Raw genomic sequence first — 56,016 nt, 5'->3', positions numbered from 1 at the left:
GCGTTCCCACGACACCGCCGCGCAACTGCCCCTGGCGCAGACCTTCGCGGGCAATGATATACAGAATCTGATCGCCATCCACTTTCTCGCCGAGATGGTCAACCATCATAATGCGATCGCCGTCACCATCGTAAGCCAGACCAATGTCTGCTTTCTCAGCCAGTACACGCTGTTGCAGCATTTTCAGATCGGTCGCGCCACACGCTTTATTGATGTTCATGCCGTCAGGCTGCACACCGATCGCAATCACCGTTGCGCCAAGTTCACGCAGTACGTTAGGTGCGATGTGATAGGTTGCGCCGTTAGCGCAGTCCACCACAATTTTCAGGCCATTCAGGCTGAGCTCGCTGGGGAAGGTGCCTTTACAAAATTCAATGTAACGTCCGGCGGCATCCACGATACGACTGGCGCGGCCCAGCAGGGCTGATTCAACACAGGTCAGCGGCTTTTCCATTTCCAGCTCAATCGCTTCTTCCACATCGTCAGGCAACTTGGTGCCTTCGGCAGAGAAGAACTTAATGCCGTTATCATCAAACGGATTATGAGAGGCTGAAATCACGATACCGGCTTCGGCACGGAACGTTCGGGTCAGATAGGCAATGGCAGGCGTCGGCATCGGGCCGGTAAACGCAGCAGATAAGCCTGCCGCAGCCAGGCCAGCTTCCAGCGCAGATTCCAGCATATAGCCCGAAATACGCGTGTCTTTACCTATAATAATTTTTTTCGAACCGTGGCGTGCCAGAACTTTCCCTGCGGCCCAGCCAAGTTTCAGAACAAAATCAGGGGTGATAGGTGACTCACCCACTTTGCCGCGAATCCCATCTGTACCAAAATATTTACGATTACTCATGCTCTGTCATCCTTTAGCTCTTTGTGTCGCTTCGACCACGCGCATCGCTTCGACCGTTTCTTTCACATCGTGAACGCGAATAATGTGTGCCCCCTGCATGGCGGCAATAACTGCACAGGCCAGGCTGCCGGTCAGACGCTGACCTGGCCCCACGTTCAGCAGTTGACCAATCATCGACTTACGCGACATACCAACCAGCAATGGCCGACCAAAATGGTGGAAATCGCTGAGACGGGCCAACAGCTCATAATTGTGGCTGAGATTCTTACCGAATCCGAAGCCCGGGTCGAGCAGCAGATTCTCTTTTTTTATTCCGGCCGCCTCGCAGCGGGCCAGTTGCTCGACGAAGAACGCATCCACGTCGTTGACGATATTCTGATAAGCCGGTGCCTGCTGCATGGTTCGTGGCTCGCCCTTCATGTGCATCAGGCACACAGGCAAGCCTGTCGCGGCAGCGGCGGCCAGCGCCCCCGGCTCGGATAAAGAGCGAACATCATTGATAATGTGAGCGCCCACTCTGGCGGCTTCCGTGATGACCTCAGCCTTAGACGTGTCGACCGAAATCCACACTTCAAAACGTTGAGCGATCGCTTCGACCACCGGGATCACCCGCTCAAGCTCCTCGTCAACACTGACCTCATCCGCGCCGGGACGCGTGGATTCGCCACCGACGTCAATAATGGTTGCGCCGGCATTGACCATTTCATTGGTATGCGTGAGCGCGTCGACCAGCGCGTTATGTTTACCACCATCGGAAAAAGAGTCCGGCGTGACATTCAGAATGCCCATCACATGTGGAAATGACAAATCGAGATGGGAATCACGGGCGAACAATTTCATGGTGAAAAACTCCTTGTGGCGCACAATGTATAGATGTAAAAAACCCCGGACCAGCCGGGGTTTTATTAAAAGACGTGGCGTCTTATTTGTCTAACTGTTCTGACATGGTGTTGCCTGGGTTTGGCGTACGCGGTTCATCGACCGGACGCGGTGCCTTTGGCGTGCCATTACTGTCAGAATTGCTGCTGCCGGGATCTTCCCAGCCCGCTGGCGGACGCACTTCCCGGCGTGCCATCAGGTCGTCGATCTGCGGTGCATCAATGGTTTCATACTTCATCAGCGCGTCTTTCATCGCATGAAGGATGTCCAGATTTTCACCCAGGATATGACGCGCACGCTGATAGTTAGTATCGATCAGATGTTTCACTTCCTGGTCGATAATACGGGCGGTTTCATCGGACATATGCTTGGCTTTCGCCACGGAGCGACCAAGGAAAACCTCACCCTCTTCTTCTGCGTACAGCAATGGACCCAGTTTTTCAGAGAAGCCCCACTGGGTCACCATGTTACGTGCCAGATTGGTCGCCACTTTGATGTCATTCGATGCGCCCGTTGAGACATGCTCTACACCGTAGATAATCTCTTCAGCCAGACGACCGCCATACAGCGTTGAAATCTGGCTTTCCAGTTTCTGACGGCTGGCGCTAATTGCGTCGCCTTCAGGCAGGAAGAATGTCACACCTAATGCACGACCACGCGGGATAATCGTCACTTTGTGTACCGGATCGTGTTCTGGCACCAGGCGACCAATAATGGCGTGACCGGCTTCGTGATAAGCCGTGGACTCTTTCTGCGCTTCCGTCATCACCATGGAACGACGCTCTGCACCCATCATGATCTTGTCTTTGGCTTTTTCAAACTCAACCATCGACACTACACGTTTGTTGCTGCGCGCAGCGAACAGCGCCGCTTCGTTGACCAGGTTAGCCAGATCGGCACCTGAGAAGCCCGGCGTACCGCGAGCGATGATTGCCGCGTCGATATCAGTTGCTAACGGCACACGGCGCATGTGCACTTTCAAAATCTGCTCACGACCACGAACGTCTGGCAAGCCAACCACAACCTGACGGTCAAAGCGGCCCGGACGCAGCAGCGCAGGGTCAAGAACGTCTGGACGGTTGGTTGCGGCAATAACAATGATGCCTTCGTTACCTTCAAAACCATCCATCTCAACCAGCATCTGGTTCAGGGTCTGCTCACGTTCATCGTGACCGCCACCTAAACCGGCGCCACGCTGACGACCGACAGCATCGATTTCATCGATAAAGATAATGCAGGGTGCCGCTTTCTTCGCCTGTTCAAACATGTCGCGCACACGAGATGCACCCACACCAACGAACATTTCAACAAAGTCAGAGCCCGAAATGGTAAAGAAGGGCACTTTCGCTTCACCCGCAATGGCTTTCGCCAGCAAGGTTTTACCGGTACCCGGCGGGCCAACCATCAGCACGCCTTTAGGGATTTTACCACCCAGCTTCTGGAAACGGCTCGGCTCACGCAGGTATTCAACCAGCTCGCTGACTTCCTCTTTCGCTTCGTCACAGCCTGCAACGTCAGCAAAAGTGGTTTTAATCTGATCTTCCGTCAGCATGCGGGCTTTGCTTTTACCAAAGGACATTGCGCCTTTGCCACCGCCGCCCTGCATTTGACGCATGAAGAAAATCCACACACCAATTAGCAGTAACATTGGGAACCATGAGATGAAGATAGACGCCAGCAGACTGGGTTCTTCCGGTGGTTCACCAACCACTTTCACGTTCTTGGTCAACAGGTTATCGAGTAACTTGGGGTCATTGACAGGAATGTAAGTGGTGTATTTATTGCTGTCTTTTTTGATAACGTTAATTTCACGCCCGTTAATACGTGCCTCGCGGACCTGATCCTGGTTCACTTCCGACAGGAAGGTTGAATAATCAACCCTACGGCCATTCGACTCGCTGGGCCCAAAGCTCTGGAAGACCGACATCAGCACGACCGCGATGACTAGCCAGAGAATCAGGTTTTTCGCCATGTCACTCAAGGGATTAACCTCATATTACAACGGTGTTAACAGATAGCGTAGGGTACTATAGATCCTTCGCACATGGAATCGCAGCAGGAATGCCGGGTTATCCATTACGTTGGTTACAGTTTAAGCCCAGTCGCCACAATATAAACTTCACGTGAACGTGAACGTGAAGCGTCAGGCTTACGTATTTTCACTTTCGTAAACAGGGAGCGAATTTCCCGCAGGTATTCATCAAAGCCATCTCCCTGGAACACTTTCACTACAAAACTACCGCCGGGAGCCAAAATGTCACGACACATCTCCAACGCCAGCTCCACCAAATACATCGACCGGGGAATATCTACGGCAGGTGTACCACTCATATTCGGTGCCATATCAGACATGACGACCTGGACTTTTTGATCGCCCACACGTTCAAGTAACGCTTTGATCACCGATTCTTCACGAAAATCACCTTGAAGGAAATCGACACCAACAATAGGGTCCATCGGCAGAATATCACAAGCAATAACGCGGCCTTTGGTCCCTATTTGCTGTACCACATATTGTGACCAGCCACCGGGTGCAGCACCCAGATCTACCACGGTCATACCGGGTTTGAAAAGCTTGTCACCCTGCTGTATTTCATCAAGTTTAAACCAGGCGCGCGAACGCAACCCTTTTTTCTGTGCCTGGAGCACGTATTTATCGCTAAAGTGTTCCTGTAGCCAGCGGCTGGAGCTGGCTGAACGCTTTTTACCGGTCATAAAATTTCCAACTAAATCGTCATCGTAGCGATAAATCTGCACGCGATAGGCTGCGTCGATTTGGCGATATACCCGAGATGGCGGTAGAATGAACCGTTTTCAATCCCCGAGTAAGTAAATAATACGATGAATCTAAGTACCAAACAAAAACAGCACCTCAAAGGCCTCGCCCATCCGCTCAAGCCAGTTGTCATGCTCGGAGGCAATGGCCTGACCGAAGGTGTCCTGGCTGAGATTGAACAAGCGCTGGAACATCACGAATTGATCAAGGTGAAAATTGCCGCTGAAGAACGTGAAACCAGGCAGTTGATCGTTGAAGCCATTGTACGTGAGACCCGTGCCAGCAACGTTCAGGTTATTGGCAAAATGCTGGTGCTGTATCGCCCCGCTAAAGAGAGCAAGATTTCTCTGCCACGTTAAGTGGGCAAAGAAAGTGCCATGCTCTTACATGGGATAAAAGGCCGCAGCGCGGCCTTTTTCCTTTCTTTACATTGTACGGCAACCCTTTTCAGACAGTTGCACCCTGTCAGATGTATTCCACCTTCAGGATTTCGTACTCAACATCACCGCCTGGCGTTTTGATAATCACAACGTCATCGGCTTCTTTACCCACCAGACCACGTGCCATCGGCGAGTTAACAGAAATCAGATTTTGTTTAAAGTCTGCCTCATCATCACCCACGATGCGATAAGTAAAGGCTTCATCGGTGTCCACATTCAGGATGCTAACCGTTGCGCCAAAAATCACGCGGCCGGTTTTCGGCATCTGAGTCACATCAATCACCTGTGCATTGGAGAGTTTGGCTTCAATCTCCTGAATGCGTCCCTCACAGAACCCCTGTTCTTCACGCGCAGCATGGTATTCGGCGTTCTCTTTCAAATCGCCGTGCTCGCGGGCCTCCGCGATGGAGGCAATAATGCGCGGGCGCTTCACCGTTTTCAGCTCATGCAGCTCTTCGCGCAGCCTTTCAGCGCCTCTTAACGTCATCGGAATCTGGTTCATTTTAGCTCCTCGTCATCATTCCTGTTTCACGGTGCATCCTGACCGGTGACTGCAGAAAAAAGCGTTCTGCGGCGCAAGACCTCGTTTTGCAAATAAAAGAATACTGACCCGGAAAGTGTTCCAGGCCAGAAAAGGTTTTGCAATTTGATACGTATTTTAACCCAGAGTTCCCTGCGGGTCATCGTTTACTTTCCACCGTCCTGGGACGTAGTATTGTCGCCTTCACCTGTCAGTTACCGCGAGATTATGCGATTTTCACGACTTGTTACCGGATTAACCTGTGCTTTTATGCTGCAGGCACAAGCAGCGCCAGTTGATGAATACATGCAGTATCTGCCAGATGGTGCCAATCTGGCTTTGCTGGTGCAAAAAGTGGGCGCATCAACGCCAATTATTGATTACCACGGGAAACAGATGGCACTTCCCGCCAGTACCATGAAAGTGATTACCGCCCTGGCGGCTTTACTGGAACTGGGCGGTGATTACCGTTTTCAAACGACCTTTGAAACCAAAGGCGCGCTGGTCGATGGCACGCTTAATGGTGATTTAGTTGCCCGGTTTGCTGGCGACCCGACGCTGGGCCGCCAGGATCTGCGTAATATGGTCGCGGCGTTAAAAAAACAAGGCATCACGCACATCAAAGGTAATCTGGTCATTGATACCTCGGTGTTTGCCAGCCATGACGCCGCACCGGGCTGGCCGTGGAACGACATGACCCAGTGCTTTAGTGCACCACCTGCCGCAGCCATTGTGGATAAAAACTGCTTCTCGGTTTCGCTCTACAGTGCTGAGAAGGCAGGCGAAAATGCCTTTATCCGCATTGCATCCTATTACCCGGCGCACATGCTGAGCCAGGTACGCACGATTGGGCGCAACAGTGGCGAAGGGCAATACTGCGAGCTGGACGTCGTGCCGGGAGAGTTGAACCGCTACACCTTAACCGGCTGTATGCGTCAGCGCAGCGATCCGCTTCCTTTGGCCTTTGCGGTTCAGGATGGCGCAGCCTGGGCAGGCGAGATCCTGAAAGCTGAATTGCGTTCTGCTGGTATTGATTACAGCGGCCATCTGTTGCGCCAGACGCAGGTGACCGAGCCGGGTACGGTGCTGGCTTCTACGCAGTCGGCCCCGCTGCATACGCTGCTGCACACCATGTTGAAGAAGTCCGATAATATGATTGCCGACACGGTTTTTCGTACTATCGGCCACCATTACTTCAACGTGCCCGGCACCTTCCGTGCGGGATCAGACGCGGTTCGTCGCGTCCTGCGTGAAAAGGCCAATATTGATTTAGGTAACAGCATCCAGGTGGATGGTTCGGGCCTGTCACGCCACGATCTGATCTCCCCCGCCACCATGATGCAGGTCCTGCAATATATTGCACAGAACGACAGCAAACTGGACTATATTTCGATGCTGCCGCTGGCCGGACACGATGGCACGCTGCAGTACCGTGGCGGCCTGCATGAAGCAGGACTGGATGGCAAAGTGTCGGCAAAAACCGGTTCGCTGCAAGGTGTTTACAACCTTGCAGGCTTTATCACCACCTCCAGCGGGGCGCGTATGGCGTTCGTGCAGTTCCTGTCGGGATACGCGGTTCCGCCTGAAGATCAGCGCACGCGCCGTATTCCACTGGTGCGTTTTGAAAGCCGACTTTATCGCGATATTAATAAGAATTACTGATTCATACTGATAAAACGCAGCGGACAATTCATCCGCTGCGTTTTTTATTGTCGATTGACACTGGGTGTTTACACGTACATGCCGGTGCATCCCGACCCGTTCGAGCTAGTGGTAGCCCTGCTATCTCCAGGTGGCGTTGTGGTCGCATTATCCCTTCACTCTGTTTTACCTTCACGGAAGTAACACTCGTCCAGTCGCCAATCCGCGCCAGACGCGCGTCGAAAAAGCATAATTTTTACTTAAGTTAATAAGTGAGTAAAGGCAGGCTTTTTCGCTGACGGACACGGCAACCCGTTGACCAACTGCATGGCGGAGCCTCGATGAGGTTAGCCGCAACCCGGGCTTCTGTGGCAGGCTATCTGGCAGCAGAGGAAGGGGCAGCCACGTGGCGGGCGTGGGAAGTGAATACCAGCCATCAGCGCGCCGTTTCAGGTGGTCGGCTGCGCGTCATTTGCATGTGGGTAAACGCAGTCCGTCGTGGCAGATTGAGATTCATAACAAACAGGATAGATTAGGCTGTAGCGCAGGATTTACGCGGGCGGTGCTGGCGGAGTGCTGAAATAAATCTGCCCCCGTTCCGGCGGAAAGGGGGCAGTTATAAGAGGTTTAGCGCTGGTAGATGATTTCGACGCCTTCGTCGTCATCCTCATCCCAGTCGTCATCCCACTCTTCGTCTTCTTCAACCGTTGCCGTTTCAATGGCTTCTTTGTGGTAATCATCCCACATGAACTCCACTTTCTCCGGCTGTTTTTCTTCAACGTCAGCTTCTTTCGGGTTGGCGTTGATAAAGCTCATCACATCCCAGCACAGGTCAGTGACGCCCTGACGGCTGGCGGCAGAGATAAGATAGTATTTATCTTCCCAGCCCAGCGCCTCGGCAATGGCTTTTGCGCGCGCCTGCGCTTCTTCGTCGTCGATCAGATCGACTTTGTTAAACACCAGCCAGCGCGGTTTGTTAAACAGCTTATCGCTGTATTTTTCCAGCTCACCCAGAATAATACGGGCGTTTTCAACCGGATCGCTCTCGTCAATGGGAGCAATATCGATCAGGTGCAGCAGCACGCGGCAGCGTTCGAGGTGCTTCAGGAAGCGAATGCCTAAACCTGCGCCTTCGGCCGCGCCTTCAATCAGGCCGGGAATATCTGCGATAACAAAGCTCTGCTCGCTATCCATACGCACGACGCCAAGGCTTGGCACCAGGGTGGTAAAGGGATAGTCCGCCACTTTTGGCTTGGCAGCAGAAACGGCACGAATAAAGGTCGATTTACCGGCATTAGGTAAACCCAACATGCCCACATCAGCCAGCAGCATCAGCTCCAGCTGCAGATCGCGTTTCTCACCGGGCGTGCCCATGGTTTTTTGACGCGGACTGCGGTTAACCGAGGATTTAAAACGGGTATTTCCCAGGCCATGCCAGCCACCTTTGGCTACCATCAACGTCTGCTGGTGACGCGTCATATCGCCCAGTGTTTCGCCAGTTCCCTGGTCGATAACGCGGGTGCCTACCGGTACTTTAACGGTGATATCTTTACCACGCTTACCGGTACAGTCACGACTCTGACCATTCTGCCCACGCTCAGCGCGGAAAGATTTTTCGAAACGATAATCGATCAGCGTGTTGAGGTTTTCGTCAGCAACCAAAAATACGTCGCCGCCATCACCACCATCACCACCGTCCGGGCCGCCCCTCGGGATATATTTTTCGCGGCGGAAACTGACACAACCATTACCGCCATCACCTGCGACGACCAAAATTGTCGCTTCATCAACAAACTTCATTTTCTTTCTCCGTCACACAATCGTCTGCAATACGCTGCAGACGGGTCCGCCAGGGTCTTCTGCGTGACCAGCGGCGGATAAATCAAAACTGGCTTACGCCAGCGTGTACATAAAGTGTACAGCAATCTTTCAGGCGATGTCGCCTGTCGGGCAATGGGTCGCAGAATGTAAAAAGCCCCGCAAGAGTTGCGGGGCCTTCAATTCGTGCGTTCAGACGTGAAACGTCTGCGTCACGACAACCTTACTCAGCAACGATGCTGATATATTTACGGTTGTTCGGACCTTTAACTTCGAATTTTACTTTGCCGTCTGTAGTAGCAAACAGAGTGTGGTCACGACCACAACCTACATTGTTACCCGCGTGGAATTTGGTTCCGCGCTGACGAACGATGATGCTACCTGCCAGGACAGATTCGCCACCGAAACGTTTTACACCCAGACGTTTTGCATTGGAGTCACGACCATTTCGAGTCGAACCACCAGCCTTTTTATGTGCCATTTGTCAGATCTCCTCTTACGCCGTGATACCAGTGATTTTCACATCAGTGAACCACTGGCGATGGCCTGCTTGCTTACGGTAGTGCTTACGACGACGAAACTTAACGATCTTAATTTTCTCGCCACGACCATGAGCAACAACTTCTGCCTTGATCACACCGCCTGAAACCAGTGGCGCGCCGATTTTCACGTCTTCGCCATTTGCAATCATCAGAACCTGGTCAAACTCGATGGTTTCACCGGTTGCGATGTCCAGCTTTTCCAGGCGAACGGTCTGACCTTCGCTTACTCGGTGTTGTTTACCACCACTTTGGAAAACCGCGTACATATAAAACTCCGCTTCTGCGCTTGCCTTTCAGTTCATCAGGCGGCGCGCTAAATATTCACAATAGGGCGCGAATTCTACGCAAAACTCCAACAGAAGACAAGAGCACTTTGCACACTCTTGCAGAAAAAAAACACAGGCTCAATGCAAACGTTTCTCAACCTGAAAATTCAAGTACAATCAGTAACAGATTACTGAACGCTGGCTGGGTAAAACCGCTTACCATGGCAGAGAAACGAGTCATAGCTGAAAAGACGAATGAACTTAGAACAGATTAACGAATTAACCGCACAGGACATGGCTGCCGTTAACCAGACCATACTCGACCAGCTGAATTCAGATGTCTCGCTCATCAACCAGCTGGGCTATTACATCATCAGTGGTGGCGGTAAACGCATCCGTCCCATGATTGCCGTGCTGTCAGCACGCGCCATGGGCTATCAGGGCGATCTACACGTCACCAATGCGGCGCTGATCGAATTTATCCACACCGCCACGCTTCTGCATGACGATGTCGTGGATGAATCCGATATGCGCCGTGGCAAGGCCACCGCGAACGCTGCATTTGGCAATGCAGCCAGCGTGCTGGTTGGTGATTTTATCTATACTCGCGCCTTCCAGATGATGACCAGCATGGGTTCGCTGCGCATCCTGGCGCTGATGTCTGAAGCGGTGAACGTCATCGCTGAAGGTGAAGTGCTCCAGCTGATGAACGTCAACGATCCTGACATCACGGAAGAGAGCTATATGCGGGTGATCTACAGTAAAACCGCGCGCTTATTTGAAGCGGCCTCTCAGGCATCGGCAATTTTAGCGGAGGCAACGCCGGCGCAGGAAAAAGCGCTGCAGGATTATGGGCGCTATCTGGGAACGGCTTTCCAGTTAATTGATGATTTACTGGACTACAGCGCGGACGGGGAAACCCTGGGGAAAAATACCGGCGACGATCTCAGCGAAGGTAAACCCACCCTGCCCCTGCTTCATGCGATGAACAATGGATCGCCTGAGCAGTCGAAAATGATCCGTGATGCTATTGAACAGGGTAATGGCCGCCATTTACTGGCACCGGTTCTGGAAGCCATGAATCAGTGTGGCTCACTGGAATGGACGCGTAAGCGTGCTGAACAGGAGGCCGATAAAGCCATTGAAGCCTTGCAGATTCTGCCAGAAACGCCGTGGCGCTCTGCCCTGGAGTCACTGGCGCACATGTCGGTACAACGCGATTTCTGATCCCTGACGGAGCCGCCCTGGCTCCGTTGCTCTCCCCCTTTCTCCGCCCTTGCATGCGTTACGCGCCTTTTGCGTCAGGCCGCTCAGTTCTGTCTGCTTGCCTAAATATTACTGGAATCTTATGGAAATTCTCTGATATAAAAACCCATAAATTTCCAGATAGTATTTAAATAAGTTATCACCACTCGCGTGTGACTTACTGACAAGGACAAGGAGAAAAAGGTTATGCAGAACAGGACTGAGGACTGGCATCCTGCCGATATTATTGCCGCGCTTCGTAAACGCGGTACCACACTTGCGGCGCTTTCACGTCAGTCAGGACTAAGCTCATCAACCCTGGCCAACGCGCTTTCGCGCCCCTGGCCTAAAGGCGAATGGCTGATTGCCGATGCGATCAATGTCCATCCGTCCGAGATATGGCCAAGCCGTTATTACGATCCTGAAACCCATTGTTTGCTGGATCGCAAAAAACGTGTGCGATCGACAGATAACGAAGCCAATAACTAACGTAACGCGATCTGAGGATGAAAAAAAACCAGCCGTGTTTCAAGGCTGGTTTTATCCGCATGAAGCAGCAAATTTATTCTTATTCGCCGCTGATGCGCTCGATATTCGCGCCCATCGCTTTCAGCTTATCTTCAATGTGCTCATAGCCGCGGTCAATGTGGTAAATGCGATCGACCAGCGTAGTGCCTTCCGCAATACAACCTGCCAGCACCAGGCTGGCTGAGGCGCGAAGATCCGTAGCCATGACTTGTGCCCCTGATAAGGTTTCCACACCATGACAGATTGCGGTATTGCTCTCAATTTCTGCGTGCCCGCCCATACGAATCAGCTCAGGAATGTGCATAAAGCGGTTTTCGAAAATGGTTTCGGTGATAAGTCCCGTCCCTTCGGCCACCAGATTCAGCAACGTAAACTGTGCCTGCATATCGGTCGGGAAACCCGGATGGGGAGCCGTACGCACGTTGACCGCTTTAGGGCGTTTGCCGTGCATATCCAGGCTGATCCAGTCTTCACCGGTTTCAATGTCTGCACCGGCATCGCGCAGCTTAGCGAGCACCGCATCCAGCGTATCGGGCTGGGCGTTACGACACAGAACCTTGCCACCGGAAATCGCTGCCGCGACCAGGAAGGTGCCGGTTTCAATACGGTCTGGCAGCACGCGATAAACGCCGCCACCCAGGCGCTCAACGCCCTCGATGGTAATTTTATCGGTACCTGCGCCACTGATTTTTGCGCCCAGCGTGTTCAGGAAGTTAGCCGTATCCACAATTTCAGGTTCACGTGCCGCATTCTCAATCACGGTGGTGCCGGTCGCCAGCGTCGCTGCGCTCATAATGGTAACGGTCGCGCCCACGCTGACTTTATCCATCACGATCAGCGCGCCTTTCAGGCGGCCATTGACTGAGGCTTTGACATAACCTTCTTCCAGCTTAATCTCTGCACCTAACTGCTCCAGGCCCGTAATGTGCAGGTCAACCGGACGCGCGCCGATGGCGCAGCCGCCAGGCAGTGACACTTCGCCCTGACCAAAACGCGCCACCAGCGGACCCAGCGCCCAGATTGAAGCGCGCATGGTTCTTACCAGTTCATAAGGCGCGCAAAAAACGTCTACGCCGCTGGCATCGACGTGTACAGAACCGTTGCGCTCAACTTTGGCACCCAGCTGTGTCAACAGCTTCATGGTAGTGTCGATGTCACGCAGCTTTGGCACATTCGTGATCTCGACCGGCTCTTCAGCCAGTAAAGCAGCAAACAGAATGGGCAGAGCGGCGTTCTTCGCGCCGGAAATGGTCACTTCACCACTTAAGCGGGTGGGGCCTTGCACACGAAATTTATCCATTAACACGGTTCTCAATTAACTGGCTAGTAAACGGTCACGCTCAGATCGAGCGGCCCCGGAGGGAATCAAAAACCGTTAAGTTTACGGTCACGTGCCCACTCAGCAGGCGTGTAAGTTTTGATGGAGACCGCGTGAATGCGGTTGTCCGCAATAAATTCCATCAGCGGCGCATACACAGCCTGCTGCTTCTTAACGCGGCTTAACTCACCAAACAACTCGCCCACGGCGATCACCTGAAAATGGCTGCCATCATTGCTGATGACATGAACTTCTTCTAAGGGCAGCGCTGCCATCAGCACGGCCTGAATCTCACTGTTTTCCATCGCTCTTAACTTCACTTAATAATAATAAGGCTGACATAGTAGAGGAAAGTGCCTGATTCTTAAATACGCAAAAGCCCCTGTACAGGACCGGGGCTTTTGCGCGAAAGGCGAATTCAGGCGCTTTAATCCGCAGAAACAATAATTTGTTGCAGGTTGTAAAGGGTGATCAATGACTGCAGTTTGTCGCCAATGCCAACAAAGCGCAGCGTGCCTCCCTGCTGCGAGGCAATCTCCCGCAGGTGCACCAGCAACGCAAGCCCCGATGAATCCACCCTTTCCAGGGCGGAGACATCGATCAATTCGACCGCCTTAACCAGCGTTTCACGCTGCTCCCACAGGCTCAGCAGCGTGTCATGGTCCAGCTCGCCTTCCAGCCGCAGCGTATTTGCCTCGCGGGACCAGTGCAGTGATGCCTGCATTATTTGTTTTGATCCAGGGTGATCGGCTGTTTCGCTGAAGATTCCAACTGGGCAGTCAGCGCATCAATGCCTTTCGTACGTAACAGATCGCCCCACTCATTCTGTTTGGTGGTGATCATGCTCACGCCTTCCGCGATCATATCAAAAGCCTGCCAGTTGCCGGTCTGGCTGTTTTTACGCCACTGGAAATCCAGACGCACAGGCGGACGGCCCTGAGGATCGATAATGGTTACGCGGATAGCGAGGATATTCGTATTGCCAATCGGCTTCTCAGGTTCAATCTGATAAGTCTGGCCGTGATAAAGCGCCAGCGCCTGGCCATAAGCCTGCGCCAGATAGTCACCAAACGCCTTAAAGTAGGCTTCACGCTGCGCCGGTGTGGCATCGCGGTAGAAACGGCCCAGCACTAACGCGCCGGCATACTTGATTTGCACATAAGGCAGCAGCTCCTGACGGACGATCTCACGCAGATAGTTAGGGTCCTGCTTGATTTTCGGCTGCTCATTCTTCAGGCGGGTAAACGTCTTGTTTGCCGCTTCATTCATCAGTTTATAAGGATTACTTTGATCGGCCGCAGTCGCAGCCAGTGGCGCGACCACCAGCATGGCAATCATCAGAAAACGTTTAAACATCATGTTATCCCTCTATTTAAGGTTGAGCTGCTGCTGCCGGTGCGGCCACGTCGCCGCCCTGCGCATCCTTACTGTCACTGGTTTGCTTGTTGCCTTTGTTGTCGCCGCTTTTATACAGGAACTGGCCAATCAAATCCTCCAGCACCATCGCCGACTTGGTATCACGTATCGTGCCGCCATCGTTCAACATTGACGACCCCAGTTCGGGATCGTCAAAGCCGATATTTAACGACAGGAATTGCTCGCCCAGTAAACCCTGAGTACGGATCGCCAGCGAGCTGGTATCCGGGATCTGGTTGGCGTATTTGTCACTGATCGCCATCGTAACGCGCGGCAGTAACGTTTTAGGTTCAAGATCAATATCCGTTACACGACCAATCACCACACCACCGATTTTCACCGGCGAACTGGCTTTCAGGCCGCCGATATTATCGAAGGTGGCATACAGTTTCCAGGTTGGTTCCGTCCCCAGAGATTTGAGATCTGCCACGCGCAGGCAGAGAAACAGCACGGCAATCAGTGCCATGATCATAAACACGCCAACCCAAATTTCGCTTTTTTTGCTTTGCATCGCATCAATTCCCAAACATCAGTGCTGTCAGCACAAAATCTAATCCGAGCACCGCCAGTGATGCATGCACCACGGTGCGCGTCGTGGCGCGGCTAATACCTTCAGAGGTCGGGATCGCATCATAACCATTAAACAACGCAATCCAGGTGACAGTAACGGCAAACACAGCGCTTTTAATAATGCAGTTGACCACGTCGCTACGAAAATCGACGGCGTTTTGCATGGCCGACCAGAAGAAGCCGGGATCAATGCCTTTCCAGCTCACGCCAACCAGCGCACCGCCGGTAATCCCTACGGCGGTAAAAATTAACGCCAGCAGCGGCATACTGATAAAGCCCGCCCAAAAACGTGGCGAGACAACACGGCGCAGCGGATCGACCGCCATCATTTCCATACTGGAAAGCTGTTCGGTCGCTTTCATCAGTCCAATCTCTGCCGTTAATGCCGATCCTGCCCGTCCCGCAAACAGCAGCGCCGTCACAACCGGCCCCAGTTCACGTAGCAGCGACAGCGCCACCAACATGCCCAGACTGGTTTCTGCGCCATAGGTGGTTAACACCAGATAGCCCTGCAACCCCAGCACCATGCCAATAAACAGGCCGGAGACCACAATGATTACCAGAGACAGTACGCCGATGCTGTAAAGCTGTTTGATCAGCAGCGGAAAATGTTTGCGGAACGCAGGCTTACCCACCAGCGCATGAAAAAGCATTAAACCGGCGCGCCCAAAGCTGGCACAGGTTCCTATTCCCCGGCGTCCCAACGACGCCAGTGCTTTTAACAACATCAGCTTAGATTCTCCCTGAACCGGTTAAGTCGGCCAAATAGTCACCCGCCGGAAAACGAAACGGGACGGGTCCATCCGCGATGCCATCGATAAACTGACGCACGCGGGGATCGTTGTCAGCACGCAAGTCTGGCGTCGTACCCTGTGCAATAATTTTTTGTCCCGCCACGATGTAAGCGTAATCGGCAATACTTAATACTTCAGGCACATCATGTGATACCACAATACAGGTGAGGCCCAGCGCATGATTCAGTTCATCAATCAGCTTAACCAGCACGCCCATGGTAATAGGGTCCTGCCCGACAAACGGCTCATCAAACATGATCAGCTCTGGCTCAAGCGCAATCGCGCGTGCCAGCGCGACACGTCGCGCCATTCCGCCAGACAGCTCCGCCGGTTTTAGCTGTGCTGCGCCACGCAGCCCCACCGCTTCGAGCTTCATCAGCACGGTGCTGTGTAGGATCGGCGCGGGTAACCGGGTATGTTCGCGTAGCGGCCAGGCCACATTTTCGTACACTGTCAGGTCGGTAAACAGCGCACCTGACTGAAACAGCATGCTCATCTTTTTACGCGCTTCGTACAACTTTGTGCGCGACAATGTCGGAATGTTCTCATCCCGAAACCAGATCTCACCACTGTCAGGCTGCAGTTGCCCGCCAATTAAGCGTAGCAATGTCGTTTTCCCGATCCCCGACGGTCCCATAATCGCCGTCACTTTACCTTTTGGTACCGTCAGCGAAATATCGTCGAAAATTTTGCGATCGCCACGTGAAAAACTCACGCCACGAACCTCAACCAGGTTCGTTTTTTGTTGGATCATTATCACCTCTATTACGGATCGGGCGTAAACAATAGGGTACGATGGTAGCCTGTTAAGGTTAAACGCACGATAGCTTTACAGAAACTTAATGCAAAGATTTGGCGAAAACGGTCATAAAATTTACTTTTGTCGATCAGACGGTCAAAATCAGCGCCTGTTTTGTCACAAAGAACCTGAAGGCAAGCCAACAGGGGTTTTAAGCAAGGATTTTTCATGTTCGTCGCTACCGCACTGCTGATTATCGGTCTGCTTTTACTGGCTTATGGTGCCGATCGTCTGGTGTTTAGTGCTGCAATACTTTGTCGATCCTTTGGCATCCCGCCGTTGATCATCGGCATGACCGTCGTCAGTATCGGCACCTCGCTCCCGGAGATCATTCTCTCCTTCTCTGCTGCGCAGTTGGGACAGATGGATCTGGCGGTGGGCACCGCGCTTGGCTCGAACATCACCAATATTCTTTTGATTCTCGGCGGTGCAGCGTTGTTGCATCCCCTGAGCATCCATTCCAATTTAATACGTCGTGAACTGCCGCTGATGGTGTTGGTCTCATTACTCAGCGGCATCATGTTATTCGATAACTATCTTAGTCGTCTGGACGGTATTGCACTGATTGCTATTGCCGCGATTTATCTGATAGTGACGATCCGCATCGCGCGGAAAGCAGAAAAGGATAATAACGATACGTTAACGCGTGAACAATTAGCTGAACTGCCGCGTGAAGAGAGCGGAAATACCGTCGCTTTTCTCTGGCTGGCCGTGGCGCTGATTATTCTGCCCATGTCGACGCACATGGTGATCGATAACGCGACCGTATTTGCCGATTACTTTGGCGTCAGCGAGCTGGTGATGGGGCTGACGCTTATCGCCGTAGGTACCAGTTTGCCGGAGCTGGCAACGGTTATCGCAGGCGCGCTGAAAGGTGAAGATGATATTGCTATCGGCAACCTGATTGGCGCCAACATTTATAATCTGGCCATCGTTTTGGGCCTGCCGGCACTGATTCATCCCGGTAGCGTAGACTATCACGCTTTTGCACGCGATTACTGGATAATGCTTGGTGTAAGCGTGCTGTTCGCCATGCTTTGTTTGCTGCGTCGCCGCCGGGTTGGCCGTACGGCAGGCACGCTTTTACTCTGTGGTTTCTTCGTCTGGGTAACGCTGCTGTGGCTACAGCCTGCGTTTATAGACGGCTAAAAAGGACAGATTCACCATGTCATATCAGCAACCAACGGTAGATTTTGATTTCCAGAAAGCCGGTAAAACGGTATTGCGCATCGAGCGCGAAGGCCTTGAACAGCTTGATCAATATATCAACGAGGCATTCACGGACGCCTGCAGACTGATTTATGCCTGTCGGGGAAAAGTCGTGGTCATGGGCATGGGCAAATCGGGCCATATCGGTAAAAAAATGGCGGCAACCTTTGCCAGTACCGGCACGCCGGCGTTCTTTGTGCATCCTGCTGAAGCCAGCCATGGCGACCTTGGCATGGTCGGTAAAGACGACATTGTCATCGCGATTTCGAACAGTGGTGAATCCAGTGAGATTCTGGCGTTGATTCCGGTGATGAAACGCCAGAAAATAAAGTTAATCTGTATGACAAGCCGCCCTGAAAGCGCGATGGCCCGTGCTGCGGATATTCACCTGTGTGTCAAAGTGCCACAGGAAGCCTGCCCGCTGGGCCTGGCACCGACCACCAGCACGACGGCAACCTTAGTGATGGGCGATGCCCTGGCCGTTTCCCTGCTGGAGGCGCGTGGCTTCACGCCAGAGGACTTTGCGCTGTCCCATCCGGGTGGTGCACTGGGCCGTAAGCTGCTGCTACACGTTAGCGATATTATGCACAGCGGGGATGAATTACCTCACGTCACACGCGATGCATCACTGCGGGATGCCCTGCTGGAAATCACCCGTAAGAATCTCGGCCTGACAGTGATTGTGGATGATCTGATGAAGATAGAAGGCATCTTTACCGATGGTGACCTGCGCCGCATCTTCGATATGGGCATTGATTTTCAAAACGCCACCATCGCTGAAGTGATGACCCGTGGCGGGATCCGCGTACGGCCCAATGTACTGGCGGTGGATGCACTGAATTTGATGCAAACCAAAAACATTACCTCCCTGCTGGTGGCCGATGACGACCGTTTGCTGGGTGTGGTACATATGCATGACATGCTGCGCGCTGGCGTCGTATAAACAGGAAGAAACAATGCAGTCGGAAAATGCCACTTTAGAAACGTGTTACGGCCCGGTCAGTAGCGATGTCATGGCGCGCGCCAGTAAAATTCGCCTGCTGATTTGCGACGTCGATGGCGTCATGTCGGATGGCCTGATTTATATGGGGAACAGCGGCGAAGAGCTTAAAACCTTTAACGTGCGCGACGGTTATGGCGTGCGTTGCCTGCTGACCTCGGACGTCGAAGTGGCTATTATTACCGGCCGCACGGCCAAACTGCTGGAAGATCGCTGCAAAACGCTCGGCATTCGCCACCTTTATCAGGGGCAATCCGATAAGCTTTTGGCCTACGGCGAACTTCTGGATACACTGTCGCTCTCTGACGATCAGGTGGCCTATATTGGCGACGATCTGATTGACTGGCCAGTGATGGCAAAAGTTGGGTTGAGCGTGGCAGTCGCGGATGCACATCCGCTACTGCTGGCGCGCGCGCGTTACGTCACGCGGATAGCCGGTGGGCGCGGTGCGGTTCGGGAACTGTGCGACCTCATCTTAATGGCGCAAAATAAATTCGAGGATGCCAAAGGGCAATCAGTATGAGTAAAAGCAGGCGTTGGATAACGTTAGGTCTGGCCTTGATTGCGCTGGTGCTTATTGGCTGGAATTTCACTAACCGGGATAGCGACAGCAGCGCGCCGGTAGCGAATAATAATCAAACGCCAACCTACACCAGTGCCAATTCGCACTCTGTGGTCTATAACCCGCAGGGCGGCCTGGCTTATAAACTGATATCGGACAAAGTGACCTATTTTGAAGACAGCGGAATAAGCTGGTTCGATAATCCCGTCATGACCACCTATGACGAAAATAAAATGCCTACCTGGACGATACGCGCAGATAAAGCAAAGCTTACCAAAGACCGTATGCTGTATCTTTATGGCCATGTCGAGTTGAATGCTCTGGCTCCCGATTCTGAGCTTGAGCGCATTAAAACAGACAATGCTCAGGTCAATCTTGTCACTCAGGACGTCGCGTCTGACGATCAGGTGACGTTATATGGTCGCAGTTTTAACTCTACCGGTATGAGAATGCGCGGTAATTTACGGACAAAGAACGCCGAGTTAATCGAAAAGGTCAAAACTTCTTATGAAATTCAAAATGAACAAAAACAGCATTAAGTTTTTACTGGCCAGCCTGCTGCTTGCAACCAGCGTGCCTGCTCTGGCGCTGACCGGTGACTCGGACAAACCCGTCAATATCGACTCTGCAAACCAGGCTCTGGATCTGCAAGGCAACGTGGCGACCTTCACCGGTAACGTCATTGTCACTCAGGGTTCGATCAAAATTACCGCTGATAAAGTCGTGGTGACGCGTCCGGGCGGCGACAGTAAGAAAACTATCGTTGATGCTTACGGTAACCCTGCGACCTTTTACCAGATGCAGGACAATGGCAAACCGGTTCAGGGGCACGCGTCCAAGCTGCATTATGAGCTGGCCAATGACTTTGTTGAGCTGACCGGCAATGCGTATATTCAACAGCTGGACAGCAACATCAAAGGCGACCGCATCACCTATCTGGTCAAAGAACAAAAAATGCAGGCTTACAGCCAGGGCCAGAGCAATCGCGTGACGACCGTGCTGGTGCCTTCGCAGTTGCAGGATAAGCCCGCGTCAACCAACAGCGAAAAAAAGAGTAACTGATCACTATGGCCACATTAATCGCAGAAAACCTGGCGAAGGCATATAAAGGCCGTCGCGTGGTTGAAGACGTGAGTCTGCAGGTAAAATCCGGTGAAATCGTCGGTCTGCTGGGCCCCAACGGCGCCGGTAAAACCACCACCTTTTACATGGTGGTAGGCATTGTTCCGCGTGATGCGGGACGCATCATCATCGATGACGAAGACATCAGTATTCTGCCGCTCCACGCGCGTGCACGTCGCGGCATCGGCTATCTGCCGCAGGAAGCCTCTATCTTCCGTCGCCTGAGCGTGTACGACAACCTGATGGCGGTGCTGCAAATCCGCGACGACTTAACCGAAGAGCAGCGACAGGACCGGGCTAACGAGCTAATGGAAGAGTTTCATATTGCGCATCTGCGCGACAATATGGGGCAATCGCTGTCGGGCGGTGAACGCCGTCGTGTTGAGATCGCGCGTGCGCTGGCGGCTAATCCGAAATTTATCCTGCTGGATGAGCCGTTTGCCGGGGTTGACCCCATTTCCGTTATCGACATTAAAAAGATCATTGAACACCTGCGTGACAGTGGCCTTGGCGTGCTGATTACCGACCATAACGTGCGTGAAACGCTGGCGGTGTGTGAACGCGCTTATATCGTCAGTCAGGGCAACCTGATTGCGCACGGTACGCCGAGCGAAGTCCTTGCAGATGAGCAAGTTAAACGGGTTTATTTGGGTGAAGAGTTCAGACTCTGATAAGGTGTCGTTAATACTGATGTTTACCCGGGAATATCCATCCTGTCTATGAAGCAAGGTTTGCAACTCAGGCTCAGCCAACAACTGGCAATGACCCCACAGCTGCAGCAGGCGATTCGTCTGCTGCAGCTTTCTACGCTTGAACTTCAGCAAGAGTTACAGCTGGCGTTGGAAAGTAATCCCCTGCTTGAGCAAACCGAACAGCACGAAGAAATAGACGCAAAAGAGTATCAGGAAGGCGAAGCGGGACTGGACACCCGTGAAGCGCTGGAACAGAAGGATATGCCCGAAGAGTTGCCGCTTGACGCGACCTGGGATGAGATTTACACCGCAGGCACGCCCTCAGGAACCGGTACCGATTATCAGGATGATGAACTGCCGATTTACCAGGGTGAAACCACGCAGTCTCTTCAGGACTACCTGATGTGGCAGGTGGAGTTAACGCCTTTTAGCGATAACGATCGTGCCATTGCCACATCCATCGTCGATGCCATCGATGACACGGGTTACCTTACCGTTTCGCTTGAAGACATTCTTGACAGTATCGGTAACGATGAGCTGGAAATGGATGAGGTTGAAGCCGTGTTGAAGCGCATTCAGCGTTTTGATCCGGTCGGCGTTGGCGCGCGCGATTTACGTGACTGCCTGCTGGTGCAGCTGTCGCAGTACGCGCCCGAAACGCCTATGCTGGCAGAAGCACGGTTGATCGTCAGCAGCCATCTTGATCTTCTTGCTAATCATGACTTCCGCAGCCTGATGCGCGTGACGCGTCTGAAAGAAGACGTGCTGAAAGAGGCGATGCTGCTGATTCAGTCGCTCGATCCACGTCCGGGGCAGTCGATTAACACCGGCGAACCGGAATACGTTATTCCTGATGTGCTGGTACGCAAAGTCGCGACGCGCTGGACGGTTGAGCTCAACACCGACAGTCTCCCGCGACTGAAGATTAACCAGCAGTACGCCGCCATGGGCGGTGCCGGACGTAACGACAGCGACAGTCAGTTTATCCGCAGCAACTTGCAGGAAGCCCGCTGGCTGATTAAAAGCCTTGAAAGCCGCAACGAGACATTATTAAAAGTCTCCCGCTGTATTGTTGAGCAGCAGCAGGCCTTTTTTGAGCAGGGAGAGGAATTTATGCGTCCCATGGTGCTGGCCGATATTGCCCAGGCTGTGGATATGCATGAATCGACCATTTCCCGCGTTACCACGCAAAAATACCTTCACAGCCCGCGTGGCATTTTTGAACTGAAGTATTTTTTCTCCAGCCATGTTAATACTGAAGGTGGCGGAGAAGCGTCATCTACCGCTATTCGTGCGCTGGTGAAAAAATTAATCTTGGCGGAAAACCCCGCCAAGCCCTTGAGTGACAGTAAACTGACCTCCATGTTATCTGATCAAGGGATAATAGTGGCACGTCGAACCGTCGCTAAATATCGCGAGTCTTTGTCCATACCGCCTTCAAATCAGCGTAAACAACTGGTTTGACAGAAATGAGAAGGAAGACCTATGCAGCTGAACCTTACCGGGCAAAACGTTGAAATCACCGACCCCTTGCGGGCGTTCCTGACGACAAAATTTGCCAAACTGGAACATTACTTTGATCATATCAATCAGGTGTATGTTGTCCTGAAAGTGGAAAAGGTGACGCAAATCGCCGATGCGACCCTGCACGTCAATGGTGGCGAGCTGCACGCGACCTCTGAAGCGGAAGATATGTATGCGGCGATTGACGGATTGATTGACAAGTTGGCCCGTCAACTGACCAAATATAAAGACAAGCTAAAAAAACACTAACCTTCACGCTGGCAGGCGCGCCCGGCGCGCAGAGCTGAAAGGATGGGGCGGATTAACCGCCCCGTTTTGTCATCTATGCCAGCGCCATTCACTCGCTACGTGATGTCTGCGTATTGATTCGATGGCTATGTGAACTCGCAAGTGAAACGATAATGAACAATGATTTAACACTGGAATTGAGCACAGTGCTTTCGCCAGACTGCACCCGCAGTAGCGTACACTGCCAAAGCAAAAAACGGGCGCTTGAGATTATCAGCGAACTGGCCGCTAAGCAGCTCAACCTGCCGCATCAAACGTTGTTTGAAGCGATTCTTACGCGTGAGCGTATGGGGAGCACCGGTATCGGTAACGGTATTGCCATTCCGCATGGCAAGCTGGAGGAGGATACCTTACGGGCCGTAGGCGTTTTTATCAGCCTGGAGCAACCCATTGCTTTCGATGCCGTGGATAACCAGCCCGTCGATCTCCTTTTTGCGCTGCTGGTTCCGGCTGACCAGTGTAAAACCCATCTACATACGCTGTCGTTAGTGGCAAAACGGCTGGCGGATAAAACGGTTTGCCGCCGCCTGCGTGCCGCGCAGAGCGATGAAGAGCTGTATGCGATTATTACCGAAGAACCAACAGAGCAATAAAGCGCGTGATTTACCGGTTTGAACCGGATTTAAAACGGGAGAGAAGGTCATGGTGCTGATGATCGTCAGCGGTCGGTCAGGCTCAGGAAAGTCAGTGGCGCTCCGCGCGCTGGAAGACATGGGTTTTTACTGCGTTGATAACCTGCCAGTGGTACTGTTGCCACAGTTAGCAGAGTCACTGGTCGAGCGCAATATCTCTGCGGCGGTCAGTATTGATGTGCGTAATATGCCTGAATCTCCTGAGATTTTTGAAACAGCGCTCAACAATCTGCCTTCGGCATTTTCACCGCAGCTGCTGTTTCTTGATGCCGATCGCAACACGCTGATCCGTCGTTACAGTGATACGCGCCGCCTGCATCCGTTATCCAGCAAGAATCTGTCGCTGGAAAGCGCGATTGATGAAGAAAGTGACCTGCTTGAGCCTCTGCGTTCCCGTGCCGATTTGATTATTGATACCTCAGAAATGTCGGTACATGAGCTGGCTGAAATGCTGCGTACCCGCTTGCTGGGTAAACGCGAGCGTGAGCTGACGATGGTGTTTGAGTCGTTTGGCTTCAAACATGGTATTCCCATCGATGCCGATTACGTCTTTGACGTGCGCTTTTTGCCTAACCCACACTGGGACCCCAAGCTACGTCCGATGACGGGCCTGGATCGGCCTGTCGCCGCGTTCCTCGATCGTCACACCGAAGTCCATAACTTCATTTATCAGACGCGTAGCTATCTGGAACTCTGGCTGCCCATGCTGGAGACCAATAACCGCAGCTACCTCACCGTGGCGATCGGTTGTACCGGCGGTAAGCACCGTTCGGTTTATATCGCAGAGCAGCTGGCTGACTATTTTCGCTCACGCGGTAAAAATGTACAGTCTCGTCATCGCACGCTGGAAAAACGTAAATCATGACCGTTAAGCAAACTGTTGAAATCAGAAATAAGCTGGGCATGCACGCGCGTCCCGCCATGAAGCTGTTTGAACTGGTGCAGAGTTTCGATGCAGAAGTGCTGTTACGCAATGAGACCGGTACCGAGGCGGAAGCCAGCAGCGTTATTGCGTTACTGATGCTGGACTCCGCCAAAGGCGGTCATATTGAGATAGAGGCCAGCGGCCCGCAGGAAACCGAAGCGCTGGCCGCTGTCATTGAGCTATTCGAAGCCGGATTCGACGAAGACTAACGTCAGTTCAGGTGATTGCGCTGCAGAAAGCCTTCTCCACCTAACTGACGCATCTGACGCAAAATCCACTGCTGGCGTTGACGAACATAGCCTGACGGCGCGTCTGCGCGAAAGCGCAGTGGATTGGGTAAGACCGCAGCCAGCAATGCCGCTTCTGACATGGTTAAACGGCTGGCGGGCTTATTAAAGAAGCGGCGTGACGCAGCCTCTACCCCAAAAGTGCCTTTGCCAAACTCCGCGATATTCAGGTAGACCGTTAAGATCCGGCGTTTGGTCCACACCGTTTCCAGCCCAACAGTTAATCCTGCTTCCAGCCCTTTACGAATCCAACTACGTCCATCCCATAAAAACAGGTTTTTTGCCGTTTGCTGCGACAGGGTTGATGCACCGCGCATCCGGCTGTCACTGTCGTCCAGAACGGACTGGATGGCTGCCACGTCAAAGCCCCAATGGTTGGGGAAGTTTTGATCTTCTGAAGCAATAACGGCCAGTTTCATCCAGGGCGAGATTTCCTCTCGGCCTGCCCAGTCGGAATGGGATACGTAGCTAAAATCGCCTCTAAACCAGGCACCTATCTGACGCTCCGCCATCACCGCAGAAAACGGCACCGGTACAAACGAAAAGAGTAAAATGCCCGCCAGCCACAGTCCCACCCAAATCAATACAATGCGCATCACCAGCGGCTTAATGCGCCGCCACAGATTCCCTTTATGCTTACTCATACGATCGTCTCAAATTTTTTTTGTGTTAATTAATTTCAGGCGTAATCACCACCCGCAATAAAAATCTTTACCGAAAAAGACGGGGTGACAATGTGCAATGTTTATAACAAGACAATGAAAATGCATTGTGAATGCAACAATAGTTTGAATGAGTTCAATTACTTCCGCAGAGAAGGAATCGGTTCCATCCTCTCTGTCGTGCGCTCTACTTTTTCAGAAAGATGATACCATTTTGTGACAATACCTCGCCTCAATGTTTCATATAACTTATGTATAATTCTGTTAGAGCAGCAAACTGTTTCCGTTAGCTGGAGACAAAATGTTCTTTCAGTCATCATGTTTCGTGTTTTAACTGTTACAAGACGGTGTTTTAACCCTATGTTTTCGCCGAACTATAAAGCGTTTTCTATCGGTAAAACCTTTTAATGGTGCGGGAAGATCAGGTTTTCCGAAACGTTTTGGGTCCGCGGGAACGAATTTCTTCATTATTCTTTATTATCATAAGTTTATATCTATTTTAATCCAGAACAGCGATGAAAAATTTTGGTTACAGCGCGCAACACAGGTTTTGTTAACAAATTTGGGTTAAGCCCGTACAAAAAACAGAAGTTTTGATTAAAAAATAACCAATGTGACTGTTTAATTGATTCCTTGCTTGACTATGTTGTCGAATTAATGTTTCCTGTATTTAAACGCGGTTCAACATCACAAATTTTAATGAATCTTGTCACAAGGTAATTTGAATTTGCTAAGGTGTTGCAAGTGTTAACCAATACCCCGCTGTTGCATTGAAAACATTAAGCATAGCAGCAGCGTCTTTTTCCCTGGTGTTGGCGCAGTATTAGCGCACCCCGGCCTCGGCTGGGGTCATTTTTTTGTACTACCGCTGTTTTTCAGCCACCCACTCGCGCAGTACTTGCACATCGTGTCGCCATTCACGCTTAAGCTCTTCAACCCATTCGCCTACATTGTCCCACCAAGCCGGTAACTCAGGGCTTTGAATTTGCTTTGCCACCTGCTGAAGGTGCTGCAGACCCACCGATCCTGCTGCGCCTTTGATCTTGTGCCCCTCTTCAGCAATGCCTTTTTGGTCGCGCGCCATCAGATTAGAATCCAGTACATCCAGGTAACCCGGCATCATCTGTTCAAACATGGTCAGACTTTGCGTGATCAGATTCGGCCCCACCAGCTCAAGGTATTGCTCAAGCATCGGGATATCCAGTAATGCATCGGATTGACTGGCGCTCGCCGCCGTCACGGGCAGGCCATCACTTTCAGGCTGATAGTCCCAAAACTTTTTGATAATGGCCGTTAACGCCGGTACGGCAAGCGGTTTACTGAGCACATCGTCCATGCCCGCATCAAAATACTCTTTTTTATCTTTCAGCACGTTGGCCGTTAAGGCGACTAACGGTGGCAGGTTTGCATCAGGATGTTGCTGGCGCAGGGCGCGTGAAACGTCCATTCCGGTCATGTCCGGCAGTTGGATATCTAACAGCACCAGATCGAACTCCAGCGGATCGAACATCTCCAGCGCCGCCTTCCCGGTCATGGCCACCTCTACGCTGCACCCAAGTTTTTCCAGCACCGAGCGGGCCACGATCACATTCAGCTCGATATCTTCCACCAGCAGCACATGTAAGGCCGGCAGCGGCAGCGTGTCGTCCACGCCCTCATCTTCCACTTCCTCTGCGATGCGCGGAGCTTTTATCACCACCGTAAAGCAGGAGCCCTGCCCCGGTGCGCTGCTTACGCTGATATCCCCGCCCATGGCCTGCGCCAGACGGCGTGAAACCGCCAGGCCGATACCGGTTCCGGTCGCCGGCTTGCCGCCATGCTGGTCGGTGACCTGATAGTACATAGCAAAAATTTTATCCTGCTCTTCCTGACGAATCCCCTGCCCGGAATCCTGTACCTCAAAGCGCAGCGTTTCATCCTGCTCGTAGGCCACACGCACGACAATCTCTCCCTGCTGGGTGAATTTCACGGCGTTGCCAATCAGGTTCCACAAAATCTGTCGCAGGCGCGTGCCATCGGTAGAGATTTTATGCGGCAGCGGTAACTGCGGTGCCATCACAAACTTCAGCCCTTTCGGCTGGGCCAGTAAGCCTGAGAGGTTTTCCAGATCGGCAAGGAAACTGGTGAAATCGACCGGCTGGTTATCCAGCTGGACCTTACGACGTTCGATCTTATCGACTTCGATCACGTCATTGAAAATATTGCCCAGGGTAATCGCAGAGACGTGAATGGTTTTAAGGTACTTGAGCTGCTCCTGATTCAGATCGGTATCCAGCAAAATACGGCTCAGGCCGACAATGCCGTTAAGCGGCGTACGAAGCTCGTGGCTGATCGTTGAGATAAAGGTGGTCTTCTCCCTGCTGGCGCTCTCTAACGCGTCCTGGTAGCGTTTACGCTCGGTTATATCGCGTCCGAAGCCCATCAGCCCACTCCGCTTACCTACCCGATCGTAATAAGGTACTTTGCGGATCTCAAAACAGGCTTTACGCCCATCGGGATACTGCAACCACTGTTCATAGGTGAGTGACACGTTATGCCGGAAGACCTTTTCATCGGTTTCAAGGACTTTGGTGGCCGTGTCATTGTCATAGATGTCGCGTGGCGTAAGCCCAATCAGCTGTTTTTCGCTTTTGCCGGTTAACAGTTCCATGGCGCGGTTACAGCCTGAGAACTGTTTGTCGATGTTGCGATAAAAGACCAGGTCCGGTGACGCATCCAGGAAAGAGCGCAGAAAGGAGGACTGTTGCTCCAGTTCGATTTGCGCCTGTTCGCGACGAGCGACCTCTTCGCGCAGCTTCGCCATCACCTGCTCACGTGCCTCTTCGGCTTTTTTACGGTCGGTGATTTCCTGATTGAGCTGGGAAATGGTCTCTTTCATCTGCTGGTTCAGTTCAAGATCGCGCGTACGCATCTCTTCCAGCTTATCCACCAGCCGTGCCAGGCGCTGGCGTGACTCTTCCAGTTGATCCACGACGACAGAAAGAAAGTAGACCGCCCAAGGGGTGATGAGCAGACCAAAAAAGACCGATCGGACCATATCGATACTTTCAACATGACCACGCAGCACCATGGTCACGGCCATCTGAACAATCATGGCCAGCACGACCAGCGCCGACGCCAGTAACAGCGAGAAACGTACCAGGCCAAGCTTGACCATCAAATCAACATAATATTGCGCCAGCAGGCGAATCTGTTTCATAAACACTCCCTGGATGAGAACAGGCACATGATAGCGTATTTACTTCGCGATCGTCGCAATGCATCCGGTGAGATCGCAGCGCTAACGCACTTTAATGGTGCAAAAGGCGGTTGCTTCGCCGACGTTCATGACCTTACCGCTAAAACCCTTGACTAATTGTGCTAACTCAATGAATCTGTACGGCCGCCTGTCAAAAAGGCGCGTCTTATCTGCTCGTCTTTTTTCGCCCGGCAACGTCCCTTTGCCGCGATTTCCTGCTTTTTATGCATACTCATTCATATAAATCGTAGTTTTAAGCAACCTACCGTAATTAATTTTGCTAATCATGCCGCCCTTATTCATTCAAATTTGCTGCTATAAGAAAAACAGATACATCCTGCGCTTCCACTGCCTGCAGCAGCATTTGATGCTGTTTAGCACCTCGTCTCCAGCATACTTAAGTGATTTCACGCCTACAGCACAGTGATACAGTTCACATTTCATCCCTTGTACCTTAGTGAAAAACTGACACATTTTAGACATAAAAACATAATAATTTCATTAGGTTAACGACATAAAAGCGAGGTTAAACTGTGTCAGACTCGCTATTTGACCTCGATTCGCTTTCCCGATAAGTTGGAATTCCGCTGAAAGCTTTCATGATGGGCACGCGTCACGGCATATCTATGCAACATGACGTCCACATGGTTTGAGTCATCTCCTTTCGAGAACGGAAAAAACACGCACTACGCATCAAGGGGCATCTCCTCCTGACGCTGAAAAGTGCGCAAAACCCAACCGCGCAGGCTGTCAGGCGCGGAAATGAAAGAATTTGCGCTGGGAAGATTGTGTAGTTGAACTCAGTGCCTGAAACAATGCAGGTAATGTCTAGAGCAGTTTAAGGAGACCCTCAATGTCCAGTAAAAAACCTGATTCCTATGGCTTATATAACCCAGCAGCAGGAAGTGACAGCTGTGGTGTAGGTTTCATTACCCGTAAGGACGGCGAGCAGACCCATGAAATTCTGCGTATGGCGCACAGCGCGCTCTGCACGGTGCCGCACCGCGGTGGCATGTCTGCTGAGGGCGTTGGCGATGGCGCAGGCGTTAACGTCGATCTTTCACTGCATTTCTTCCGTAAAATTACCGGTCAGGCGCTGGAAGCCGGTCGCTTTGGCGTCGGTAACTTTTTCGTTCCTAAAGACGTTGAACTGCGCGCCAATGCCGAACGTTTGGTAGAAGAGACGTTAAGCCGTTTTAACCTGCCGGTTATCATGAAACGCGAAATGCCGCTGGATAACAGTGTGACACGTCCGGCTGCCGTGCAGTTTCAGCTTCCTATTGTGCAGTGGATTTTTGCCGCACCTCAGGACATCAGTGACCAAAGTGATTTTGAAAAAAAGATCTATCGCGCACTGTTGACCATTGAGGCGCAGGCCTTTACCCAAAGCGAGTTCGGCGGGTTATATCCGCTGTCGCTGTCATCCCGCACACAAGTCTTTAAAGCCCGCCTGAACTCGAATGAAGTGATTCCTTACTTCAAGGATCTGACCGATCCCGATCATCAGGTACGCGGACTGTTTTTCCACACTCGCTTCTCAACCAATACCGATCCGCACACCACCATGGCGCAACCTTTCCGGTTGATGGCCCATAATGGTGAGCTGAATACCGACCGTAAAAACCGTATCGCCGAATCCGCGCTGGCCTCTGCCCGTGGCAAAACGATTGTACGACCAAAAGGTCAGTCTGACAGTTCGCGCCTGGACCAGAGTATTCACAGCCGGTTGATGGAAGACGATCTGGATCTGATCACCGCCGTGGTTTCCATGATGCCCCCGGCCTGGGAAAACGATACCGCGCTCTCCCCTGCCGTCCGCGACATGCTGGAGTATTTTTCGCTGTACGAAGAGAAAAACGATGGCCCTGCCGCGCTCATCTTTGGTAACGGCGAAGTGATTGGTGCACGTCTTGATCGCCTGGGGCTGCGTCCACTGCGTTCGGTTGAAACGGCGGAGTATATTGGCGCCATGTCTGAAGCGGGCCAGATCGCGTTCCCACCTGAAAGCGTGCTGCGCCGTGGTCGTATCGAAGCTGGCGGGATGCTCTATTTTGATCATCGCGAAAAGCGCAGTTACACCACGCATGAGGCGCTGGAAAAACTGGCTGCAGAAAAAGACTATGCCGCATTGGTCAGCAAATCGCGTGTTGATTTGCAAGAGTTGCCGGTCATTCCCGCGGAACAACAGGGCTCTCCCCTGCGCTATCGTGGCGATCTGAAAACCTATCAGCGTTTCGTGGCTTACTACTACAACCAGGAAAGCTTCAAGTTCATGATGGACCCCATGCTGAACACCGGCGCAGAGAAAATCTCGGCGATGGGTTACGGCAACGCCATCAACGGCCTGTCCGATCATGAAGGTGGCATGGCGCACTATTTCTCACAGCGCTTTGCCCAGGTAACCAACCCGCCGCTGGACTCCATTCGTGAAGCGGACGGCATGACGCTGCGCGTAGCCTTGGGGGCGAAACCGCATCTGGGACGCAGTAAAGGCCGCCAGATCATCGTGCCTACGCCGATTCTGACCCATCTGGACATGCTACAGCTGCGTGAACAGAACGTCGCGCCTTATGCCCGCTTTGACATGCTGTACGAACCGGTAATCGGCAAAGACCTGCTCAGCCGCACGGCCAACGCCAGTGCGCTGGAAAAAGCGATTGACGATCTGGCCCAGCAGGTGGTGGATTTTGCCCGTTCACAGGGCGGCATCGCGGTACTGACCGATCGCCATATCTCCTCCACGCAAGCGGCCCTGCCAATGCTGCTGGTTATCTCTGCGGTTAACCAGCGTCTGGTGCAGGAAGGCTTACGTCTTGACGTTTCACTGGTGGTAGAGAGTGGGCAGATTATCTCTTCCCATCATATTGCTGCCACGCTGGGCTTTGGCGCATCGGCCGTTTATCCGCTTGGCGTGCAAATGCGCGCTGAGGAAAAATTTGGTGAAGGCGAGGAAGGCAATAAAGCCTTTAAACGCTACGCCAAAGCCGCTGAAAAAGCCCTGATGAAAACCATGGGCAAAGTCGGCCTGTGTACCGTAGAGAGCTACAGTAGCGGGGAATTCTTTGAGCCTAACTTCCTGAATACGGACGATCCGGTCCTGAGAAAGTATTACCCCAATATCAAAACGCCCGTCGGCGGCGCAGGCTTTGCCACTATCGCGCAGATGGCGGTGGACTGGCATCAAAGCGCACTGAAAATTCAGGGCGAATCCGAAGTGCCACTGCTGGGGCTGTTTAAAGAGCGTGCAGAAGGCGCAGGCCACTCTTACGGCACCATTGCCGTACGCACCTTTATTGATATGACTGAAGAACCGATTCGCTTCGCGGACAAAGCGCGTGAAGAGGATAACTTTATTCGGCTGATGACGCTGGCCCGTCTGGACAATGCCTTTGGCATCAAGCCAGAGACATTCAAAGACAGCAGCTTTGAGCGCATCCCGGATGACGTGATGAATAATTTTGCCATTACGGCCGATTATCGTCAGTTCTCCAGCCTGATGTATGAAGAGCGCAAGCGCCGTCCCGCTGCACTGCGCGATATTCTGGCCTTCCCGGCGGACCTGACCCACATCGACAGTGAAGCCGAATTCCGGCGTAAGCTGGGTCGCTACTCGCTGACCAACAACGGCTTTGCCACGCGCGGTCTGGTATGTGATGCCATTGAAGGCAGCCAGAACGCCTTTATGTTGCGTCTTACCGATGCGATTGTCGGGCTGAAGCCGGAGAGCGAGCGCCTGCTTAACCTGTCTCGTGCGCTGAAAGCCCGCTTTAATGACGAAATTGAAACGGCTGAGGTGGTCGCCGGTGGCCTGAAAGTGACCGCCAGCGGCAAAGCGGCAGACTATCTGTCACGTATCTTTACCGCGCTGCCGTCGCTGCCGCTGAGCGATATTCAACCCGCGTGCGAAATCACCCGCACATTCGCCTCTGGCGCAATGAGCCACGGCGCGCTGGTGGCTCCGGCGCATGAAGCGGTCGCGCACGGCACCAATATGGTCGGCGGCATGAGCAACTGCGGTGAAGGCGGCGAACACTACTCGCGTCACGGCACCATTCGTGCCTCACGCATCAAACAGCTGGCCTCTGGCCGCTTCGGTGTCTGGGCGGCTTACCTTGCCGATCCGATGCTGGAAGAGCTGGAGATCAAAATCGGCCAGGGTGCGAAGCCCGGCGAAGGCGGCCAGCTTCCAGCGGCCAAAGTGACCGTGGAGATCGCAGCAGCGCGTGGCGGCACGCCGGGCGTTGAGCTGGTTTCTCCTCCGCCGCACCACGATACTTACTCAATTGAAGATCTGGCGCAGCTGATTCACGACTGTAAAGCGGCCCGCGTACGCGTCATTGTGAAGCTGGTGTCCTCCGAGGGAATTGGCACCATTGCCGTCGGCGTGGCAAAAGCCGGTGCTGACGTGATTAACGTTGCCGGTAACACCGGCGGCACAGGCGCGGCCTCGGTGACCAGCCTGAAATATACCGGGCGCGTAGCGGAAATCGGCATCGCCGAAGTCCATCAGGCGCTGTGTGCAAACGGTCTGCGCGACAAAGTGCTGCTGCGCTGCTCCGGCGCACAGCAAACCGGCAGCGATGTAGTGAAATCCGCGCTGCTGGGCGGCGACAGCTTTGAGTTTGGTACCACTGCGCTGATGATGCTGAAATGCGTGATGGCGAAAAACTGTAACGTCAAATGCCCGGCAGGGTTAACCACGAACGCCGAAGCGTTTGATGGCGATCCACGTCAGCTCGCACAGTACTTCCTGAACGTCGCACACGAAGTGCGTGAGATTCTGGCGCGGATGGGCCTGCGCTCCCTGCGTGAAGCGCGTGGTCGCGCCGATCTGCTCCACCTGATGGATCACCCGCTGGAAGTGGGCAAGCTGGATCTGCGCGCGATGCTCACCGTGGTGCCAGAACTGAAAATCGACAAGCCGGTTTACCTGGAAAAAGATTTTGAGCTGGATGACATCTGGGTTGAAGAGCTCAGCCAGCAGCTGGTGGAACAGGGCAAAACAACGCTGCAGTTGGGCCACGAGGTCGTGCTTAACAACCGCAATAAAAGCGTGGGCGGTCAGTTAGCTATCGATATTGAGCGCATGCTGAATCACACCCTGACGGCGGCACAGATCCAGGCGATGCCGGCCGTGCTGCAGGACGATCGCGGTCGTTGCTACCTGGCACCTGAAACGGTAAACATCACCACAACAGGCTCAGCAGGTCAGTCCTTTGGTGCATTCTGCAATGACGGCATGGTGATGAAACATCGTGGCACCTGTAACGATGGCGTCGGTAAAGGCCAGTGCGGCGGCGAACTGGTGGTGTTATCACCCGGTGGCGGCGCACAGGACAGCGATGGCAACGTCCTGATCGGTAACTTCGCCCTGTTTGGCGCAACCGGCGGCCGTCTGTTCGTTCAGGGCCAGGCGGGCGACCGTTTCGCGGTACGTAACTCCGGTGCAACTGCCGTGGTGGAAGGCGTCGGTGACTTCTGCTGCGAATATATGACCAACGGCGCAGTGTTAAACCTGGGCACTTTTGGTAAAGGCTTCGGTAACGGCATGAGCGGCGGTTTTGCTTACCAGTACGATCCCTATGGCTCACTGGCCAACCATGCGGCAGGCGATTCTGTCCTGTTTGGCTCCATTGCCGACCAGGATGAGCTGGCGCAGATCCATAAGCAGGCGGTCTGGACCATGCTGAACTGGCACCTTGCGGCCACGCAGTCTCCGCGTGCCGCCTGGCTGCTGGAACACTGGGAAACCGAGTGTCAGCACTTTGTTTACGTGATGCCACGTTCTCTGCTGCTTTATCAGGACGGCGGTGAAATTCTGAAGGCGAAATCCCGTAAGGATTTGCTGGAAGAACTGTCGACGGCGCTGGCTGCCCATCAGGTAGCCAAATTCAAAGCCGCCTGGCGTGAAGGCAAAACTATTGCTGACGGTGCGGTGCCGGCCTACGGGGCGACCGATACGCAGGAAATGTTTGTTTTGCTCAACAACTACACCGTACTGAGCTTTGCGCAGCAGCTGGCATTAGGTAAGTTACCGAAAGGCACCTCAGTTGAGGCCCCTGCCGTGGAGAAAGCCGTCCGCAATTTGCTGATGACAGAAGACTTTTCTCTGATCAGTAAACTGCAACGCCATGCGCGAGCAGCGATTGAAAACTACAGTGACAGCGAGTTGGCCAGCCTGATCGGTTCAAAACGCATGTCCGATTATAAAGCAGCACTGACGCAACGTAACATCCGCTCGATGGACAGCCTGGCCACCTATGGCTGGATCATGTATCAGGATGCCTGCAACCGTGAAATCCTCGGTCGCCTGCCTGATTTTGAAGAGTTGTTTGCACGTGCAGCGTTACCTGAAATTGCAGCAGCGGTGGGTAAACTGGCCTGACAGCAGAGTCAGTGAACAGAACTGTGTTTAATCATGATTACCCGGATTTATTCGTCGTACCGGGCGCAGCGGCAACCTTATCCGCTCAGCAGCAAGCTGCTGAGCGCGCAGGAACCGACTGCCATCGACACGGCGACGTATGACGGTCAAGAGCGGGATTGAGTAAAGGTATCCATGAAAATTCCATATATTCCTGAAGATGCACCTTTTAATGGTGACCAGAAATACTGGCTGGCGGGCTTTCTGGCTGGCCTGCACTCCCGTTTGTTGGTGCTGGAAGATAAACAGCAGCCAGCGGCGGGCAGCAGTGCTGCCGCCACCACCCAACTGCACATCCTTTATGGTTCTCAGACCGGCAATGCTGAGGCGCTGGCCCAGTCAGCGGCGAAATCAGCCCGAGCCAAAGGTCTGGTGCCCGTCGTTCAGGCATTAGGCGATGTGGATCTCGACGTGTTCGCCACCATGCGCCACGTGCTGATTGTCACCTCAACCTATGGCGAAGGTGAAATGCCCGACAACGCCCAGCTGTTTTGGGACGCGATTTCAGCCAGCACTGCGCCGCGCCTGGAGCAGATGCACTTCGCCGTGCTGGCCATTGGCGATACCGGTTATGACGGATTCTGCCAGGCAGGTAAGTTCCTGGATATGCGTCTGGAACAGCTTGGTGCAAAACGCGTTGTCGACCGTATCGACTGCGATATTGATTACGAAGAGCCGTCGAATGAATGGCTGAACAGCACGATGCCACAGTTTGCCAGCAGCGCAGGCAGCAGCGGCACGGTGCTGGAGAGCGCCCCGGAAGCACCCGTCATTCCTGGCAGCAACAAATCCAACCCCTATGCGGCTGCCCTGATCACCAACAAGCGCCTGTCGAGCGAACAGTCAGCTAAGGACATTCGCCACTTCGAGTTTGATCTTAGCGACAGCGGTCTCAAGTATGAAGCCGGTGACGCGCTTGGCGTGATTCCGGTCAACGAACCGTCGCTGGTTAACCTGCTGCTTACGCAGTTAAACGCCGATTATCAGACGCCGGTGCCGGGTTTCGACAGAAGTCTGGGCGACCTGCTGACCTACCAGTTTGAAATTTCTGAGCCATCACGCAAGCTGATTGAGTGGGTAGGACAAAATACCACCAACCAGGAGCTGCGCCATGTCCTTCAGCATGATGATAAAGATGCCCTGGGCGTCTGGCTGTGGGGCAAAGATACGCTGGATCTGCTGCAGCTTGAGCTAACGCGTAGCCTGAGCGTGACAGAGTTTGTTGCCCTGCTGCGCCCGTTGCAGCACCGTGCCTACTCCATTTCATCCAGCTCAAAAGCGCATCCTAATCAGGTGCACCTGACCATTGCCTCTGTGCGCTATCACAGCGGTGGCCGTAACCGTAGCGGTGTGTGCTCAACCTACCTGGCAGAGCGCGTGCGCCGTGGTGAAAAACCCGCGATCTTTATTTCGCCTAATAAAGCCTTCCGTGTGCCCGCCAACGGCAATGCCCCGTTGATTATGGTGGGACCGGGTACGGGCATCGCGCCGTTCCGTGCGTTTTTGCAGGAGCGTCAGGTGACAGGTGCCCAGGGCAAGAACTGGCTGTTCTTTGGCGATCAGCATCAGGAGCATGACTTCATTTATCGCGAAGAGCTCACAGCCTGGCAGGAGAGCGGTTTGCTCACGCGTCTTGATCTGGCCTTCTCGCGCGATCAGGACAAGAAAATCTATGTGCAGAACCGGATGCTGGAACAGGGCGCAGAGCTCTATGCCTGGCTACAGGAAGGGGGCTACTTCTACGTCTGTGGCGATGCATCACGCATGGCGAAAGATGTCGATAGCGCGCTGTATGAAATCGTGCGCCAGTTTGGCGGGCTGTCCAGCGAGCGAGCGGCCGACTACATCGATCAGCTGAAGAAAGAGAAACGCTACCTGCGCGACGTTTATTAATCCCTGCCGCAGAAAGCAAAAATCCGGGTAACCTGTGTTCCCGGATTTTTTTATGCCTGCTCTCTGGCAGGCAAAAACGCGCTATCTGGCAGGCAAAAAAATACCCGTCGAGGTGACGGGCATGCTGTGTTATTTCACCACACGCAGTGCGGGACGGCCACCACGTGGCGGCGGATCGTCATCGGGTGAATGATCATCATCGCTGGCATCATCAGGGCGGTCGCCGTCAATGACTGACATCACCGTTTCTTCCTGATTCTCTGGGAATTCCTGCGTCCCGCCTTCGTAGGCCGGTTCAGGTTCAAACATCGTGCCTGCACCGTTTTCACGCGCGTAGATAGCGAGTATAGCCGCCATCGGGACGTTCACCTGACGCGGAACGCCACCAAAACGTGCGTTAAACGAAACCTCATCGTTACCCAGGTCAAGATTACCGACGGCACGCGGCGCAATGTTCAATACAATCTGACCATCACGTGCATATTCCAGTGGCACCTGAACACCAGGCAGATTGATGTCGACGACCAAATGCGGTGTGAGCTGGTTATCCAGTAACCAGTCATAGAAAGCACGCAGTAAATAAGGCCGACGGGCTGTGAGTTGTGACATTTCCATAAATCAGCCCCGGGCTTGCAGGCGCATTTCACGTTCAGCTTCAGTCAGTGAAGCAAGGAAGGAGTCACGCTCAAATACGCGGTTCATATAGCCTTTCAGCTCTTTGGAGCCTGAACCGAGCAGATCGATACCCATTGACGGTAAACGCCACAGCAGCGGTGCCAGATAGCAGTCAACCAGGCTGAACTCGTCGCTCATAAAGAATGGCGTCCGTCCAAACAGAGGGGCAATCGCCAGTAACTCTTCACGCAGCTGCTTACGCGCCGCTTCAGCTTCCTGACCACTGCTGTTCTCAACCTTTCTCATCAGGCTGTACCAGTCTTGTTCGATACGGTGCATCATCAAACGGCTTTCGCCACGCGCGACGGGGTAAACAGGCATCAACGGTGGGTGTGGAAAACGCTCATCCAGATATTCCATGATGATGCGTGATTCGTACAGCGTCAGTTCGCGATCTACCAGCGTCGGCACGGTGCGGTACGGATTGAGGTCAATCAGATCCTGCGGCAGGTTATCCATTTCGACCTGCTCGATCTCTACGCTGACACCTTTCTCGGCAAGCACAATACGTACCTGATGGCTAAAAATGTCAGTAGGACCAGAAAACAGCGTCATTACCGAACGTTTGTTGGCAGCGACAGCCATGAAAACCTCCCAGTTTGTTCACAAAAAGTTACTGCGAATAGCCAACCACACGGCGACTCACCTGCTCATAGAACTCGCTCGCAATTCGCGCTAACCACCCCCGACAAATGCCAGGCGCATAACGCGCCAGCTTGCGGGCGCAAAGTGACACAGAGTTTACCAGATTTTAGGCAGCTTGTGGGTGGGGGAATGCATTTTTGCGGGCAAAATGCGAACAGTATTGTGGTTTTATGCGACAGGGCGACCTGATGCATAAAATAAAAAACCCGCCGAAGCGGGTTTTTTGCCAACTGTGTCTGCCGAAGCAGCAACAATTAACGTTTGGAGAACTGAGGACGACGACGTGCTTTACGCAGACCGACTTTCTTACGTTCAACCTGACGAGCATCACGGGTAACGAAGCCTGCTTTACGCAGTTCGCCACGCAGTGACTCATCATACTCCATCAGAGCGCGGGTGATACCATGACGGATCGCACCTGCCTGACCAGAGATACCGCCACCTTTAACGGTGACGAACAGATCGAATTTACCAACCAGGTCCAGCAGCTCAAGCGGCTGACGAACTACCATGCGGGCAGTTTCGCGACCGAAGTACTGTTCCAGAGAACGTTGGTTAATAACGATGTTACCGCTACCCGGCTTAATAAATACGCGAGCGGTAGAGCTTTTGCGGCGACCAGTGCCGTAGTTTTGAGTTTCAGCCATTGCCTTTAATCCCGATTAAATGTCAAGAACTTGCGGTTGCTGTGCCGCATGGGTGTGCTCGTTGCCTGCGTAAACTTTCAGTTTACGATACATAGCACGACCCAGCGGGCCCTTCGGCAGCATGCCTTTAACCGCGATCTCAATCACACGCTCAGGACGGCGAGCAATCATCTCTTCAAAGGTCGCCTGTTTGATACCACCGATGTGGCCGGTGTGGTGATAGTAGATCTTGTCAGTACGCTTGTTGCCGGTTACAGCAACTTTTTCAGCGTTCAGAACGATGATGTAATCACCAGTATCAACGTGCGGAGTGTATTCCGCTTTATGTTTACCACGCAGACGGCGCGCCAGTTCAGTCGCCAGGCGACCCAAGGTTTTGCCAGTTGCGTCAACAACATACCAGTCACGTTGGACGGTTTCTGGTTTAGCTGTAAAAGTTTTCATCGAAAAGCTTACCCAAATTAAGTTACACGTTGGTGAAATCCCAAACGCTTAAGTAAACGAATGAGGCTCACACGACCATTTTGACCAGCAAGCCACCCCTTCGGATAGCGTTACCGGAACGCAGAGGATTTGGGAAAAAAATCCTGTGCTGTAACGTGGGGTCGCAAGATTATAGAGAAGTCGATTACAAAAATCGAACCCTATTTTCATTTATTACGCGTAATCTCAGGGTAAATGCGCCAGCCGCAGGTACTCCTCGCTCTGCATTTCCTGCAGACGCGACAAACAGCGCTGATATTCAAATTTCAGGCGCGAGCCCTGATAAATTTCAAACAGCGAAGTTTCTGCCGCCACGACGAGTTTGACATGGCGCTCATAAAACTCGTCGACCAGTGCCAGAAAACGTCGCGCCTGATCTTCCGTTTTGTAGATCATCACCGGCACATCAAACAGCAGGACGCTGTGAAAGCGGCGCGACAGCTCAATGTAATCATGCTGGCTGCGCCCTTCTCCGCACAGCGTTTTGAAATCAATGGCAATCACCCCTTCCGCTACGCCCATCGTTGCCATTTTACGATGGTTGATTTCCAGCACCGGCGCTTCACCGCGTTTTTCGCCTGACAGCGCCTGAAACAGGCGATCCATCTCAGCGTACGTGTCAGGTGCCAGGGGGAACTTCCATAAATGTGCTGACGTCAGCGTACGCAGACGGTAATCAATACCCGCATCGACGTTCATCACCTCGCAGTGTTGCTTAATCTGCTCAATGGCAGGCAGGAAGCGTGCACGCTGCAGGCCGTTTTTATACAGGTTATCAGGCGGGATGTTCGAGGTTGCGACCAGACTGATGCCGCGCGCAAACAGCGCTTCCATCAGCGTACCCAGCAGCATGGCGTCAGTGATGTCAGAAACAAAAAACTCGTCAAAACAGAGAATATCGGTTTCAGCCTTGAAGCGGTCGGCGATGATGAGTAGCGGATCGCTGTGCCCCTGCAGTTCTGTTAGTTCTTCATGCACACGCAGCATAAAGCGGTGGAAGTGCAAACGCAGTTTGCGGTCGCCAGGAATAGACTGAAAAAACAGATCCATTACCCAGGTTTTCCCGCGGCCAACGCCGCCCCACATATACAAGCCACGAACGGGCGCTTTGGCGTGTGACGTCTCTTTTCGTACCAGCTTCGACAGACGACCTAACAACCCTGATGAGGCGGGTTCGGTGTTATGCTGACGCGCGATCAGCCCTTGCTGGATAGCATCTAAGCGGGTAATCGCTTCACGTTGTACATCGTCGGGCTTGAAATCGCCCTGTGATAGCGCCTGCTCGTAGCGGGCAAGCGGAGATGAGGTTTGCATGGTTCTCTCAGTGTCCCTGAATTTTGTCTTGTTCAAACGTCGTTTGTCGAAAAAAAGGCCGCTCTACACTAAGGCATGGCGCTCCAGAGTTCCACATCCATAAGATTAACGGGTATAGTGACTACTATTAAGTGGTGCAACGCCCTACGGAACAACGGAAATAACACGGGAGTCATTATGACCTGGGAATACGGGCTAATTGGTTTAGTGGTAGGTATTATTGTCGGCGCAGTGGCAATGCGTTTTGGCAACCGGAAGCTGCGTGAGCAGCGCAGCATGCAGTATGAACTGGATAAGACCAAGGCCGAGCTGGCAGATTATCGTCAGGAGCTGACCAATCACTTTGCGCAAAGCGCAGAGCTGCTGGATAACATGGCGCGCGATTATCGTCAGCTCTATCAGCATATGGCGAAAGGTTCCAACGATCTGCTGCCCAATATGCCTGGGGATAAAAATCCCTTTGCATGGCAACTGACCGAAGCAGAAGCCGATAACGATCAGGCACCGGTGCAGATGCCGCGTGATTATTCTGAAGGCGCCTCCGGTTTACTGCGTGGTGAACGCGCCGTCCGCGACTAAGCTTATCGGGCACAGCCACGCTGTGCCCGCTGTTTTTGCGAACCCCGGCCACAAACGGCTGTCTCATTGATTTATTCCCCCCACTTTTTGCAGCGAGAGCGTTGTAGCAATGAAAAAACAAGCACGACTGTTAAGCGCATTAGCCTTGAGTATTGGAATGAGTCTTGCCGCTGCGCCCGGCGCGATGGCGACGCTGCCCGCACAGATTCAGAGCCAGCCCCTGCCGAGCCTGGCCCCAATGCTGGAAAAAGTGTTACCTGCGGTGGTCAGTGTGCATGTTGAAGGCACGCAGTCTGATTCCCAGGCCCAGGCTCAGGATATCCCCGAGCCGCTGAAACGCTTCTTCGGCCAGTTGCCTGGCGGCGGACCAGCCCAGCCTCAACCCTTTGAGGGACTGGGTTCCGGTGTCATCATTGATGCCGCCAAGGGCTACGTTCTGACCAACAATCACGTGGTCAATGGTGCTGACAAAATCAACGTTCAGCTCGGCGACGGCAGTGAATATGATGCCAAACTCATTGGTCACGATGAGCAGACCGATATTGCCCTGATTCAGATTCAGGGCGCGAAAAACCTGACACAGATAAAAGTGGCCGATTCTGATCAACTCAAAGTCGGCGACTTTGCCGTTGCCATTGGTAATCCCTTTGGCCTGGGTCAGACGGCAACCTCAGGGATTATCTCAGCGCTGGGCCGCAGTGGCCTGAATCTCGAAGGGCTGGAAAACTTTATTCAGACCGACGCCGCCATTAACCGGGGCAACTCGGGTGGCGCACTGGTTAACCTGAACGGCGAGCTGATCGGCATTAATACCGCCATTCTGGCCTCCAGCGGCGGCAATATCGGTATTGGCTTTGCTATTCCCAGCGATATGGCAATGAACCTGGCACAGCAGCTGATTAAGTACGGCGAAGTGAAACGGGGTCAGTTGGGGATTAAAGGCACTGAGATGACCGCAGATATCGCCAAGGCGTTTAACGTGGACGCTCAGCGTGGCGCATTCGTCTCTGAAGTGCTGCCGCAGTCTGCTGCCCAAAAAGCCGGTATCAAGTCGGGCGATATCATCGTTTCGGTCAACGACAAACCGATCACCAGCTTCGCAGAACTGCGGGTGAAAATCGGCACAACGGCACCGGGCGAGAAAGTTAAGCTTGGCCTGTTGCGTGAAGGGAAACCGGTGAGCGTCGATGTCACCCTTGAGCAAAGTGCCCAGACGACAGCCAGCGCACAGCTGCTTTCTCCGGCACTGCAAGGCGCAACGCTGAGCGACGGTCAGACCAAGACCGGCGATAAAGGCGTGAAAATTGATGCCATCGAAAAAGGGACGCCCGCCGAGCAGGTCGGTCTGCAAAAAGATGACGTTATCATTGGAGTCAACCGCACGCGGGTTCAGAACATTGCCGAAATGCGCAAGGTGCTGGAAGCCAAACCACCGGTGATGGCACTGAATGTGGTACGCGGTGAAGAAAGTATCTATCTGTTATTGAGATAAACCACGCATTACGGCGGACACAAGCGCGTGTGTGTCCGCCGCTCTCATGTTATTCTCCCCAGCGTTCTCCCCTGACGTGATTTAACACCATGTTTCTTAAACTCTTGCGTTCAGTGGTGTTGGGACTGATTGTTGCGGGCATCTTGCTCGTGGCGCTGCCCGCACTGCGTTTGGGCAGTGCTGCCCTGTATAGTCAAAATGACAGTAACGACGAAACGCCCTTTGGCTTTAATCAAGGGGTGAGGCGTGCCGTGCCTGCCGTTGTGAACGTTTACAACCGCAGCGCACATGGGAACAACAACCACGGTATCACCACGCTGGGTTCGGGCGTGATTATGAATACCAAGGGCTACATCCTGACCAACAAGCACGTCATCAACAATGCCGATCAGATAATCGTCGCCCTGCAGGATGGCCGCTTTTTTGAAGCCACTCTGGTCGGTTCAGATGCCATGACCGATTTGGCCGTGTTGAAAATTACCGCTTCTAATCTGCCGGTTATCCCCATTAATCCCAAACGCGTCGCGCATATTGGCGATGTGGTGATGGCTATCGGCAATCCCTACAACCTGGGACAAACGGTTACCCAAGGCATTATCAGTGCGACAGGCCGTGTTGGGCTTAGCTCTTCAGGCCGCCAGAACTTCCTGCAAACCGATGCCTCCATCAATCAGGGGAATTCAGGCGGTGCGCTGATCAACTCCCTGGGCGAACTTATGGGCATTAACACCCTGACGTTCGATAAAAGCAGCGATGGCGAAACGCCAGAGGGGATCGGTTTTGCTATTCCCACGCCGCTGGCGTCCAAAATCATGGATAAGCTGATCCGCGATGGTCGGGTGATACGCGGCTATATCGGGATCACCGCCCGAGAGGTGCCGCCGTTACACGGTCAGGGCAACAGTCTTGATCGGGTTCAGGGCATTATCGTCAGCGTGGTTACCCCCGGCGGGCCTGCTGAGAAAGCCGGTATTCAGGCAAATGATGTGCTGCTGAGCGTAGACGGTAAACCGGCTATATCGGCACAGGAAACCATGGACCAGGTTGCTGAAATTCGCCCCGGATCGGTAGTTGATGTCCAGGTGCTGCGCAATGACAAGAAGCTGACGCTGCCGGTAACGATTCTGGAGTTTCCCGATAACAGTCAGTAGGTCAGGTAAGCCGGCGCCCGGCGCAATGCGGTGAAGGGCAATCCTGGCCCTCCTGGTGTTCTGCCTGCGCGGCGCGGCTTTTCAGCTGCGCCGGTTTTCAGGGCTGGGGCGGCAAGACTTAGCAGCGGTCTACCGGAAACGCGATCACCTCAGACAGCGATTCTGCGTTCAGTGCCAGCATGATCAAACGATCCACACCCAGAGCGACGCCAGAACTGGCCGGCATACCGTGTTCCAGCGCGGCCAGCAGGTAGGTATCAATGGGATGTTGCGGCAGACCGCGCGCCGCACGCCGACGGTTATCCTGTTCAAAGCGCTGACGCTGTTCACGGCTGTCGGTGAGTTCACGGAAACCATTCGCCAGCTCAATACCTTTGTAGTAAACCTCAAAGCGTTCAGCCACCCGATGATCTTCGGTGCTGATCTCCGCTAATGCCGCCTGGCTGGCCGGAAAGTGATAGATAAAGCACGGCTTGTCCTGGCCAATTTTGGGTTCCACGCCCAGCATAAACAGCAGCATCAGCAAGGTATCGCGATCGTCTTCCCGGCTCGCCAGCTCGCCCTCACCCAGTTTTTCCGCCGCTTCGCGCAGCTGCGCTTTGTCAGCGGAAAGCGGGTCCAGCTCAAGGTGGCGAATAAAGGCCTGCTGATAAGAGAGCGACTCTGCGCTGTCACACTCCAGCACCTGCTGCAGCAGATCATCAACTTCATTCATCAACCGGTACATATCATAGTGGGGGCGATACCACTCCAGCATGGTGAACTCAGGGTTGTGATACCGTCCGGCCTCTTCATTGCGGAAGCTGCGGCCCATTTGATAGATGGGTCCACTCCCGGCAGCCAGCAGGCGTTTCATGTGGTATTCCGGGCTGGTCATCAGCCAGAGGTCGCGGCCTTCGGACATGCCAGGCCCGACAAAGCGCGTCTGGAAGGGCACCAGATGGATGTCAGTTATTGTGGCCTGACTCATCGCTGGCGTGTCGACTTCCAGTACGCCACGATCGGCGAAGAAACGACGTACTTCAGCAATGATGGCTGCGCGTTTAATTAAATTGGCAATGGAAGCGCCAGGTTGCCAGCTTGCCGTTTCACTCATGGTGATGACTCCAGATACAAATAAGGGAGGGAAGTCTACTCGCAATGTGGGTGGCAAACAATCGTGGCGCAAACCTGTCCAGGAAACGGCGGGGGTTCTATAATTAACAGGCTAAATCACAAAGGAATCTTTTTATGTCTCCATGGAAAACATTGGTCGCCAGCGTAAGTGCATTTCTGTCTGTTGCCTGCTCAACTACCCCGCCGAAAAACGTTACCGTCATTGAAAACTTCGACAGCCAGCGTTACCTCGGTCAGTGGTACGAGATCGCCCGGCTGGATCATGGCTTTGAACGCGGCCTGGAACAGGTCACGGCAAATTACAGCCCGCGTGAGGATGGCGGTCTGAAAGTTGTTAATCGCGGCTATAACGTCAAAAAACAGCGTTGGCAGGAAAGCGTAGGCAAAGCTTACTTTACTGGCGACAAGCAGCGTGCGGCGCTGAAGGTCTCGTTCTTTGGTCCATTTTACGGTGGCTACAACGTGATAGCGCTGGATTCCGACTACCAATATGCGCTGGTATGCGGCCCTAACCGCCACTATCTGTGGATTCTGTCACGGACGCCGCAGTTGGATGAAGGCGTGAAACAAAAGCTGGTGCAGCAGGCACGCCAGGCCGGTTTCCCGGTTGATGAGCTGATTTGGGTTAAGCAGGGATAAAAGAAAGCCGGTACGAAAAGGTTCGTACCGGTTTTTTCATTTACTGCGCACTGCGCTGAATCGCGTGGCCGCCCGCTTCAACGTCTTCGCCGACGCCGCGCGTGGTGTTGCAGCCAGAAAGCAGTGCAGAGAACATCATCACAGAGAAAATCGCAACAATACTTTTCTTTAACATATCCATATCCTTTTTGATTGCATTATAAGTACAGCTTTTAAAGCATAGACTGATTACGCAACGCCGCGAGCCTGAGCTGCGGAAAAAGGAAACGTGGATAAGTTATTTAGCCGCGCGAGAGATAGCGCCGCCCAAGTGAGAAACATCTTCGCCAAAACCGTGGAAGGTGTTACAGGCGCTTAGTCCAGAAGTGACAAGCAACGCCAACGCGATAAGTTTTGCCCGTTTTTTCATGGTGAACTCACTCAAGAAAAAGGCGCATCAGAGAATGCGCCTTTCATGTTTATTTTACGCGTGACACGTATTCGCCAGAGCGGGTGTCAACTTTCACCACCTCACCAATCTGCACGAACAATGGCACTTTAATGACTGCACCCGTTGACAGTGTCGCTGGCTTGCCGCCTGTACCTGCGGTATCACCTTTCAGGCCTGGGTCGGTTTCAATGACTTCTGCCTCAACAAAGTTTGGTGGCTGAACCGCAATCGGTTTATCGTTCCATAAGGTTACGATACACTCCGCGTTGTCCTGCAACCACTTCTGTACTTCGTCCAGCACTTTTGCTTCAACCTGATACTGCTCAAAGCTTTCAGGGTGCATGAAGTAGTAGAAATCACCGTCGTTGTAAGAATACTGCAGCGTCATATCCTTCACGTCTGCGCCTTCGGCAGAATCCGTTGATTTGAAGGTTTTTTCAACGCGTGAACCGGTCAGCAGACGACGCATTTTTACACGTGCAAACGCCTGACCTTTACCCGGCTTAACGAACTCGCTTGATTCGATGGCATAAGGTTCGCCTTCGAACATGATTTTAAGACCGGGACGGAAATCGTTGCTAAGATAAGTCGCCATAAAGGCCCTCTGTAGATATTAACTGGTAATAGCCAAAAAAATGGCACACATTGTAACCCTAAATTCCCCTTCCAGAGAAGATTGGTTGCAGCAACTTGCTGATGTTGTCACTGATCCTCATGAATTACTGCAACTTTTAGCGCTCGACCATCATCCGGATCTGGCTGCTGGCAGTGACGCACGCCGACTTTTTGCGCTGCGCGTGCCGCGCGCCTTTATCCAACGGATGAAAAAAGGCGATGCACGGGACCCGCTCCTGCTACAGGTACTGACCAGCCGTCAGGAGTTTATCGACGCGCCAGGTTATAGCACCGATCCACTCGATGAACAAAATAGCGTGGTGCCGGGATTACTGCACAAATATAACAATCGTGCCTTGCTGTTGGTCAAAGGCGGCTGCGCCGTGAACTGCCGTTACTGCTTTCGCCGTCATTTTCCTTACCAGGATAATCAGGGCAACAAGCGTAACTGGCAGGCCGCGCTGGATTATATTGCCGCTCATCCGGAACTGGATGAGATTATCTTTTCCGGCGGCGATCCCTTAATGGCAAAAGATCATGAGCTGGCCTGGCTCATTGACGCGCTGGCCGCTATCCCGCATCTGAAACGGCTACGTATTCACAGCCGACTGCCGGTGGTGATTCCGGATCGCATCACGGCAACGCTGTGTCAGATGCTGGCTGAGACGCGGCTTCAGGTATTGATGGTAACCCATATCAACCACGCCCGTGAGATTGATGAGGCACTCTGCGATGCCATGCTGCGCCTGAAACGTGCTGGCGTTACGCTGCTTAATCAGAGCGTGCTGCTGCGCGGCGTGAATGATGAGGCGCAAACCCTGGCGGCGCTGAGCAATGCGCTGTTCAATGCCGGCATTCTGCCCTACTACCTGCATGTGCTGGACAAGGTGCAGGGCGCGGCGCATTTCTATGTTTCCGATGAGGAAGCCCGCGCGCTGATGCGCGGCCTGTTGCCCTTAGTCTCCGGTTATCTGGTGCCTAAGCTGGCACGAGAAATCGGCGGCGAGCCGAGCAAAACGCCGCTGGATTTACAGCTTCGTCAGGAATAAAAACGCAGTCGCCTGGGCGGTCAATCATGCATGCTCATGGCCGCCCGGACAGACCACGCACGCGGAAGGTCGCGTCCGGCATCCGCTGGCACATCACAGGTCGTGAATACGGCGACCACACATCAGCCATAAAAAAACGACCGGCTCGCAGGCCGGTCGTCTCAAAAAACTCTGCTTATTCAGCGGACAATCAGTTAGGGCACTTATAAACCTGGCCAGTCATTTTGCTGTCGAGTGGTGCAAAGGCTGACAGCAGATTTTGTGTCGGGCTGGTCGCACCATAAATGACATTGCCGCCCATCTCTGCTGCACGGTTACGCAGGTCGTTAGCTGCACCACGCAGTGCGCTGGTTTCACCACCGGCTCCGCTTAACCAGTTACTTTGCGAGCCGGTCAGGCTACCCAGAAGCTGACATTGTTTGCCAGGTTGCTGGTCGGTAAAGGTGACGCGCTGACCAGCAGAAGTCAGGTCGGTAGAGCTGCTGCAGCCTGTAAGCAATAACGCACCAGCCGTAAGACCGAGCAAGAGGTTAATACGCATTATAATCCCCATTTATTATCATCAGTGTCGGATGGCAGCGTAGCAGAAAAACACGCATTTTTTCTGAACATTCATTGCCCTAATCCGTGCCAACGTCACCGTTGCGCCACTACTTATACCTTTTCCTCAGCAAAAGAAAAACCCCCGACCGTTTCCGATCGGGGGTTCTTATGACGCAAGCGTCAGGGCAATTACATCATGCCGCCCATACCGCCCATGCCACCCATACCGCCAGCGCCTGCACCTAAGTCTGGTGCATCGCCTTTCGGCAGGTCAGTGACCATACATTCGGTGGTGATCATCAGGCCAGCAACCGACGCCGCGTACTGCAGAGCAGAGCGAGTCACTTTGGTTGGGTCCAGAATACCGAAGTCGATCATGTTGCCGTATTCTTCAGTCTGCGCGTTATAACCGTAGTTACCGTCGCCTGCTTTCACGTTGTTTGCTACAACAGAAGGCTCTTCGCCGGCGTTAGATACGATTTGACGCAGTGGTGATTCCATTGCGCGCAGCGCAACTTTGATACCCACGTTCTGGTCTTCGTTCTGACCACGCAGCTCGGTCAGCAGTGCTGCAACGCGAACCAGCGCCACGCCACCACCCGCAACCACGCCTTCTTCTACCGCAGCACGGGTTGCGTGCAGGGCATCTTCAACGCGGGCTTTTTTCTCTTTCATTTCAACTTCAGTTGCTGCGCCCACTTTCAGTACGGCAACACCGCCTGCCAGTTTCGCGACGCGCTCCTGCAGTTTTTCTTTGTCGTAGTCAGACGTGGCTTCTTCGATCTGCTGACGAATCTGGGTTACGCGGCCCTGAATAGTAGCCTCTTCACCTACGCCATCAATGATGGTGGTGGTGTCTTTGTTGATCACCACACGCTTCGCCTGACCCAGATCTTCCAGGGCTGCTTTCTCCAGTTCCATACCGATCTCTTCAGAGATAACGGTACCACCGGTCAGGATAGCGATATCCTGCAGCATGGCTTTACGACGGTCGCCGAAGCCAGGCGCTTTAACCGCAGCCACTTTCACGATACCGCGCATGGTGTTAACCACCAGGGTCGCCAGCGCTTCGCCTTCGACGTCTTCCGCGATGATCAGCAGAGGTTTGCCGGCTTTCGCAACGGCTTCCAGCACTGGCAGCATTTCACGGATGTTAGAAATTTTCTTGTCAGCCAGCAGGATGAACGGTGATTCCAGCTCAATTGCGCCCGTCTCTGGCTTGTTGATGAAGTAAGGAGACAGGTAGCCGCGATCGAACTGCATACCTTCAACCACGTCCAGCTCGTCCTGCAGACCGGTGCCTTCTTCAACGGTGATAACGCCTTCTTTGCCCACTTTTTCCATTGCCTGAGCAATCAGTGTACCCACGGTTTCATCGGAGTTCGCAGAGATGGTACCAACCTGAGCAATGGCTTTAGAGTCTGAGCAAGGCACAGACAGTTTTTTCAGTTCTTCAACCGCAGCGATAACCGCCTGGTCGATACCGCGCTTCAGATCCATCGGGTTCATGCCCGCCGCAACGGCTTTCAGGCCTTCGGTGATGATGGACTGCGCCAGAACGGTTGCAGTGGTGGTACCGTCGCCCGCAGCGTCGTTCGCTTTAGAGGCCACTTCTTTCACCATCTGTGCGCCCATGTTTTCGAACTTGTCTTCCAGCTCGATTTCACGCGCAACAGAGACACCATCTTTAGTGATGGTCGGTGCACCAAAAGATTTATCCAGAACCACGTTACGGCCTTTCGGGCCCAGGGTAACTTTTACTGCATCTGCCAGTACGTTCACGCCACGCAACATTTTTACGCGTGCGTCATTACCGAATTTTACGTCTTTAGCTGCCATTTCAAATTTCCCTTAAATTCGTTTCGTTCAGTGAATTACGCGTAAAACTTACGCTTCAACAATCGCCAGAATGTCGCTTTCAGAGATGATCAGGACTTCTTCGTTGTCGATTTTTTCAGTTTTGGCACCGTAGCCTTCGCTGAAGATCACTACGTCACCAACTTGTACGTCCAGCGGCTTCACTTCGCCACTTTCAAGGATACGGCCTTTGCCCACAGCCAGAACTTCACCACGAGTGGATTTGCCTGCTGCAGAACCGGTCAGCACAATGCCACCCGCTGACTTAGCTTCAACTTCTTTACGCTTCACGATGACACGATCGTGTAATGGACGAATTTTCATTTGATAGCTCTCCTTTGAGAAGTCCAATCATTCATTTTTGGGTTGAATACCGGGCTGTGTGGCTTCCGGCCTCGTGACCAGAGAGATAGGGCCGCGACCTGACACTTTCAAGGGGGCAACCCACAAATTTTTTTAGTCTGATGGCACAACTGGCGACTTTTTAGACAAACCAGGCGAACTGGCTAAAAGACAAACAAAAAGCGCGACCTGAGGTCGCGCCTGAGAGGCAGAGATTAACGATCTTTAGGATCGTCATGATGTTCAAGACGATCGCTGTCTTTGCGTTCGAACTCGCCGTCCATCGTGTAACCACTGTCAGGGCCTGCACCGGGTCCACGCCAGACGCGCAGATGCGGCATCAATTTTAACGTCAGGTGTTTCTGCACCGGCGGCAGTAACAGCAGCAAGCCCAGCAGGTCGGTAAAGAAACCTGGCAGCAGCAGCAGGAAACCGGCAATGATCAGCGAAACGCTTTTCACCATTTCCTGCGCCGGGCTTTCGTTACGCGCCAGCTTCTCCTGCATCAGCATAAAGTTTTTCATGCCCTGGTTTTTAACCAAAGACACGCCAATGCATGAGGTGAAAACCACCAGCAGCATAGTGAGCAGCACGCCGAGGACGTGTGCAACCTGAATGAAAAGCGAGATCTCAATCCAGGCCAGTACGAAAAAGATCACTAACGGTAACCAGCGCACCGGATTCTCCTGTGAGTCAGGCTGCCCGGTTGATCGCCCGGCAGCGTGTAAATTCATGATGACAAGATACAGAGATGGTCATTAAGGCCGCCCATTTCAACCACATCAGGCAAATTTTTGCTTCAGGGTTAAATTTGTGAGCGATTTCACATATTGTTAACGTAACGATGCCAGTAAGGTGATCTCTGTTCGCGCTTTTGGGCTGGGTCAGAATAGGATCGTGCTCACCCGCCTGAATACGGATAAAATAGCGGTTCTGGCGCTTCCCCACAAAACAAACACATCATCTGCGATGGTTAGCAGTGACAACAAGAAGGTTATCATGGCGAACAACATTCGTATCGAAGAAGACCTGTTAGGCATGCGCGAAGTTCCGGCGGATGCTTATTATGGCGTTCATACTTTGCGTGCGATTGAGAACTTTTACATCAGCAACAGCAAAATCAGCGATATTCCTGAGTTTGTTCGCGGCATGGTGATGGTGAAAAAAGCAGCGGCAATGGCTAACAAAGAGCTACAAACCCTGCCGCGGGATATCGCCAACATCATTATTCAGGCCTGCGATGAAGTGCTGGACAAAGGTCGCTGCATGGACCAGTTTCCGGTCGATGTGTATCAGGGCGGTGCGGGCACCTCGGTGAATATGAATACCAATGAGGTGCTGGCGAATATTGGCCTGGAGCTGATGGGGCATCAGAAAGGCGAATACCAGTACCTGAATCCAAACGATCACGTTAATAAATGTCAGTCTACCAATGATGCTTACCCGACCGGCTTTCGCATCGCGGTTTACAGCTCCCTGTTGAAACTGCTCGACGGCATCAGTCAGTTAGCCGAGGGCTTCCAGCGTAAAGCTGACGAATTCCAGACCATCTTAAAAATGGGCCGAACGCAGTTACAGGATGCCGTTCCTATGACGCTCGGCCAGGAATTCCACGCATTTAGCGTGCTGCTAAATGAAGAGACCAAGAGCATTTTGCGTACCGGCGAACTGCTTCTGGAGGTTAACCTGGGGGCGACCGCCATCGGTACACGCCTGAATACGCCAGATGGCTACCAACAGTTAGCCGTGCAGAAACTGGCCGAGGTCAGTAACCTGGCGGTGGTGCCAGCGGAAGATCTGATAGAGGCCACCTCCGACTGCGGTGCCTACGTTATGGTGCACTCGTCCCTGAAGCGCCTGGCGGTGAAACTCTCTAAAATCTGTAATGACCTGCGCCTGCTCTCTTCTGGCCCGCGCGCCGGACTCAATGAAATCAACCTCCCGGAGCTGCAGGCCGGTTCCTCTATCATGCCTGCCAAAGTGAATCCGGTCGTGCCTGAGGTGGTGAACCAAGTGTGCTTTAAGGTGATCGGCAACGATACAACGGTCACGATGGCCTCCGAAGCCGGCCAGCTGCAGCTTAACGTGATGGAGCCGGTGATTGGCCAGGCGCTGTTTGAATCGGTCAGCATCCTGACCAACGCCTGTTACAACCTGCTGGAAAAATGCATCAACGGCATCACGGCCAACAAAGCGGTCTGTGAAGCCTACGTGTTTAACTCCATTGGTATTGTCACCTACCTGAACCCGTACATTGGTCACCATAATGGCGACATCGTCGGCAAAATTTGCGCCGAAACCGGTAAAAGCGTGCGCGAGGTGGTTCTGGAGCGCGGCTTGCTTACCGAAAGCGAGCTGGACGATATTTTCTCCGTGCAGAACCTGATGTATCCGGTTTACAAAGCCAAACGTTATACCGATGAAAACGAACAATAAGGCTTAATTGCACTTACTGATGTAAAAGGCACATCGTAATCAAAACGATGTGCCTTTTTGTTTGTTAAAAGGATGAGTTTGCTCGTCGACTCATCACAATTTCGGGAGTGGCACATGTTCTTGGTTGAGCTGTTTATCGTCTTGCTGGCGATTTGGCTGGGCGCGCGCCTTGGCGGTATCGGCATTGGGTTTGCCGGCGGCATGGGCGTGCTGATCCTGACGCTGGGTTTTGGTATGAAGCCGGGGGTTATCCCCTTTGATGTAATCGAAATTATCATGGCCGTCATCGCCGCGATTGCAGCCATGCAGGTGGCGGGCGGGATGGATTATCTGGTCAGCCTTGCCGAGCGGTTACTGCGCCGTCATCCCCGTTATGTCACTTTTCTTGCGCCACTGGTGACCTATATGATGACGCTGCTGGCTGGCACCGGTCACACTGCATTCTCCACCTTACCCGTCATTGCCGAAGTGGCGAAGGAACAAGGCGTCCGCCCTTCCCGGCCTTTATCAATTGCGGTTGTCGCCTCTCAGGTCGCGATTACCGCCTCCCCCATTTCCGCTGCAGTGGTGTTCTTTGCCACGCTGCTGGAACCGCGTGGGGTGAGCTATATCATGCTGCTGGCGATTGCCATTCCGGCCACCATGGTTGGGCTGTTTCTTGCCGCCCTGGTGACCAACTTCCTGGGTAAAGAGCTGAAAGATGATGAGGTCTATCAGGCGCGACTGGCTAAAGGCGAAGTGACGCTGCGCGGTGCCACGGTTTACCAGGCGAAGCCCGGGGCCAAAAAATCGGTCCTGCTCTTTCTGGTCGGTATTGCCGCCGTGGTGATTTACGCCACCGTCACCAGCGAAAGCGTCCACCTGATCGCTAACCCGCCGCTGCCGCGCAATGAGGCGATCGTCGTGTTTATGCTCACCATTGCTACGCTGATCAGTCTGACCTGCAAAATTGATACCGGTGCTATCCTCAGCGCCAGCACCTTCAAGTCCGGCATGAGTGCCTGTATCTGTGTGATGGGCGTAGCCTGGCTTGGCGATACCTTTGTGAAAGCCCATCTGACAGATATTCAAATGCTGGCGGGCGACACGCTAAAAACCTACCCATGGATGCTGGCGCTGGTGCTGTTCTTCTCTTCCATGCTGCTCTATTCGCAGGCGGCCACCGCAAAAGCCCTGCTGCCCGCCGCGTTAGCGCTTGGCGTGACACCGCTGACGGCTATCGCCTCTTTTGCCGCCGTTTCTGCGCTGTTTGTCTTACCCACCTATCCCACGCTGTTAGCCGCTGTCGAGATGGATGATACCGGTTCGACCCGAATCGGTAAGTTTGTGTTCAATCATGCCTTTATTATTCCGGGCGTGCTGGCTATCACTTTGTCCGTCATGTGTGGCTTTATCTTTGGTGGGCTATTGCTGTAATCACAGCGGCGCGGTGAACGTGCTACTATCGGCGTTATTTCCAGGAGATTCCTCATGATGAACGCCGTAGTCATCCTCTGTACTGCCCCGGATCAGGCCTGTGCGCAACAGTTGGCAACCCTGGCGCTTCAGGCCAGGTTAGCCGCCTGTGTCACCCTCTTACCCGGAGCGACCTCCTGTTACATCTGGCAGGGCCAACTGGAGCAGACCAGCGAAGTTCAGATGTTACTCAAATGCGACACTGCGCATCAGCAGGCCCTGATCGACCTGCTCAAGCACGCGCATCCTTACGATGTACCAGAGCTGCTGGTACTGCCGGTTCAACATGGAGACAGTGAATACTTGTCATGGCTGCACGCATCTCTCGCTTAATCACCCTGGTCCTGGCGCTGTTTATCTGCCTGCAGGCGCAGGCTGACCTGTTTGCCCCAAAAACCACCAGCCGCTTTCTGCCCGTTGATCAGGCTTTTGCCTTTGATTTCGATCAGCACGACTCGCAGCTTAATCTGCACTGGAAAGTCAAAGACGGCTATTACCTTTATCGCCAGCAAATCAAGGTCGTCCCCCATGATGCCCGCATTGCGCCCTTAGCCCTGCCCGCGGGCCAGCCGCATGAAGACGAATTTTTTGGCAAAAGCGAGATTTATCCCCAGGATCTGAGCGTGCCCGTCATGCTGCAGCAGGCGGCGCAAGGGGCGACCCTCAGCGTGACTTATCAAGGCTGTGCCGCCGCAGGCTTCTGTTATCCACCCGAAACCCGCAGCATTCCCCTTTCGCCCGTAGCTGCCACCGCCAGTGCGCCAGCCGTTAAGTCTGTAAGCGCCAGTAGTCCTTTGCCCTTTTCACCCCTGTGGGCGCTGCTGATTGGTATCGGCGTTGCCTTTACGCCGTGCGTATTGCCGATGTATCCACTGATCTCTGGCATCATCCTTGGCGGTAAGCGTCACTATTCGCTGGGCAGGCTGTTTGCACTGGCCATGGTCTATGTGCAGGGGATGGCGCTCACTTATACCGTGCTGGGTGTGATCGTGGCGGCGGCTGGCCTGCGTTTTCAGGCGGCCTTACAGCATCCTTATGTGCTTATCAGCTTATCGGTGCTGTTTATTCTGTTAGCCCTGTCGATGTTTGGCCTTTTCTCGCTTCAGCTCCCCGCCAGCGTACAAACCCGACTGACACTGTGGAGCAACCGTCAGCAGGGCGGCTCACTGCCGGGCGTTTTCCTGATGGGCGCGCTGGCAGGCTTAATCTGTTCGCCCTGCACCACCGCGCCACTCAGCGCCATTCTGCTGTATATCGCCCAGAGCGGTAATCTACTGGCCGGTGCTGGCACCCTGTGGCTGTATGCTGTCGGTATGGGATTACCGCTGATCGCCGTGACGCTGTTTGGTAATCGCTTCCTCCCCAAAAGCGGCCCCTGGATGCAGACCATCAAAGAAGGGTTTGGCTTTGTCATTCTCGCGCTGCCGATCTTCCTGCTGGAGCGGATACTCGGCGATCTATGGGGCGTGCGTTTGTGGAGCCTGCTGGGCGTGGCGTTCTTTGCGTGGGCATTTAGTGCCAGCTTACGCGCCAGCGGCGGTAAATGGCGCGTGGTACAAATTATTATGCTGGCCGCCGCGCTGATCAGCGCCCGCCCGTTGCAGGACTGGGCTTTCGGCAGCGGCGCGCCGCAGCAAAACATCGCACACCTTCCCTTTCAGTCTGTTCAAACCGTTGAACAGGTAGAC

58 protein-coding genes (2 of these 58 running past the window's edge) are annotated in these 56,016 nt (G+C 53.3%); 28 read left to right on the top strand and 30 right to left on the bottom strand.

Annotation, left to right across the window (positions count from 1 at the left end):
* The 4 genes from glmM to rlmE all read right to left on the bottom strand — a co-directional run.
* On the bottom strand, positions 1-850 hold the 5' portion of the coding sequence (gene glmM, locus A6A26_RS07480; protein WP_063878156.1) for a phosphoglucosamine mutase. Its footprint begins 485 nt before the window's first position; 850 of the gene's 1,335 nt are visible here — the first part of the coding sequence; the start codon lies at positions 848-850; its stop codon lies beyond the left edge, outside the window.
* Between the two features lie 6 nt (positions 851-856).
* Positions 857-1,690 (bottom strand): dihydropteroate synthase, encoded by an 834-nt coding sequence (folP, locus tag A6A26_RS07475; protein WP_063878155.1) that lies wholly within the window; start codon positions 1,688-1,690, stop codon positions 857-859.
* A gap of 82 nt (positions 1,691-1,772) precedes the next feature.
* Positions 1,773-3,701: an ATP-dependent zinc metalloprotease FtsH gene (gene ftsH, locus A6A26_RS07470; protein WP_063878154.1), complete on the bottom strand. Its 1,929-nt coding sequence runs from the start codon at positions 3,699-3,701 to the stop codon at positions 1,773-1,775.
* A gap of 113 nt (positions 3,702-3,814) precedes the next feature.
* Positions 3,815-4,444 carry a 23S rRNA (uridine(2552)-2'-O)-methyltransferase RlmE gene (gene rlmE, locus A6A26_RS07465; RefSeq protein ID WP_063881086.1) on the bottom strand — a complete coding sequence of 210 codons (630 nt, stop codon included), beginning with the start codon at positions 4,442-4,444 and terminating at the stop codon, positions 3,815-3,817.
* Positions 4,445-4,570: 126 nt separating this feature from the next.
* Between rlmE and yhbY the strand changes: the two genes are divergently transcribed.
* Positions 4,571-4,864, top strand: a complete 294-nt coding sequence (gene yhbY / locus A6A26_RS07460; protein ID WP_063878153.1) for a ribosome assembly RNA-binding protein YhbY — start codon at positions 4,571-4,573, stop codon at positions 4,862-4,864.
* Positions 4,865-4,970: 106 nt separating this feature from the next.
* Here yhbY and greA read toward each other — a convergent pair whose 3' ends face one another.
* Positions 4,971-5,447, bottom strand: a complete 477-nt coding sequence (gene greA, locus A6A26_RS07455; RefSeq protein ID WP_063878152.1) for a transcription elongation factor GreA — start codon at positions 5,445-5,447, stop codon at positions 4,971-4,973.
* A 246-nt stretch (positions 5,448-5,693) separates the two neighbouring features.
* Here greA and dacB point away from each other — a divergent pair, with 246 nt between their 5' ends.
* Together dacB and A6A26_RS25400 are read left to right on the top strand one after the other, a co-directional pair.
* Positions 5,694-7,127, top strand: a complete 1,434-nt coding sequence (gene dacB / locus A6A26_RS07450) for a serine-type D-Ala-D-Ala carboxypeptidase (protein WP_063881085.1) — start codon at positions 5,694-5,696, stop codon at positions 7,125-7,127.
* A gap of 320 nt (positions 7,128-7,447) precedes the next feature.
* On the top strand, positions 7,448-7,642 hold the full coding sequence (locus A6A26_RS25400; protein WP_074180991.1) for a hotdog family protein: 195 nt from the start codon (positions 7,448-7,450) through the stop codon (positions 7,640-7,642).
* 91 nt (positions 7,643-7,733) lie between these two features.
* Here A6A26_RS25400 and cgtA read toward each other — a convergent pair whose 3' ends face one another.
* The 3 genes from cgtA to rplU form a co-directional block, all read right to left on the bottom strand.
* Entirely contained in the window at positions 7,734-8,906 is a 1,173-nt protein-coding gene (gene cgtA, locus A6A26_RS07445; protein WP_063878151.1) for an Obg family GTPase CgtA, read from the bottom strand.
* A gap of 241 nt (positions 8,907-9,147) precedes the next feature.
* A complete protein-coding gene (gene rpmA, locus A6A26_RS07440) occupies positions 9,148-9,405 on the bottom strand; it encodes a 50S ribosomal protein L27 (RefSeq protein WP_063878150.1) in 258 nt (85 codons plus the stop codon).
* 15 nt (positions 9,406-9,420) lie between these two features.
* Positions 9,421-9,732 (bottom strand): 50S ribosomal protein L21, encoded by a 312-nt coding sequence (gene rplU, locus A6A26_RS07435; RefSeq protein ID WP_013024339.1) that lies wholly within the window; start codon positions 9,730-9,732, stop codon positions 9,421-9,423.
* A 255-nt stretch (positions 9,733-9,987) separates the two neighbouring features.
* Between rplU and ispB the strand changes: the two genes are divergently transcribed.
* Together ispB and A6A26_RS07425 are read left to right on the top strand one after the other, a co-directional pair.
* Complete coding sequence (gene ispB / locus A6A26_RS07430; RefSeq protein WP_063878149.1) at positions 9,988-10,959, top strand: octaprenyl diphosphate synthase; 972 nt, start codon at positions 9,988-9,990, stop codon at positions 10,957-10,959.
* A gap of 225 nt (positions 10,960-11,184) precedes the next feature.
* Complete coding sequence (locus tag A6A26_RS07425) at positions 11,185-11,466, top strand: helix-turn-helix domain-containing protein (RefSeq protein ID WP_063878148.1); 282 nt, start codon at positions 11,185-11,187, stop codon at positions 11,464-11,466.
* 79 nt (positions 11,467-11,545) lie between these two features.
* Here the strand turns inward: A6A26_RS07425 and murA are convergent, their stop codons facing one another.
* From murA to mlaF, 7 genes are all read right to left on the bottom strand, one after another.
* Positions 11,546-12,805: a UDP-N-acetylglucosamine 1-carboxyvinyltransferase gene (gene murA / locus A6A26_RS07420; RefSeq protein ID WP_063878147.1), complete on the bottom strand. Its 1,260-nt coding sequence runs from the start codon at positions 12,803-12,805 to the stop codon at positions 11,546-11,548.
* 65 nt (positions 12,806-12,870) lie between these two features.
* Positions 12,871-13,128, bottom strand: a complete 258-nt coding sequence (gene ibaG / locus A6A26_RS07415; RefSeq protein WP_063878146.1) for a BolA family iron metabolism protein IbaG — start codon at positions 13,126-13,128, stop codon at positions 12,871-12,873.
* A gap of 122 nt (positions 13,129-13,250) precedes the next feature.
* A complete protein-coding gene (gene mlaB / locus A6A26_RS07410; RefSeq protein WP_063878145.1) occupies positions 13,251-13,547 on the bottom strand; it encodes a lipid asymmetry maintenance protein MlaB in 297 nt (98 codons plus the stop codon).
* A complete protein-coding gene (mlaC, locus tag A6A26_RS07405) occupies positions 13,547-14,179 on the bottom strand; it encodes a phospholipid-binding protein MlaC (protein WP_063878144.1) in 633 nt (210 codons plus the stop codon). Before mlaC ends, mlaB begins: the two co-directional genes overlap by 1 nt.
* A gap of 16 nt (positions 14,180-14,195) precedes the next feature.
* Positions 14,196-14,750 carry an outer membrane lipid asymmetry maintenance protein MlaD gene (gene mlaD / locus A6A26_RS07400; RefSeq protein ID WP_063881084.1) on the bottom strand — a complete coding sequence of 185 codons (555 nt, stop codon included), beginning with the start codon at positions 14,748-14,750 and terminating at the stop codon, positions 14,196-14,198.
* A gap of 4 nt (positions 14,751-14,754) precedes the next feature.
* Positions 14,755-15,537: a lipid asymmetry maintenance ABC transporter permease subunit MlaE gene (gene mlaE / locus A6A26_RS07395; RefSeq protein WP_013024331.1), complete on the bottom strand. Its 783-nt coding sequence runs from the start codon at positions 15,535-15,537 to the stop codon at positions 14,755-14,757.
* A gap of 4 nt (positions 15,538-15,541) precedes the next feature.
* Positions 15,542-16,357 carry a phospholipid ABC transporter ATP-binding protein MlaF gene (gene mlaF / locus A6A26_RS07390; RefSeq protein WP_063878143.1) on the bottom strand — a complete coding sequence of 272 codons (816 nt, stop codon included), beginning with the start codon at positions 16,355-16,357 and terminating at the stop codon, positions 15,542-15,544.
* A 213-nt stretch (positions 16,358-16,570) separates the two neighbouring features.
* Here mlaF and A6A26_RS07380 point away from each other — a divergent pair, with 213 nt between their 5' ends.
* From A6A26_RS07380 to npr, 11 genes are all read left to right on the top strand, one after another.
* Positions 16,571-17,551 (top strand): calcium/sodium antiporter, encoded by a 981-nt coding sequence (locus A6A26_RS07380; protein ID WP_063878141.1) that lies wholly within the window; start codon positions 16,571-16,573, stop codon positions 17,549-17,551.
* A 16-nt stretch (positions 17,552-17,567) separates the two neighbouring features.
* Complete coding sequence (gene kdsD, locus A6A26_RS07375; protein ID WP_063878140.1) at positions 17,568-18,554, top strand: arabinose-5-phosphate isomerase KdsD; 987 nt, start codon at positions 17,568-17,570, stop codon at positions 18,552-18,554.
* 13 nt (positions 18,555-18,567) lie between these two features.
* Positions 18,568-19,134, top strand: coding sequence for a 3-deoxy-manno-octulosonate-8-phosphatase KdsC (kdsC, locus tag A6A26_RS07370; RefSeq protein ID WP_063878139.1), 567 nt, complete (start codon positions 18,568-18,570; stop codon positions 19,132-19,134).
* Positions 19,131-19,712 carry an LPS export ABC transporter periplasmic protein LptC gene (gene lptC, locus A6A26_RS07365; protein ID WP_063878138.1) on the top strand — a complete coding sequence of 194 codons (582 nt, stop codon included), beginning with the start codon at positions 19,131-19,133 and terminating at the stop codon, positions 19,710-19,712. The genes kdsC and lptC overlap by 4 nt, the downstream gene beginning before the upstream one ends.
* Positions 19,681-20,235, top strand: a complete 555-nt coding sequence (gene lptA / locus A6A26_RS07360; protein WP_063878137.1) for a lipopolysaccharide ABC transporter substrate-binding protein LptA — start codon at positions 19,681-19,683, stop codon at positions 20,233-20,235. The genes lptC and lptA overlap by 32 nt, the downstream gene beginning before the upstream one ends.
* Positions 20,236-20,240: 5 nt before the next feature.
* Positions 20,241-20,966: an LPS export ABC transporter ATP-binding protein gene (gene lptB / locus A6A26_RS07355; RefSeq protein ID WP_063878136.1), complete on the top strand. Its 726-nt coding sequence runs from the start codon at positions 20,241-20,243 to the stop codon at positions 20,964-20,966.
* A 48-nt stretch (positions 20,967-21,014) separates the two neighbouring features.
* A complete protein-coding gene (rpoN, locus tag A6A26_RS07350; RefSeq protein WP_063878135.1) occupies positions 21,015-22,451 on the top strand; it encodes an RNA polymerase factor sigma-54 in 1,437 nt (478 codons plus the stop codon).
* Between the two features lie 21 nt (positions 22,452-22,472).
* Positions 22,473-22,760, top strand: a complete 288-nt coding sequence (hpf, locus tag A6A26_RS07345; RefSeq protein ID WP_063878134.1) for a ribosome hibernation promoting factor — start codon at positions 22,473-22,475, stop codon at positions 22,758-22,760.
* 152 nt (positions 22,761-22,912) lie between these two features.
* The gene (ptsN, locus tag A6A26_RS07340; RefSeq protein WP_063878133.1) at positions 22,913-23,392 is read left to right on the top strand and encodes a PTS IIA-like nitrogen regulatory protein PtsN; all 480 of its coding nucleotides are present in this window, start codon (positions 22,913-22,915) and stop codon (positions 23,390-23,392) included.
* A gap of 49 nt (positions 23,393-23,441) precedes the next feature.
* On the top strand, positions 23,442-24,296 hold the full coding sequence (rapZ, locus tag A6A26_RS07335; RefSeq protein WP_063878132.1) for an RNase adapter RapZ: 855 nt from the start codon (positions 23,442-23,444) through the stop codon (positions 24,294-24,296).
* Positions 24,293-24,565, top strand: a complete 273-nt coding sequence (gene npr / locus A6A26_RS07330) for a PTS phosphocarrier protein NPr (protein WP_063878131.1) — start codon at positions 24,293-24,295, stop codon at positions 24,563-24,565. Before rapZ ends, npr begins: the two co-directional genes overlap by 4 nt.
* A 2-nt stretch (positions 24,566-24,567) precedes the next feature.
* Here npr and mtgA read toward each other — a convergent pair whose 3' ends face one another.
* Together mtgA and arcB are read right to left on the bottom strand one after the other, a co-directional pair.
* Positions 24,568-25,287 (bottom strand): monofunctional biosynthetic peptidoglycan transglycosylase, encoded by a 720-nt coding sequence (gene mtgA, locus A6A26_RS07325; RefSeq protein WP_063878130.1) that lies wholly within the window; start codon positions 25,285-25,287, stop codon positions 24,568-24,570.
* 880 nt (positions 25,288-26,167) lie between these two features.
* Positions 26,168-28,504 carry an aerobic respiration two-component sensor histidine kinase ArcB gene (gene arcB / locus A6A26_RS07320; RefSeq protein WP_063878129.1) on the bottom strand — a complete coding sequence of 779 codons (2,337 nt, stop codon included), beginning with the start codon at positions 28,502-28,504 and terminating at the stop codon, positions 26,168-26,170.
* 27 nt (positions 28,505-28,531) lie between these two features.
* Between arcB and A6A26_RS26160 the strand changes: the two genes are divergently transcribed.
* From A6A26_RS26160 to A6A26_RS07310, 3 genes are all read left to right on the top strand, one after another.
* The gene (locus A6A26_RS26160) at positions 28,532-28,660 is read left to right on the top strand and encodes a hypothetical protein (protein WP_256391623.1); all 129 of its coding nucleotides are present in this window, start codon (positions 28,532-28,534) and stop codon (positions 28,658-28,660) included.
* Between the two features lie 736 nt (positions 28,661-29,396).
* The gene (locus A6A26_RS07315; RefSeq protein WP_063878128.1) at positions 29,397-34,928 is read left to right on the top strand and encodes a glutamate synthase-related protein; all 5,532 of its coding nucleotides are present in this window, start codon (positions 29,397-29,399) and stop codon (positions 34,926-34,928) included.
* Positions 34,929-35,102: 174 nt separating this feature from the next.
* Positions 35,103-36,860 (top strand): sulfite reductase subunit alpha, encoded by a 1,758-nt coding sequence (locus A6A26_RS07310; RefSeq protein ID WP_063878127.1) that lies wholly within the window; start codon positions 35,103-35,105, stop codon positions 36,858-36,860.
* Between the two features lie 129 nt (positions 36,861-36,989).
* On the opposite strand, the gene sspB is transcribed toward A6A26_RS07310, so the two are convergent.
* The 5 genes from sspB to zapE all read right to left on the bottom strand — a co-directional run bounded on the left by sspB (position 36,990) and on the right by zapE (position 40,624).
* Positions 36,990-37,475 carry a ClpXP protease specificity-enhancing factor gene (gene sspB, locus A6A26_RS07305; RefSeq protein ID WP_063878126.1) on the bottom strand — a complete coding sequence of 162 codons (486 nt, stop codon included), beginning with the start codon at positions 37,473-37,475 and terminating at the stop codon, positions 36,990-36,992.
* Between the two features lie 3 nt (positions 37,476-37,478).
* A complete protein-coding gene (gene sspA / locus A6A26_RS07300) occupies positions 37,479-38,120 on the bottom strand; it encodes a stringent starvation protein SspA (protein ID WP_013024313.1) in 642 nt (213 codons plus the stop codon).
* A 314-nt stretch (positions 38,121-38,434) separates the two neighbouring features.
* On the bottom strand, positions 38,435-38,827 hold the full coding sequence (gene rpsI, locus A6A26_RS07295) for a 30S ribosomal protein S9 (RefSeq protein ID WP_063878125.1): 393 nt from the start codon (positions 38,825-38,827) through the stop codon (positions 38,435-38,437).
* Positions 38,828-38,842: 15 nt separating this feature from the next.
* Positions 38,843-39,271, bottom strand: coding sequence for a 50S ribosomal protein L13 (gene rplM, locus A6A26_RS07290; protein WP_063878124.1), 429 nt, complete (start codon positions 39,269-39,271; stop codon positions 38,843-38,845).
* 225 nt (positions 39,272-39,496) lie between these two features.
* Entirely contained in the window at positions 39,497-40,624 is a 1,128-nt protein-coding gene (gene zapE / locus A6A26_RS07285) for a cell division protein ZapE (protein ID WP_063878123.1), read from the bottom strand.
* A 177-nt stretch (positions 40,625-40,801) separates the two neighbouring features.
* Between zapE and zapG the strand changes: the two genes are divergently transcribed.
* From zapG to degS, 3 genes are all read left to right on the top strand, one after another.
* Complete coding sequence (gene zapG, locus A6A26_RS07280) at positions 40,802-41,203, top strand: Z-ring associated protein ZapG (protein WP_063878122.1); 402 nt, start codon at positions 40,802-40,804, stop codon at positions 41,201-41,203.
* A 109-nt stretch (positions 41,204-41,312) separates the two neighbouring features.
* Complete coding sequence (gene degQ, locus A6A26_RS07275; protein WP_063878121.1) at positions 41,313-42,695, top strand: serine endoprotease DegQ; 1,383 nt, start codon at positions 41,313-41,315, stop codon at positions 42,693-42,695.
* 89 nt (positions 42,696-42,784) lie between these two features.
* The gene (gene degS / locus A6A26_RS07270) at positions 42,785-43,846 is read left to right on the top strand and encodes an outer membrane-stress sensor serine endopeptidase DegS (RefSeq protein WP_063878120.1); all 1,062 of its coding nucleotides are present in this window, start codon (positions 42,785-42,787) and stop codon (positions 43,844-43,846) included.
* A 118-nt stretch (positions 43,847-43,964) separates the two neighbouring features.
* Here degS and epmA read toward each other — a convergent pair whose 3' ends face one another.
* Positions 43,965-44,942, bottom strand: coding sequence for an elongation factor P--(R)-beta-lysine ligase (epmA, locus tag A6A26_RS07265; protein ID WP_063878119.1), 978 nt, complete (start codon positions 44,940-44,942; stop codon positions 43,965-43,967).
* Positions 44,943-45,076: 134 nt separating this feature from the next.
* On the opposite strand from epmA, the gene A6A26_RS07260 reads away from it, so the two are divergent.
* Positions 45,077-45,601: a lipocalin family protein gene (locus A6A26_RS07260; RefSeq protein ID WP_063878118.1), complete on the top strand. Its 525-nt coding sequence runs from the start codon at positions 45,077-45,079 to the stop codon at positions 45,599-45,601.
* A gap of 40 nt (positions 45,602-45,641) precedes the next feature.
* Here the strand turns inward: A6A26_RS07260 and A6A26_RS07255 are convergent, their stop codons facing one another.
* The 3 genes from A6A26_RS07255 to efp all read right to left on the bottom strand — a co-directional run bounded on the left by A6A26_RS07255 (position 45,642) and on the right by efp (position 46,626).
* Positions 45,642-45,776 carry an entericidin A/B family lipoprotein gene (locus A6A26_RS07255; RefSeq protein ID WP_014606758.1) on the bottom strand — a complete coding sequence of 45 codons (135 nt, stop codon included), beginning with the start codon at positions 45,774-45,776 and terminating at the stop codon, positions 45,642-45,644.
* Between the two features lie 102 nt (positions 45,777-45,878).
* Entirely contained in the window at positions 45,879-46,010 is a 132-nt protein-coding gene (locus tag A6A26_RS24695; RefSeq protein ID WP_074180990.1) for an entericidin A/B family lipoprotein, read from the bottom strand.
* A 49-nt stretch (positions 46,011-46,059) separates the two neighbouring features.
* Positions 46,060-46,626: an elongation factor P gene (efp, locus tag A6A26_RS07250; RefSeq protein WP_013024304.1), complete on the bottom strand. Its 567-nt coding sequence runs from the start codon at positions 46,624-46,626 to the stop codon at positions 46,060-46,062.
* Positions 46,627-46,666: 40 nt separating this feature from the next.
* Between efp and epmB the strand changes: the two genes are divergently transcribed.
* Positions 46,667-47,695 carry an EF-P beta-lysylation protein EpmB gene (gene epmB / locus A6A26_RS07245; RefSeq protein ID WP_063878117.1) on the top strand — a complete coding sequence of 343 codons (1,029 nt, stop codon included), beginning with the start codon at positions 46,667-46,669 and terminating at the stop codon, positions 47,693-47,695.
* Between the two features lie 190 nt (positions 47,696-47,885).
* Here epmB and A6A26_RS07240 read toward each other — a convergent pair whose 3' ends face one another.
* The 4 genes from A6A26_RS07240 to A6A26_RS07225 all read right to left on the bottom strand — a co-directional run bounded on the left by A6A26_RS07240 (position 47,886) and on the right by A6A26_RS07225 (position 51,114).
* Positions 47,886-48,236, bottom strand: coding sequence for a DUF4156 domain-containing protein (locus A6A26_RS07240; RefSeq protein WP_063878116.1), 351 nt, complete (start codon positions 48,234-48,236; stop codon positions 47,886-47,888).
* Between the two features lie 191 nt (positions 48,237-48,427).
* On the bottom strand, positions 48,428-50,077 hold the full coding sequence (gene groL / locus A6A26_RS07235) for a chaperonin GroEL (protein WP_063878115.1): 1,650 nt from the start codon (positions 50,075-50,077) through the stop codon (positions 48,428-48,430).
* Positions 50,078-50,125: 48 nt separating this feature from the next.
* Entirely contained in the window at positions 50,126-50,419 is a 294-nt protein-coding gene (locus A6A26_RS07230; RefSeq protein WP_014606761.1) for a co-chaperone GroES, read from the bottom strand.
* Positions 50,420-50,652: 233 nt separating this feature from the next.
* The gene (locus A6A26_RS07225; RefSeq protein WP_096011453.1) at positions 50,653-51,114 is read right to left on the bottom strand and encodes an FxsA family protein; all 462 of its coding nucleotides are present in this window, start codon (positions 51,112-51,114) and stop codon (positions 50,653-50,655) included.
* Between the two features lie 322 nt (positions 51,115-51,436).
* On the opposite strand from A6A26_RS07225, the gene aspA reads away from it, so the two are divergent.
* The 4 genes from aspA to A6A26_RS07205 form a co-directional block, all read left to right on the top strand.
* Entirely contained in the window at positions 51,437-52,873 is a 1,437-nt protein-coding gene (gene aspA / locus A6A26_RS07220) for an aspartate ammonia-lyase (RefSeq protein ID WP_063881083.1), read from the top strand.
* 114 nt (positions 52,874-52,987) lie between these two features.
* Positions 52,988-54,289, top strand: a complete 1,302-nt coding sequence (locus A6A26_RS07215; RefSeq protein ID WP_063878113.1) for an anaerobic C4-dicarboxylate transporter — start codon at positions 52,988-52,990, stop codon at positions 54,287-54,289.
* Between the two features lie 57 nt (positions 54,290-54,346).
* Entirely contained in the window at positions 54,347-54,661 is a 315-nt protein-coding gene (gene cutA, locus A6A26_RS07210) for a divalent cation tolerance protein CutA (protein ID WP_063881082.1), read from the top strand.
* Positions 54,637-56,016 carry the 5' portion of a protein-disulfide reductase DsbD gene (locus A6A26_RS07205; RefSeq protein WP_063878112.1) on the top strand. 318 nt of this gene lie beyond the right edge of the window, so the window shows 1,380 of its 1,698 coding nt (coding positions 1-1,380); it begins with the start codon at positions 54,637-54,639; the stop codon falls past the right edge of the window. Before cutA ends, A6A26_RS07205 begins: the two co-directional genes overlap by 25 nt.

The sequence above is a fragment of the Pantoea sp. OXWO6B1 genome (assembly GCF_001641135.1).
In the GTDB taxonomy this organism is placed as follows: Bacteria; Pseudomonadota; Gammaproteobacteria; order Enterobacterales; family Enterobacteriaceae; genus Pantoea; species Pantoea allii.
This window is presented reverse-complemented; position numbering and strand designations above follow the sequence as displayed.

What these genes read in the sequence shown, in the direction of transcription:
- A6A26_RS25400 (WP_074180991.1), top strand. Translation starts at nt 7,448, where the DNA reads ATGAGGTTAGCCGCAACCCGGGCTTCTGTGGCAGGCTATCTGGCAGCA.
- A6A26_RS07310 (WP_063878127.1), top strand. Translation starts at nt 35,103, where the DNA reads ATGAAAATTCCATATATTCCTGAAGATGCACCTTTTAATGGTGACCAG.
- A6A26_RS07315 (WP_063878128.1), top strand. Translation starts at nt 29,397, where the DNA reads ATGTCCAGTAAAAAACCTGATTCCTATGGCTTATATAACCCAGCAGCA.
- rapZ (WP_063878132.1), top strand. Translation starts at nt 23,442, where the DNA reads ATGGTGCTGATGATCGTCAGCGGTCGGTCAGGCTCAGGAAAGTCAGTG.
- kdsD (WP_063878140.1), top strand. Translation starts at nt 17,568, where the DNA reads ATGTCATATCAGCAACCAACGGTAGATTTTGATTTCCAGAAAGCCGGT.
- hpf (WP_063878134.1), top strand. Translation starts at nt 22,473, where the DNA reads ATGCAGCTGAACCTTACCGGGCAAAACGTTGAAATCACCGACCCCTTG.
- kdsC (WP_063878139.1), top strand. Translation starts at nt 18,568, where the DNA reads ATGCAGTCGGAAAATGCCACTTTAGAAACGTGTTACGGCCCGGTCAGT.
- ftsH (WP_063878154.1), bottom strand. Translation starts at nt 3,701, where the DNA reads ATGGCGAAAAACCTGATTCTCTGGCTAGTCATCGCGGTCGTGCTGATG.
- aspA (WP_063881083.1), top strand. Translation starts at nt 51,437, where the DNA reads ATGGCGAACAACATTCGTATCGAAGAAGACCTGTTAGGCATGCGCGAA.
- mtgA (WP_063878130.1), bottom strand. Translation starts at nt 25,287, where the DNA reads ATGAGTAAGCATAAAGGGAATCTGTGGCGGCGCATTAAGCCGCTGGTG.
- cutA (WP_063881082.1), top strand. Translation starts at nt 54,347, where the DNA reads ATGAACGCCGTAGTCATCCTCTGTACTGCCCCGGATCAGGCCTGTGCG.
- npr (WP_063878131.1), top strand. Translation starts at nt 24,293, where the DNA reads ATGACCGTTAAGCAAACTGTTGAAATCAGAAATAAGCTGGGCATGCAC.
- ispB (WP_063878149.1), top strand. Translation starts at nt 9,988, where the DNA reads ATGAACTTAGAACAGATTAACGAATTAACCGCACAGGACATGGCTGCC.
- rplM (WP_063878124.1), bottom strand. Translation starts at nt 39,271, where the DNA reads ATGAAAACTTTTACAGCTAAACCAGAAACCGTCCAACGTGACTGGTAT.
- A6A26_RS07240 (WP_063878116.1), bottom strand. Translation starts at nt 48,236, where the DNA reads ATGCGTATTAACCTCTTGCTCGGTCTTACGGCTGGTGCGTTATTGCTT.
- A6A26_RS07425 (WP_063878148.1), top strand. Translation starts at nt 11,185, where the DNA reads ATGCAGAACAGGACTGAGGACTGGCATCCTGCCGATATTATTGCCGCG.
- mlaB (WP_063878145.1), bottom strand. Translation starts at nt 13,547, where the DNA reads ATGCAGGCATCACTGCACTGGTCCCGCGAGGCAAATACGCTGCGGCTG.
- rpsI (WP_063878125.1), bottom strand. Translation starts at nt 38,827, where the DNA reads ATGGCTGAAACTCAAAACTACGGCACTGGTCGCCGCAAAAGCTCTACC.
- lptC (WP_063878138.1), top strand. Translation starts at nt 19,131, where the DNA reads ATGAGTAAAAGCAGGCGTTGGATAACGTTAGGTCTGGCCTTGATTGCG.
- rlmE (WP_063881086.1), bottom strand. Translation starts at nt 4,444, where the DNA reads ATGACCGGTAAAAAGCGTTCAGCCAGCTCCAGCCGCTGGCTACAGGAA.
- murA (WP_063878147.1), bottom strand. Translation starts at nt 12,805, where the DNA reads ATGGATAAATTTCGTGTGCAAGGCCCCACCCGCTTAAGTGGTGAAGTG.
- A6A26_RS07255 (WP_014606758.1), bottom strand. Translation starts at nt 45,776, where the DNA reads ATGTTAAAGAAAAGTATTGTTGCGATTTTCTCTGTGATGATGTTCTCT.
- A6A26_RS07215 (WP_063878113.1), top strand. Translation starts at nt 52,988, where the DNA reads ATGTTCTTGGTTGAGCTGTTTATCGTCTTGCTGGCGATTTGGCTGGGC.
- mlaD (WP_063881084.1), bottom strand. Translation starts at nt 14,750, where the DNA reads ATGCAAAGCAAAAAAAGCGAAATTTGGGTTGGCGTGTTTATGATCATG.
- efp (WP_013024304.1), bottom strand. Translation starts at nt 46,626, where the DNA reads ATGGCGACTTATCTTAGCAACGATTTCCGTCCCGGTCTTAAAATCATG.
- mlaE (WP_013024331.1), bottom strand. Translation starts at nt 15,537, where the DNA reads ATGTTGTTAAAAGCACTGGCGTCGTTGGGACGCCGGGGAATAGGAACC.
- epmA (WP_063878119.1), bottom strand. Translation starts at nt 44,942, where the DNA reads ATGAGTGAAACGGCAAGCTGGCAACCTGGCGCTTCCATTGCCAATTTA.
- A6A26_RS07260 (WP_063878118.1), top strand. Translation starts at nt 45,077, where the DNA reads ATGTCTCCATGGAAAACATTGGTCGCCAGCGTAAGTGCATTTCTGTCT.
- sspB (WP_063878126.1), bottom strand. Translation starts at nt 37,475, where the DNA reads ATGGAAATGTCACAACTCACAGCCCGTCGGCCTTATTTACTGCGTGCT.
- groL (WP_063878115.1), bottom strand. Translation starts at nt 50,077, where the DNA reads ATGGCAGCTAAAGACGTAAAATTCGGTAATGACGCACGCGTAAAAATG.
- cgtA (WP_063878151.1), bottom strand. Translation starts at nt 8,906, where the DNA reads ATGAAGTTTGTTGATGAAGCGACAATTTTGGTCGTCGCAGGTGATGGC.
- zapG (WP_063878122.1), top strand. Translation starts at nt 40,802, where the DNA reads ATGACCTGGGAATACGGGCTAATTGGTTTAGTGGTAGGTATTATTGTC.
- sspA (WP_013024313.1), bottom strand. Translation starts at nt 38,120, where the DNA reads ATGGCTGTCGCTGCCAACAAACGTTCGGTAATGACGCTGTTTTCTGGT.
- epmB (WP_063878117.1), top strand. Translation starts at nt 46,667, where the DNA reads ATGGCACACATTGTAACCCTAAATTCCCCTTCCAGAGAAGATTGGTTG.
- folP (WP_063878155.1), bottom strand. Translation starts at nt 1,690, where the DNA reads ATGAAATTGTTCGCCCGTGATTCCCATCTCGATTTGTCATTTCCACAT.
- ptsN (WP_063878133.1), top strand. Translation starts at nt 22,913, where the DNA reads ATGAACAATGATTTAACACTGGAATTGAGCACAGTGCTTTCGCCAGAC.
- rplU (WP_013024339.1), bottom strand. Translation starts at nt 9,732, where the DNA reads ATGTACGCGGTTTTCCAAAGTGGTGGTAAACAACACCGAGTAAGCGAA.
- degS (WP_063878120.1), top strand. Translation starts at nt 42,785, where the DNA reads ATGTTTCTTAAACTCTTGCGTTCAGTGGTGTTGGGACTGATTGTTGCG.
- mlaC (WP_063878144.1), bottom strand. Translation starts at nt 14,179, where the DNA reads ATGTTTAAACGTTTTCTGATGATTGCCATGCTGGTGGTCGCGCCACTG.
- rpmA (WP_063878150.1), bottom strand. Translation starts at nt 9,405, where the DNA reads ATGGCACATAAAAAGGCTGGTGGTTCGACTCGAAATGGTCGTGACTCC.
- yhbY (WP_063878153.1), top strand. Translation starts at nt 4,571, where the DNA reads ATGAATCTAAGTACCAAACAAAAACAGCACCTCAAAGGCCTCGCCCAT.
- lptA (WP_063878137.1), top strand. Translation starts at nt 19,681, where the DNA reads ATGAAATTCAAAATGAACAAAAACAGCATTAAGTTTTTACTGGCCAGC.
- A6A26_RS07230 (WP_014606761.1), bottom strand. Translation starts at nt 50,419, where the DNA reads ATGAAAATTCGTCCATTACACGATCGTGTCATCGTGAAGCGTAAAGAA.
- ibaG (WP_063878146.1), bottom strand. Translation starts at nt 13,128, where the DNA reads ATGGAAAACAGTGAGATTCAGGCCGTGCTGATGGCAGCGCTGCCCTTA.
- mlaF (WP_063878143.1), bottom strand. Translation starts at nt 16,357, where the DNA reads ATGATCCAACAAAAAACGAACCTGGTTGAGGTTCGTGGCGTGAGTTTT.
- A6A26_RS26160 (WP_256391623.1), top strand. Translation starts at nt 28,532, where the DNA reads ATGATAGCGTATTTACTTCGCGATCGTCGCAATGCATCCGGTGAGATC.
- arcB (WP_063878129.1), bottom strand. Translation starts at nt 28,504, where the DNA reads ATGAAACAGATTCGCCTGCTGGCGCAATATTATGTTGATTTGATGGTC.
- A6A26_RS24695 (WP_074180990.1), bottom strand. Translation starts at nt 46,010, where the DNA reads ATGAAAAAACGGGCAAAACTTATCGCGTTGGCGTTGCTTGTCACTTCT.
- dacB (WP_063881085.1), top strand. Translation starts at nt 5,694, where the DNA reads ATGCGATTTTCACGACTTGTTACCGGATTAACCTGTGCTTTTATGCTG.
- zapE (WP_063878123.1), bottom strand. Translation starts at nt 40,624, where the DNA reads ATGCAAACCTCATCTCCGCTTGCCCGCTACGAGCAGGCGCTATCACAG.
- A6A26_RS07380 (WP_063878141.1), top strand. Translation starts at nt 16,571, where the DNA reads ATGTTCGTCGCTACCGCACTGCTGATTATCGGTCTGCTTTTACTGGCT.
- greA (WP_063878152.1), bottom strand. Translation starts at nt 5,447, where the DNA reads ATGAACCAGATTCCGATGACGTTAAGAGGCGCTGAAAGGCTGCGCGAA.
- lptB (WP_063878136.1), top strand. Translation starts at nt 20,241, where the DNA reads ATGGCCACATTAATCGCAGAAAACCTGGCGAAGGCATATAAAGGCCGT.
- degQ (WP_063878121.1), top strand. Translation starts at nt 41,313, where the DNA reads ATGAAAAAACAAGCACGACTGTTAAGCGCATTAGCCTTGAGTATTGGA.
- rpoN (WP_063878135.1), top strand. Translation starts at nt 21,015, where the DNA reads ATGAAGCAAGGTTTGCAACTCAGGCTCAGCCAACAACTGGCAATGACC.